Raw genomic sequence first — 57,671 nt, forward strand, 5'->3', positions numbered from 1 at the left:
ATAGATGAACGCTGGCAGGAAGCGGCAACTGATCAGAAAGTACCGGTGCAGGTACATCAGCAATATATCTTATCGCAGATAAAATCTGGTTACATATTGATAGATCAGCGGGCTGCGCATGAACGCATCCTGTATGAACGTTATCAGCGGGCACTTTCTGAGAAACCAATTGCCACGCAGCAAAGCCTTTTCCCCCAAACGCTGGAGTTATTACCGGCGGACGCTGTTGTGATCTCAGAAATGCTGCCGGACTTACAGGCGTTGGGGTATGACCTGGAACCTTTTGGCATGCATACTTTTGTAGTACGTGGTACGCCGGCGGATATTCAAACGGGAAATGAGCAGGCGAGCATCGAAGGTTTGCTGGAACAGTTCAAACATTTCAGCACTGAATTGAAGCTCAACCGCCGTGAAAATCTGGTCCGCTCCATGGCGCGCAATAATGCCATTCCGGTTGGAAAGCCGCTGGGAACAAGGGAAATGCAGAATATCATCGATGAATTATTTGCCTGTGCCACACCCAATGTTTCTCCTGGTGGCAGGTTCACTTTTATCTCCTTTAAGCTAAACGACCTAGAGCGGATGTTTGACAGGGGTGCCTAAGATTTCCATCGCTTCTTTTAACTGCTGATACAGCAGGGAATACGCTTTATAATTTCTCTGGTAAACGGCCAGGTGTTCTGCACCTGGTTCAAAAACCCTTGCTGCAGCTGCGGGATCAAATTGCCATGCATCTATTTTTTCCAACGCATGCCATCCCAGCAAAGCTGCTCCCAATGCAGATGCATCTTCATCCTGGTGCAGGATCATGGGTTTCTGGAAAATGTCTGCCAGCAATTGTATCCATAATGGAGATGCGGTGAATCCTCCGCTTACGGTTATTTCCCGGATAGGGCTTACCACGCTTTCCAGCGCTTCGCCCACACTATATAATCCGAAACAAATACCTTCTATCAATGCCCGTTGAAAATGCGCAGCACCATGTTGCTGCTGTATTCCAACAAAAGCTCCACGGGCACGGCTATCCCATACCGGCGCACGTTCTCCCAGCAGATAGGGTAAACACAATAATCCATCTGAGCCGGGAGGCGCTGTGAATGCTACTTTCAGGAAATCGTTGTAGTCGGACCAGGGCAGGAATGTTTTGGAGAACCACTGTAAAGCCCCACCACCGTTATTGGTTGCGCCACCACATACATAATGCTCCGGCGTGAGTACATAAGAAAATAATCTTCCTTTCTCATCTGCTGCGGGTTTAGCCGTCATCATCCTGATGGCGCTGCTGGTGCCAATGGTAAGTGCAGCATGGCCGGCTTGCACTGCTCCGCTGCCTAATTGTGCAAGGCATCCGTCACTGCTGCCCGCCATGATGAGCGTATCTGGAGAAACGCCCAAAGCCCCTGCCATAGCTTGGTCCATGCCAATCAACAAACGGGTGGTCTCTACCGGAATAGGTAAACGTTCATCCGTGATCCCGGCCACCTGTAATGCTTCAGGATGCCAGTCCAGTGTACGGATATCAAATAATCCTGTTGCCGAGGCAATGGAATGATCTGTAATGAATTCGTGGAAACAGCGATGCAGGAACAATTCCTTGATGCCCATGAAACAGGCCGCCTTTTGAAAAACTTCGGGCAGGTTTTCCCTGATCCATTGGATCTTGCATAAAGGAGACATGGGATGAATGGGAGTACCCGTTGCTGCGTAGATCCTTTTGCCGGCATCCGTATTTTTCAGTGAGGCGGCATATTTTTCACTCCGGTTGTCCGCCCAGGTCATCAGGGGAGTGAGGGGTTGCCCGTTTTCGTCTACGGCCATGAAACTGTGCATGGCACAACTCAGGGAAATGGCTGCCGGGGAGGAACCCATTTGCGCCACAGTATGTTGAATGGTACTGATAATCGCTGCCAGTACGGCCTGCGGGTCCTGCTCACTGAAACCGGGTTGCGGATGCATTGTTGGATAAGCCTGCCTGTGTGAAGCAGAGATCTGGCCGTTGGGATGTACGGCAACTGCTTTGGCGCTTCCTGTGCCAATGTCTACTCCCAGGATATAAGGTATGTTAGTCGTCATAGAATAGAAGCCGAAAGTAAAAAACACTTTTCATTTCCGCATTTAATTTATAGATTTAAAGCCTTACAGGTCAAATCTTTCATAAAACAATCCACGTTCCTAATGGCATTTGAGATAAAAAAACAGGCCAAGGTGTATGACGTTTGCATCGTAGGCTCCGGAGCCGGTGGCGGTATGGCAGCAAAAGTGCTATCTGAAGCTGGCTTAAAGGTAGCGCTTCTGGAAGCGGGACCCAAATATGATCCGGCAGATCCGAAACAACAAACCCAGCTAAAGTGGCCTTATGAATCTCCCCGCCGTGGTGCTAATACCACACGGCCTTTCGGAGATTTTGACGCCGCTTATGGCGGATGGGAAATTAACGGAGAACCTTACACGCAAAAGAACGGTACCAAATTCGACTGGTTCCGGTCCCGTATGCTGGGAGGCCGTACAAATCACTGGGGACGCATCTCTCTTCGTTTCGGACCCAATGATTTTAAACATGCCAGTATTGACGGGCATGGAGACGATTGGCCAATTGGTTATGATGATGTGAAACCTTTTTACGACCGGGTAGATAAACTGATCGGCGTATTTGGTTCCAAAGAAGGTATCCATAATGAGCCGGACGGATTTTTCCTCCCTCCTCCCAAACCCCGTCTGCATGAGCTGATGGTGAAAAAGGCGGGTGATAAACTGAAGATCCCCGTGATCCATTCCCGGATGTCTATGCTAACAAGGCCCGTGAATAAAGAACGCGGCAGTTGTTTCTTTTGCGGTCAATGTGGTCGCGGATGTAGTGTGTATGCAGATTTCTCCTCTTCTACCTGCCTTGTTAAACCGGCATTGAAGATCGGAACAATGGAACTCTTTACAGATGCCATGGTGCGGGAAGTATTAACAGATGCTTCAGGCAAGGCAACGGGCGTTTCTTATATTGACAGGAATACCCTGGAGGAACATCAGCTCACAGCCCGCGTGGTGGTATTAGCTGCCAGCGCCTGTGAATCTGCGCGTTTGCTGCTTAATTCAAAATCTCCCATGCATCCTAACGGGCTGGCTAATTCCAGCGGCGTGGTGGGTAAATATCTACATGATTCTACCGGCGCATCCAGATCCGCTTTCCTTCCTGCATTGATGAACCGTAAACGGTATAATGAAGATGGCGTTGGCGGCATGCATATGTATGTTCCCTGGTGGCTGGATAATAAAAAGCTGGATTTTGCACGGGGGTATCATATTGAAATGGGAGGCGGCATGAGCATGCCCGGTTATGGATTTGGTTTCGGGGTTGAAAGCGTGCATGTAAAAGAGGCCGGCAGGTCATTAAGGAATGCCGGGGGATATGGCGCTGCACTGAAAGATGACTATCGCCGTTACTATGGTGCCAGTATTGGTTTTGCAGGAAGAGGGGAAGCTATTCCGCGGATAGATAATTACTGCGAGATAGACCCGAACGTAGTGGATAAATTCGGTATTCCCGTATTACGCTTTAATTATACCTGGAGTGAACATGAGATCAAACAGGCCAAACACATGCAGGATACTTTCGAGCAGCTCTTCCATGAAATGGGCGCTATTCCGAATGGAACAAAGGCAGGGCCTGAAACCATGTACGGACTGGAAAACCCGGGCCGCATTATTCACGAAGTAGGTACTACACGTATGGGAAATGATCCGAAAACCTCTGTGCTGAACAAGTTCAACCAGGCGCATGATGTGAAGAACCTGTTTGTGGTAGATGGTGGCGCCTTTGTTTCGCAGGCAGATAAAAATCCTACCTGGACGATCCTCGCATTGTCTATGCGTGCATCAGAATACATCGTAGATGAATTGAAAAAACAAAATCTCTAATTATCATGGATAGAAGAGAATCGCTCAAAGCCTTGATGATAGGCACTTTGTCCTCCGGCGTGATCCTGAGCGCCTGTGATCCTAAACCGAAAGAAGAAGCGAAAGCAGGTGCGGGTGTGTTGAAAGATTATGGCCGTCAACCAGAAGAGGTGTTGCGGGATAATGCACTGCTGGCTGAAAAGTTCTTTACGGATGCAGAGATGAAAACGATCGCTGTATTGGTGGATATCATCATCCCGAAAGATGAACATTCCGGCAGTGCTACGGATGCTAAAGTGCCGGATTTCATTGAGTTCATTGTAAAAGATCAGCCAAAATTCCAGACGCCCATACGTGGAGGTTTGCGCTGGCTGGATATGCATTGCCTGAAAAAGCATAATAAATCATTCACGGAACTTGCTGCTGCAGAGCAACTGGGGGTGGTGGATGAGATTGCATTCCCTGAAAGGGCCACGCCTTTTGTAAGTCAGGGTGTAGCCTTTTTTAGTACGATACGGAATCTGACGGCTACCGGCTTCTTTACCAGCAAAATGGGGTTGGAAGATCTTGGCTACAAAGGAAATCAGCCTAATGAGTGGGATGGTGTACCCGAAGATGTGTTGCAGCAATATGGATTGGCGTATGATGAAAAGATGCTGGCCGTTTGTTTGAAGAAAGAAGACAGGGGGAAGATAATGACCTGGGAGGCTTAATATCATTACTATCGCATTATGCAAAGAGGGTGTTTCATTTTCCCGAAACACCCTCTTTGCATTTTATGTATTTGCTCTGAAAACCCTGTTCAACCAGCGCAACATCACAAATATGATCCCCGCTGAAAAGATCAGTAACACAAAGTTCACGAGGAAGTAATTCGCTTTATTCTCATAAAGGTCCCATGTGGCAGCTAATACCCCAGACAGTTTATTCCCCATAGAAGTAGCCAGGAACCAACCTCCCATCATCAGGGAAGTAAGCCTTGGCGGGCTGAGTTTCGATACTAATGAAAGACCCATCGGGCTTAATAATAATTCTCCCGCAGTAATTACACCATAACATCCGAAGAGCCACCAGAAAGAAGCTTTCTCCTGTCCGTTGCCACAAGCCATCACGGCGCCTACCATCATAAAGGTAGATAAGGAGGAAATAACAAGGCCCCACGCAATCTTAGTAGGTGTGGAAGGTTCTTTCTTTCGTTTTCTGAGAAAGGCAAAGAAAGCTACCACCAGTGGCGTGAGAATGATCACGAAGAATGGGTTCACTGATTGGAACTGTTCTGTATTGATGAGGTTGATGCTTTCTCCTTCCGGCGGCATTTTTTCCGGCGCTACATTTTTCAGGTATACGGGTTTACCCAGTTCTTTTACCGGTTGGCCTTTTTCATTTTTGATCACGCGGAATTCATGGTCGTAGGCCACAACAGAATCCTGTTTATTGGTCACAGTTTCAGAGAGCATGAGCGTTTTTGCCGGAGCTACCAATGCAGCCGGCATTTCCCTGTCCGTATAATATTGAGCCCAGGTAGTGAGGGCCGTACCGTTCTGCTTGAACACAGCCCAGAATAAAATAGATACCGCGAAAATAGCCAGCAGGGCTTTTACCGGTTGTTTATCTGTAGCCCCAGCTTTGCGCAGCAGGTTAGCAAAGAAATACACGATGGGCAGGCAGGCGAAAATGAATGCGTCCGTAGAATCCGTACCGAAGATGTTTCCCGGAATGAACCATCCAATGGCACCCACCACCAGTACAGGAATGAATACCTGCGCAAAGATACTGTTCAGGCTCATGTCTCCGGGTTGTTCCGGTTTACGCACATCCGCATGCCGGTAATGTTTAAGGCCGATCACAAAAATGATCACACCAATGAACATACCTATGCCGGCAGCAATGAAGGCAGCACCCCATCCTATAGTATTCCTCAGGTAGGCAGCAATGAACGTACAGGTAAAAGCACCGAGGTTAATACCCATGTAAAAGATATTGTACCCGGTATCTTTCAGCTCTTTGTAACGTTCATCATTATATACATTCCCTAAGAGGGTGGAAATATTGGGTTTGAAGAAACCGTTACCTATACAAATAAGGGCCAGGGAAGCATAAAAAACGGTGAGGTTGTGTACGGCGAGGCCGCAATAACCGATACCCATGAGGATGCCTCCCCAGATAATGGATTGGATATACCCTATTTTCCGGTCTGCCAGCAGGCCTCCCACAAAGGGAGTGAGGTAAACGAAAGCGATAAAAGTACCGAAGATATCTACCGCTGTTTTGCGGTCCATAGCCCATCCGCCGGTTTCAGCATCAGTGAGGTACATTTGTAAAATGGCCAGGAGCAGGTAAAAGCCGAACCTTTCCCACATTTCGGAAAAGAATAAGAACGGCAGCGCTGCCGGATGCTTGCGGGTAGAACTCATTTTAGCAGGTTGTTTTGATGGCGCTAAAAATAACAACAAATACCCATAGCGGCCAAATTTAATGATGGCTTAACGAGGCTATTTATTAACTTGTATGCCTTGCGGGAAGGGCTTCTTCCTCAAACCCTGTATAAAAACGATTTAGCAAAGGAACCGCCCATAGATTTTATTGGAAATTCTAAACTTTTTTCTATTATATTGAACGAAAATTTATCAAATCATGGTTACGGAAAAGAATAACAAAGGAAACCAGATTTCACGTAGATCATTTCTAACGGGCACCGCAACAGCTGCCGCAGGATTTATGATCGTTCCACGTCACGTATTAGGAGGTAAAGGGTACACAGCGCCAAGCGATAAGTTAAGGGTAGCAGGGATTGGAGTTGGCGGTAAAGGAGAAAGCGATATTGCTGAGTTCGCAAAAGGACCGGCAGATATTACCGTTCTGTGTGACGTGCACGACAGTCGTGCTGCAAATTCTGTAAAGCGTTTCCCTAAAGCGAAGTTTTACAAGGACTACCGCGAAATGCTGGACAAAGAACACAAGAACATTGATGCCGTTTCTGTATCCACACCGGACCACAGTCACGCCATCCAGGCAATGGCCGCTATGCAGCTGGGCAAACACGTATACGTGCAAAAGCCCCTGACGCATGATATTTACGAAGCGCGCATGCTCACAGAAGCTGCGAAGAAATATAAGGTAGTGACCCAAATGGGCAACCAGGGTGCTTCCGGCGATGGTGTTCGCCAACTGATGGAATGGTATAATGCCGGCCTTATTGGTGATGTGAAGGAAGTATATTGCTGGACCAACCGTCCTGTTTGGCCACAAGGTATTCCCTGGCCTACAACACCGGCTCCGGTTCCTTCAGACCTGGATTGGGACCTTTGGTTAGGTACCGCTCCCAAAAAGGATTATGTAAATAAACTGGTTCCTTTCAACTGGCGTGGCTGGTGGGATTACGGTACCGGTGCCCTGGGAGACATGGGTTGCCATATCGTGGAACCTCCTTTCCGTGTACTGGACCTGGGTTATCCTGAATCTGCAGAAGCCAGTGTAGGTAGCGTATATGTTGACGAGTTCAAACAAGGTTACTTCCCTGACAGTTGCCCTCCTTCTTCTCATTGCATCCTGAACTTTAAAGGCAAAAAAGGCAAACCGGATGTGAAACTGCATTGGATGGACGGTGGTATTCAACCTGCACGCCCTGAAGAGCTGGGACCAAATGAAAGAATGGGTGATGGTGGTAACGGGGCGATCTTTATTGGTACGAAAGGTAAGATGATGTGCGGTACTTACGGTATCTCTCCTACCCTGTTGCCAACTACCCGTAACAAAGAGGTAAATGTAAAACAAACTATTGCCCGTGTTCCGGAAGGGCACTATGTACAATGGGTGAATGCAGCCATCGCTGGTTATGGTAAAAAAGAAGTGAGCTCTCCGTTTGAGATCGCTGGTCCATTGACCGAAACCTTGCTGATGGGTAACCTGGCTATCCGTAGCTATGATGTTCGTAAGCCTAAAGCAAATGGTAATGGTTTTGATTATCCTGGCCGTTATATCAAACTGCTGTGGGATGGTCCGAACATGAAGATCACTAACTTCGATGATGCTAACCAGTTTGTGAAGAGGACTTACCGTGAAGGTTGGAAGCTGGGTTCATGATAATTGAATGATTAAATTCCGAAAGGGCGTCCTGTATGGGCGCCCTTTTTTTATGGGCTTTCCTTTCGGTCATCTCATATCTTATATTCGCTTGACATAGGCTAAAGATACGCTTTGCTATATGGCAGATATTACCTATCTTAGTACCATGGCTATCTCGGAACATAATGTCATTACCCGCGGGGCAACCGGAACTTTCGGTGGCCAGGTAGTTTTCCGTCAACGGAACGGAAAAACCATCATGTGCAAACCGCCGAAGCCATACCCTCCTAAAACTCCTACCCAGATCGCTAACCAGGAGCGCTTCAAAAGGGCTAACAACTTCGCGAAACAGGTTATCAAAGACCCGGTTAAAAAGGCCTTCTACAAGTCTATTGCCAAACCCGGCCAAACTGCCTTCAACGCAGCTTTCCAGGATGCATACCATAAACCGGAAGTGGAAGTAAGCGTACAGGAGCAGACCATCGCCATCAAAGCCAAAGGCAAACACCGCGTAGAAAGCGTAAAAGTTGCCATCCAGGATGCCTCAGGCACAGAAAAGAAAACAGGCTTTGCCGTATTAAAAAACGATCTCTGGGAATATAAGCTTGGGGATATGCAGGAAGGAGAGAGTATCTGGCTATGGGTACATGATATAGCAGGCAATATCGTCCGGAAAAAGTACAGGTATAGCTAGATCACATATTTACCTCGTTACAACGCCCATCAAAACAGCGAAAATATTTGTGTACAATGTGTATGAAAAGGGATGTCTTTGGCATAAGAGCCAAAGAATAAAAAAGGAGATCTGTTAGTATGCTAGTATAAAGAAGCGGGCTCTTTTCCCTGATAAAACACACTCATAAAAAAGGAGATAGTCTTTCCGTTTTAGTTATTCTGATATAAAGAAGCGGGACTCTTTTCCTTAATAAAACATACTCATAAAAAAAGGAGATAGCCGTTAGACTATCTCCTTTTCTGTTTTTAGTATTCTAATACAAAGAATCCGGATTCTTTCGTACCCTGATAGATGAGTACATAGTAGTACACTCCTTTCGACAGTTTTTCGCCTTTCTTACCCAAACCTTTAAACACATTTCCGGTATTGTTGTATCCTCTTGCTTCGAATACGATCTTGCCTTGCGCGTTTGAGATATAGAGCTGGTTATCCGGATACTGGCGGATACCTTCTATTGTGAGGAAATCGTTGATACCATCTCCGTTTGGTGTAACCGCATCATTCACTTTCAGGTATCCGATCATACCGGTTACCTCCAGGTCCTGTGCTACCGGGGTGGCTGCTTCGTAATTATTATTACCCGGTTGTGTGGCGGTGACCTTTGTGATGCCTGCTTTAAGCGCTGACACCATGTTACCGTTTACAGTTGCAATCGTGGTGTTCTCTATCACATAAGTGATGGGCAGACCGGAACTGGCCGTGGCTCCCGGATCGAAAGGAGGCTCACCTGCAGAACGTTTCATCATCGGGCCGAACTGGATGGTTTGCGTGGCCTTGGCTATTACGAGCGTCTGCACTACCGGTGTAGCGGCATTGTAGTTTCCATCACCGGCTTGTGTTGCCGTGATGGTTACGGTGCCTGCTCCGGTGATATGAATGTTTCCTCCAACGATGGTGGCTATGTTTGGATCTGAACTGGTATACGTTATTGGCAGACCAGATGTTGCTGTAGCACCCGGAGCAAAATCTGCGTTGCCATATGTTTTTGCAGGCAATGCAGGGAATGTGATTGTTTGTGTTGTTTTCTGAATAGTGAGTGTGCCAGTCACATAATTGAACGTATAATTAGCCGCTGCCGCACCAGATGCTGTGATCGGATAATTGCCGGCATTGGTTCCGGTGGCGGTGATGCTTACCGGCGTAGTGAATACGGCTTCTGTTTCGCCGAATACAAAACCTGTGATGGTATAGGTGAATGCTGGATTCGGTTCACCGAATATTTTGGTTTTGTTATCTGCGGTAACGGTGAGTACCTTTTTATTTACAGTGAGGGTTACGCTCACATCTGTAGCAGGATTGTAGTTGGCATTCCCTGCCTGTTTGGCTGTGATGACAGATGTACCGGCTCCTACAATGTGGATGTTGCCCCCTGCAATGGTCGCTACATTGGCGTTAGCGCTTGTATAAGTGATCGGCAATCCGCTGCTGATCGTTGCACCAGGATTGAAGTTTGCATCACCATATGTTTTCGCAGGCAGGTTGGTGAAGTTGATCTGCGCGGTAGCCTTTTGTACAGTGAGCGTGCCCTGTTGATAAATGAAACTATAATTGGCAGCGGCGGCGCCGGACACCGTGATGGTATAAATACCTATCGCCGTTGTTGCATCTGTTGTGATGGTTACAGGGGTGCTGAATACGGCTTGCGTTTCTCCATTCACCAAACCAGCGATGGTGTAGGTGAGGGTTGGCAGCGGCTCCCCGTAGCTGATGGTTTTATTATCTGCCGTTACAGTGAGCTGTTTTTTATTCACCGTGAAAGTTACGCTCAGGTCTGTAGCAGGGTTGTAATTCTGATCGCCGGCTTGTTTTGCCGTGATAGTGGTTGTGCCCGCTCCTGTGATATGAATGTTGTTGCCCACAATACTAGCTACCCCGGTGTTGGAACTGGTGTAGGTGATGGGCAATCCGCTTGGGATCGTTGCGCCTGGATTGAAGTCTGCGTCGCCGTATGTTTTTACAGGCAGTGTTGGGAAGTTGATCTGCGCAGTGCCTTTCAGGATCGTTAAGGTTCCGGGCTGGTAGGTGAAATCGTAGTTAGCTGCGGCGGCACCTGATGCTGTGATCGGATAAGTACCGGCATTGCTTCCTGTGGCAGTGATGCTCACGGGAGTGGTGAATACAGCTGCTGTTTCACCAGGTACGAAACCGCTAATGATATAAGTGAACGTTGGTAACGGGTCGCCAAAACTGATGGTTTTGTTATCCGCAGTTACGGTGAGTTGTTTTTTATTTACGGTGAGTGTTACACTTACATCGGCCGCAGGATTGTAATTGTTGTCTCCTGCTTGTTTTGCCGTGATAGTGGTTGTGCCTGCTCCGGTAATATGAATGTTATTACCCACAATAGTAGCTACACCCGCATTGGAGCTGGTGTAAGTGATCGGTAATCCATTGGGGATAGTGGCACCTGGTGCGAAATCTGCATCGCCGTATGTTTTCACTGGCAGATTGCTGAAGCTGATCTGCGCGGTGGCTTTCTGAATAGTGAGTATGCCGGGCTGATACACGAAATCGTAATTGGCGGCGCCGGCGCCGGATGCTGTGATGGGATAAGTGCCAACATTGGTCCCTGTGGCGGTGATGCTCACAGGTGTTGTTAGTACGGCAGCTGTTTCACCAGGTACGAAACCGGTGATGGTATAAGTGAATGTTGGTAAGGCATCCCCGAAATTGATGGTTTTATTGTCCGCGGTTACGGTGAGTTGCTTTTTGTTCACGGTGAACGTTACGGGCACATCGGTGGCGGGGTTGTAATTAGCATCCCCTGCCTGGTGTGCGGTAATAGTAGTTGTGCCCGCTCCGGTAATATGGATGTTCCCGGCCACAATAGTGGCTACGCTGCTATTGGAACTTGAATAGGTGATCGGCAACCCGCTGGGGATGGTGGCGCCTGGTGCGAAGTCTGCATCGCCGTAAGTTTTTACGGGAAGCGCGCTGAAGCTGATCTGCACAGTACCTTTCAGAATGGTGAGTATTCCGGGTTGGTAGCTGAAGCTGTAGTTAGCTGCGGCGGCTCCTGAAGCTGTGATGGGATAAGTACCAACACTGCTGCCTGTGCCGGAGATGCTGATCGGCGTGGTAAATACAGCTTCTGTTTCACCAGGTACGAAACCAGTTATAGTATAGGTGAATGTTGGCAGAGGGTCTCCCAGGTTAATGGTTTTGTTCTCTGCGGTTACAGTGAGTTGCTTTTTATTCACCGTAAGCGTTACGGGAACATCAGTGGCTGCATTGTAATTACCATCTCCCACCTGGTGTGCGGTGATAGTCGTAGTTCCGGCTCCGGTGATATGGATGTTTCCGGCCACAATAGTGGCTACGCTACTATTGGAGCTTGAATAAGTGATCGGCAATCCGTTAGGGATGGTGGCACCTGGTGCGAAGTCTGCATCACCATATGTTTTTACAGGCAGGCTGTTGAAACTTATTTGCGCGGTGGCCTTTTGAATAGTGAGCGTTCCCGCCTGGTATGTGAAATCGTAATTGGCGGCGGCGGCACCTGACACAGTGATCGGGTATGTGCCAACGTTGGTTCCGCTGCCGGTAATATTTACAGGCGTGGTGAGCACTGTTTCTGTTTCTCCGGTTATGAACCCGGTAATCGTATAAGTGAACGTTGGGAGTGCTTCGCCGAAATTAATGGTTTTGTTGTCCGCCGTTACGGTCAATTGTTTTTTGTTGACGGTGAGTGTTAAGGGTACGTCCGGAGATGGATTGTAATTACCGTCACCTGCCTGGTGGGCAGTGATGGTGGTTGTACCTGCTCCGGTGATCTGGATATTTCCACCAACGATGGTTGCCACGCTGCTGTTGTTGCTGGAATAGGTGATGGGTAGTCCGTTGCTGATGGTTGCGCCGGGAGCAAAGCTTGCATCGCCGTATGTTTTTACGGGCAGTGTTGGGAAGGTGATATTTATAGTTGCCTTTTGAATAGTGAGGTGTGCCTGCACGTAATTGATATCATAATTATCTGCGGTGGCACCCGAAACAGTGATATTATGTACGCCGATATCACCGTTCGCGTCTGTTGTGATGAACACCGGCGTGAGCAATGCGAATTCGGATTCACCAGGGATGAAGCCTGTTACGGTATAAGTGAGCATGGGTAATGGCTGACCGTAGTCGATGGTTTTATTATCTGCCGTAACTGTCAGCATTTTTTTGCCGATGGTGAGGGTTTGATCTACATCTGTTGCAGCTTCGTAATTATTATTTCCGGCCTGGGATGCAGTGATGGTTACAGTACCTGCTCCTACTATGTGAATTAAGCCGTTTTCGATGGTAGCCACCAGGGGGTCAGAGCTTACATAGGTAACCTGCAATCCATTATCCACTGTAGCACCCGGGTTGAAATCAGCATCGCCGTATACTTTTGTGGGTAAAGCGTTGAAGGTGATGTTGGATGTTTTGGGCAAAATGATGAACGAACCCGGCACGTAGTTAAAATCATAATTAACAGCGGAGGCTCCCGAAACAACAATATTGTACTGACCTGCGTCTGTGGCAACATCTCTTACGATGTTTACAGGTGTGGTGAATACACTTTCGTCATCTCCGCCTACAAAACCTCCTGATATAACATATGTGGAGGTTGCCGGCGGAGTGTCTCCGAAAGTGATGGTGATATCATCTGCTGTTACGGTGAGTGTTTTTTTGCTGACGGTAAGCGTGCGGACCACATCAGCTGCCGGATCGTAAGCGGCGTTACCTGCTTGTGATGCTGTAATGTTTGCCGTTCCGGGGCCAACAATATGGATCTGGCCAGCTACAATTGTTGCTACAGCAGGATTGTCACTACTGTAAGAAATTGGAAGACCTGATGTGGTGGTGGCGCCTGGTGCGAAATCTGCATCGCCGTAAATTGCCGTTATATTATTGAATGTGATCGTTTGCGGTTGTAATGCTATAATCGTGAAGGTTTGCTCCGGAGCAAAAGGAGAACCGGCATATGCTCCATCAACGGCCTGTACACTCCAGTAATAAGGAACGTTTGTTTGCAGTCCTTTAATCGTGGCGGAATTCAGGGAACCCGTGTTACCGGTCTTCACTATCCTTCTGAAACCATTACTGATATTGGACATAGCAGGCTTCACGTTTGCCTGCCCGGGTGTTGTGCTGATGTATATGTTATAGTTCAGACCATCCTGCGTGGCTGTTTGTGCATCTGTGGATTTAGCCCAGGAGAGTACCCTGCTTTGGCTTACAGCTCCCGGTGCTGACGTCAATGTTGCAGGGGTAGTGGGAACGGTGTTGGCAACGATGGCATCATTCCTGTAAATGTTGGTGGTTGATGTTGTGGGAGAAGATGCCCCTGTTATAATGATATCCAGTTTACCGTCATTGTTATAATCTCCCCAGGCGGCAGCGGAATTATCCGCACCAATTAAAGCAGCCGCGCTGATATCCTGAAAGGTTCCTCCTCCTGTATTACGATAGATGCTGCTGATACGGGTACCCAATAATGTTTGCCCTGTTATTAATAGGTCCGGGCTGCCATCATTATCATAATCACCCCAGGCTACAGAACCATGGTGTACACCGGGGATTGTGCTGCCGATATCAGTAAATGTACCATTTCCATTATTGTGATAGATCTTGCTGACAACATCAAAGCCGTTATCATACCCTGTCAATATTATATCCAGGAAGCCGTCATTATCATAATCGCCCCAGGCAACCGCAGAATTGGATACGCCATGTAAAGGGATTGCGCTGTCTTCAAAAGTTCCATCTCCCCTGTTGCGATAGATCTTACTGGTGCGCTGGCCAGCATTTGGCTGACCCGAGCCGATTACCCCTGTTATCAGTATATCAAGGTCCCCATCATTATCATAGTCGCCCCAGGCAGCGGCAGAAGCGGAAACATTGATCAGGGTGTTCCCACTATTCGTAAATGTTTGATCTCCGTTATTACGATAAACCCTGCTTATAACATTGGACCCTGATACTCCTGTAAATAAAAGGTCCAGGTCCCCATCATTGTCATAGTCGCCCCAGGCTACAGAACCCTCTTTTAATCCAAGGAAAAACTGAATACCGCTATCTGTAAATGCTCCTCCTGTATTTCTATAAATATAAGTAGCCCCATTAGTTGCTGCAGAGCTGGAGCCTGTTAATATGAGATCGAGGTCTCCATCATTATCATAATCTCCCCAGGCCACGGCAGAAAATGCCACGGCAGGCAAAGAGATGTTACTGTTTTCAAAAGTTCCATCTCCCCTGTTACGATAAATTGCGGATAAAGCAGTGGTGGTATTCACACTGCCCGTGATCAAAAGGTCCAGATCACCGTCATTATCATAATCACCCCAGGCTACGGCACTATTTTGTAATGCAGGCATACCCGGCGCCACATTTGTTACATCTGTGAATTGTGCCTTTAACCCCGTTGTAAAACATAGGCATAGGAGGAAGGATAGTATATATCTGATCATGTTATTTGTCTTTGTACTTACCACCATTTGAAAGGAAGTGCGATGTTATTGATGCGGTAGTTCAGGAATATTTCATGGGAGCCTCCGCTGAAACGACTGATGTTCTGGCTATTGCCTACAGCGAAAATGTAGCTGTAGCCGATCTGTAAGGTGCGTTGAAAACTATACTGCAATGCTGCATTTATTTCTCCTGTGCTCCGGTAAGTGGCGCCTACGCCAAAGATCTCCTGTACATACAACATCGCGCCGGCATCCAATGCACGGCTTTTGTTCAATACATTCCAGGTTAAGTTGGGTGCTACGGAGAACTGTTCGTTCAGTGGTAATAATACGCCCGCTGTTAAGTAGCCATTACTTTCATCGGGTACATCTTTATAATCTTTAAGAGGGATCCGGGGCATAGAAGCACCGAAGTAGAACCGTTCTCCATGCAATAATAAGCCCGCTCCCACAATACCCCTCCATTGGTTGATCTGTTGTTTTTGCGCTAATGCGGGATCGCCGCCACCAAGACCTGTGTAGTTGGCAGAAAAGTTATCTGCACCACCATAGAAGCCTAAGCTGAGGTATTCTGTTTTACTGAGCTTCACGGTTTTAGAGAGCATGAAACCTATGCCGCTGTATTTATTTACTGCTACAGATTTATGTTCTACTGCTATGCCGGCTGAGAGGCCCGGGCCTTTTATAAAAGTGCTGCCGGTGAAGCTGATGGCTTGCGGGGCATCATTGATCCCCGTCCATTGTTTTCTGCCGGCGGCGGTGAAGCTGGTGGAAGAATCCAGGCTAAGCATGGCTGGATTGGCTAAGGCTGCGTTCCTGTTAAAATTGGGAAAGATGAACGTTTCCTGTGCATTTGCCTGGCCCGCAAGCAATAGCAGGAATGTACACTGCCATAGGTATCTTGTCATTACTAGTATTTTTCAATTATGAAAATTGATAATATGCTGTGGCTTAGGTTGATACAGGTAGGAGGATGGTTATCAATACTGTTGTGCTATAGGTCTTACATATCGTTTTGTTGTGTTCATTACACACAAAACCAGCGCAAAGTAATACTATCTGCTGTAATTACAATGCCTCCTGAGGGGTTAATTATAAAACGGCGGATAACCTTATGATTATCCGCCGTTTCGTTTTTTGCTTAATATTCAGGTATAAAGAAGTCACTTTACTTTTTGCCATGGTAGAGGATGAAGTAATAATATACGCCCCTGCTTAACCGGGGGAGCCTGCTCCGTTTGGTTCCCTTTGGATCTTTTTGATATCCTCTGCGGATAATTGTTCTGGCTAACAGCTCTTTACTCCGGCATCTTCCTGCTGCGAGGTTATTATGCGAGGTTATCATCTGATCATTTTACCTGGCCCATTTAAATAAAAAAGGTGTTCATTTTGAACACCTCCCTTTTTATCTGAACAGCTCTTTAAAATCACGCTTAAATTCCTGCCACTCACTATCTGCTTTCTTCAGCGATTTATCCATTCCTTTCTTCGTATCCTCCCAGGCTTCCACCGTACTATTCTTCACATCCTCCATTGTTTTATTCAGATCATCTCTTGCCTCTTCCAGTTTCTTACGCGCACGTTCACTCTTCTTACTTCCATCTTTCTTCAACTCTTCGATCTTAGCATCCAGTTCATCTCTTTTCTCTTTCAACTTCGCCTGTGCTATTTCCTTTTGCTCTTTAAAGTAAGCACCTACGGTATCTGCTTTCATCTCCACACCTTCCTTCACCTGCTCAACACCCTCTTTCATTTTATCTGCTGCAGAATCTGTGGTGGTCTGCGTATTACTTGTATTACCCTGGCAGGCCATGAACGTTGCCGCTGCCGCCATTATTAAAAAATACTTTTGCATATGTTTTATGTTTTATTGTTGGATAGCTGTAAACGTTGCCAAAATAGAATCTCCTCTCTGCAAACGCAGCAGGTCTTTATCAATGGTGTACTTACTGGTTGCGGCCATTGCTTTTCCTAATGCGTTCTCCACATCCAGCGAAGGACAGGCCATTTGTGTAGAGATCACATCGGAGATCTGTAAGTCGCCCTGAGCCGTAGCCAGGTATTTACCCCCGAAACCATTGCATCCCAGGAATCCCTGGATCTGGGAAGAGGTATCCACAAAGGAAATATAAATATCCTTTTCGCTCGGCGGGATCGCAATAGGGTTCGCCGGAAATTCTTTCAGTTTCCAGCGGGTGCCTTCCAGTTTCCAGGAAGGGGAAGCTGTTGTAACCACGGCAGAAGTGTCTCCTCCCGTGTTTTTGCTGGTGCCCTGGCAGGCATAAATGAACATCGATAAAGCGGCTAATCCGCCAAAAAGTACCTGTTTCATAGTTTGGTTTTATGGTGCATGAAATAGTATGATCAATCTTCAAGCCATATTAACGCCCGGCTGCAATAATTGTTCTGCAATTAACAACAAATTAAACTTATCTCTTATGTTGGCCGAAACGGGTAAATCCATCGGCGGCAGCGCTATTATCAAAAATTTCGCTAGGTTTGGGCCTCTTTACAAAATCTGAACTATGAAGAAAAATCTATTCCTGCTGCTCCTGTTACTTTCAGTGAAGCTGGCGAAAGCAGATGAAGGGATGTGGTTACCATATCTCCTGGGCCCGCAAGTATATGCTGACATGGTGAAAAAAGGACTGAAGCTCACAAAAGAACAGTTGTACAGCATCAACAAATCCTCCATGAAAGACGCCATCATTATCTTCAACGGTGGATGTACCGGAGAAATAGTGAGCAGTGAAGGTTTGATCTTCACTAACCACCACTGTGGTTATGGCGCCATCGCCGCTGCCAGCAGTGTTACCAATAACTACCTGAAAGATGGTTTCTATGCCAGAAGCAAACAGGAAGAAATTCCATCCAAAAACATGTTTGTGCAATTCCTGGTGCGCGTGGAAGATGTTACGGCAAAAGTAGACAGTGCTTTACAAGGCGCTGCGGCCAATGAGCGCAACGCCAAATTACAGGCCGCTTATGGCAATATCATCAAAGCTGCTACAGATGGTACCGGTTACGAAGGACGTGTTGTTCCCATGTACGCCGGCAACCAATACATCCTCTTCATTTACGAACGTTTTACCGATATCCGCCTGGTAGGTACACCCCCTGAAAGCATTGGTAAATTCGGCGGCGATACAGACAACTGGGAATGGCCACGCCACACCGGGGACTTCTCCGTATTCCGCGTATATACCGGCAAAGATGGCAAACCTGCCGCCCATAGCCCTGAGAACATTCCCATGAAGGCAAAATCTTTCCTGCCGGTATCTATCAAGGGCGTTAAAGAAAATGATTACGCGATGATCTTCGGTTATCCCGGAGGTACTACGCGTTATGAAACTTCTTTCGGCGTAAAGCTCAAAACCGATATCGAAAATCCTTCTACAGTTAACCTGCGCGACATCCGCCTTAAATATATGTTTGAGGAAATGAAGAAAGACCCTGCTGTGAAACTGCAACTGGCCTCTTCTTACGCGGGTATTGCTAACTACTGGAAATTCTTTGACGGTGAAAGCAAACAGTTGCTGAAGTACCATGTATACGAAGAAAAACAAAAACAGGAAGCTGCTTTCCAGCAATGGGCTAAAGGCAAACCTGAATTTGAAAATGTGTTCGCACAATATGAAAAGGCTTACAAAGCCTGGGAGCCGCACGCTAAACACCGCATCTATCTGCGTGAAGCCACTTTAGGTTCTCCCCTTGCTGCCTTTGCTTCTTCCTTGGCTTCCATTGAAGACGCTATCCTCAAGAAAGGAAATGTAAACGCCGCTGTGGCCGCTGCTGATGCTGCACGCACCAACTTCCTGAAAGATGAAAATAAAGTAAGCGATCAGAAGATCCTCGCAGCCACGGCTCAGATGTTCTATACAGATATCGCCAAAGATCAACAGCCGATCGGTTTTTACGAAAGCCTCAGATCCTTCGGTGATCTGCAGGATGAAAAGACTTACAAAACATGGGCTGCTTCTGTGTTCGCTAATACCATGATCTTTAACGATGCCAAATGGAGCGCGTTCGTTAAAAATCCTGATGCCGTAACGCTGCAGGATGATCCGGCATATGCGTATGCTTCTGCTTTCGTGAAAAACTACGTGGGTAAATATGCTCCGCTGTTTGCACAGTTCTCGGCACAAACCACGGAACTCAACCGCCTTTACCTGAAAGGGGAAATGCAGATGAACCCTAACAAATCCCGCTACCCCGATGCGAATTTCACCATGCGCCTCTCTTACGGCCAGGTGAAACCTTATTCTCCAAAGGATGCAGTGGCGTATGATTATGTAACCACCTCTGCTGGCGTGCTGGAAAAATATATCCCGGGCGATTATGAATTTGATCTGCCTCCGGGTTATGTGGACCTGGTGAAGAAAAAAGATTTCGGCCAGTATAAGGACCTCAAACGCAATGACCTCGTTGTTGGCTTTATCACTACCAATGATATCACAGGCGGTAACTCCGGTTCTCCTGTTATCAATGGTAACGGTGAGCTGATCGGACTTGCTTTTGATGGTAACTACGAAGCGCTGAGCCACAAGATCCAGTTCGACAAGAACTACAACCGTACCATTTGTGTGGATGTGCGCTATGTATTATGGTGCATTGATAAACTGGGTGGTGCCAAAAATATCATTAACGAATTGAAGATCGTTAAGTAATAACTACTTACGTCCTTTAAAGGCCTTCCGGAAACGGGAGGCCTTTTTTTTGTGAATTATTATAATTATTTTGTTTTATATGGACCCTATACACAATGGCTGTACGCAGTGCGGCAGTCCTGACTATGAAGCCGGTTATGTTAACAATTTATGCCGGGAGTGCCGTCAACAAATGAGCCGTTTCCCCATCGCAGGCTGGGTTAAATGGTCCGCCGCGGGCGTAGCTGCTTTGTTCCTTTTCTCTCTTTTCAATATGCCCAAAGCTATCAAGGCTTCCATGACCTATAACAAGGCCAGGCAATTATTCGATGACCATAAGTACGAAAGTGCGGAAAAGGCTTTCCATCAAATCCTGCAACGCTATCCTTCTAATTTTAAAATGAACGCCTATTACGCGATGTCTGCGTATCATAATGAGCATTATGCCATTTCAGATAGCGTGCTGGGCCCCTGGAGAGGGAGGTCCATTGAAGACCAGGAAACAACCAACATGGTGAATTCCCTTCTGAGCATAGACGAGGACCTTAAGCTCTCCGATGAATCCATATATGCCCGGCTGGATAGCACTGCCAGTGTAAAAGAGTCTATTGATATCATAAAAACCTACAGCCTTGCACACAAGGAAGAAGTTGCGGCAAAGTTGCTGCTTGCCTCCTATTACAGCTCAGATAGTAATTACACCGGTGTTATTTCCTTATGCGAAGAAGTGAGGACCCTTAAGCCGGACATTTTATTCGGCCTTCGTTTATTAGCACAAGCCTATTGTGAGCAAAAGCAATATGAAAAAGGATTGACGGTCTGTGATCAGATGCTGGCTGATCATGCGGAATCTATTGATGGCCTTATATTGAAAGGGAAGATCCTGCTTAAACAAAAGCAGGACAAAAAGGCCTTGCAAATTGCCCGGCAGGTTTATGAGATTGCTCCTTCTGATATCAGAACGATCCGCATGCTTGCATTGGCTTCCCATTTTAACGGAGATAAGGCAACCGCTAAAACCATGCAGGATAATTTAATTGCCATTGAAGACACGGCTGGTGTTACCTGGTTGAACAACGTTATTCACAATAATATTTCTTACAGAGATTAACCTTAGGTGTATGTTTATTCCCGGCGTATATATTGCTGTTGTTACTTTTCCCGGTGTGATCGTTCATGAACTGGCTCACCAGCTATTCTGCCGCTGGTGCGGTGTTGCAGTATTTGAGGTGAAGTATTTTCAAGTGGCTAATCCCGTAGGTTATGTACTTCATGAACCGCCTAAAAAAGCCTCTCATTCCATACTGATCAGCACTGGCCCTTTCCTGATCAATTCCTTGTTAGCTTTTATCATTGCATTTCCTGCGGCAATTCCCGTAGCACAATTCAGTGGCGGTACTTTTTTTGACTATCTGCTGCTTTACCTGGCCATTTCCATCGGTGCACATGCATTTCCCAGTACTACGGATGCTTCCACCATGTGGAATGCTGTATGGCATGGAGAAAATACGCCCATCTGGCTAAAGATCATCCTCGTGCCGATCACAGGGTTCATCCTGTTGGGTACATTGGGTTCTTTCTTCTGGCTGGACCTGGTCTATGGGGTATTTTTATCTATCCTTCTTCCTTTATGGCTGGCGGGTTTGCTTTAGTTATTCGCTACTCTGACCAAAAACGTCTCTACTGCTCTGCGTACAGCGGTTGAAGTGCTGTTATGGTTATTCACCAGCACGCTAAAGATCAGCGTCTTTCCGCTCTTGTTTACAAAGAATCCGCTCAATGCCACACAACCACTGAGCGTTCCGGTTTTCGCATATAACCTTCCCGGCAGGGCCTGGTAGTAATTACGTAAGGTACCTTTGCCGCCGGTGGGGAAAAGCGGGTATAACCTTTCTTTCGGATAGGTCTTGTATAATTTGTTGAGTACGGTTACAAAGTCGCGGGGGGTAAAAAGATTGTACCGGGAAAGTCCTGAACCATCTACCCAGCTTGGCGGATGCGGCAGATCTTTCAACGTGCTGTCCAGCATATACCCGATCACTTTGCGGGAATCAATGGTATCCCACTTAACAGAGGAGCACATCATTAAGATCTGTTCTGCAAAGAAGTTGTCGCTTCGGTGCATCATGGGTTGAAAGAGGGTATCTACGGGAATGCTTTTCAAAATAGTTCCTGTGCCCGCAGCCCTTGCTGGCAATAAGCCCACCTGTTTATGCAGCGTGTCCTGTAATCTTTGCAGGAGCTGTTCATTGCCGCCTGTAATAAAAGGAACTTCAAAATCATGTACCGCCCTGTTTTCCGGCCTGAAGTGCAACACAAATTCATTCGCTCTTTCTTCCCGGTCTGCCAATACTTCGTTGGGTAGTGGCTCTCCTGAACGGGTGGGGTATTCCGGCACCATGGAATATTGACTGCCCTGTATCTTTATGCGGGCCACATTTCCATACATGGGCAATTCATTTAATTCCGGTTGATAATAATCCGCATAATCGCTCCAGGCCCATCCGGGACCGAACCTTTTATTTTTGATCACTGCGGGCTGGTACCAGATCCGTTTATCCGTTTGCGTTAAAAGGTCTTTGACGCGCTGCGCTGTAAAATCAGGATGCAGGAAAGAAGGGTCTGCTGTGCCTTGTATATAAATGGCCGTGTCGTTTTCTGAAAAACGCATGCCGGGAAGGGAATCCCCAAGCAATTGAAGGCCGGTGAAAAGCGTGAAGATCTTAGTGTTGGAAGCGGGCATGAAGAACTTATCATCCTGGTACTGGATCCAGTATTTTCCTGTTGCGGGGTCCATGATGCTGATGCCCACATGTGCTCCGGTCAGGGCTTTTGCATCTAAAACATCCTGGGTTGCCCATTGGCGGATATTCTTAGGCTGGGCAGCTGCGGCTCCTGCTACCAGGACAGCCACCAACAATAAGTATGATCTCATCCCTTTAAGTTACTCCGTTTTAACAAAAAAAGAAAACCTCCTGGATGATCAGGAGGTTTTCTGTATGTTTTAGATTATTTCAATCAGCTGAAATATTTAGTGATGCCTGGTTTTGCGTAAGCATAATTACCATCTGCATCAGGCAGTACTGGCGGAGGAGCATCAAATGCATACTTCGCCGGTTGCAGGTTCAGACCGGAAGCCAGTGCTTTTTCGAATGCAATGGTTTGACCGGAATAAGTGGCAAGACGACCGATGATGGCGGTGAGTGTGGTTTCTGCACCTCTCTTTGCATCTTCGAATTTGTATTGGCCGGCGGCAACCGCAGCAAACAGTTCATCGTGTTCTGCCTGGTAAGGACGGTTCTCCTGTTTTTTATCGAACTGATAGATGGTCTTTCCCTTGCTATCCACGATCCTTCCCCTGTCGCAGATCACGCGGCCTTTTGTACCAATGATCTCTTCGTCCACACGGCTCACGGCATCTTTCCAGTGACGGCATTGTGCGTTCATTACCACACCATCTGCATAACGGTATTCCACATAGTGGTGATCATAGATCTCACCAAATTCTTTACCGGTACGGATCGCGCGGCCACCCATTCCCATTGCGGTTACAGGGATCTCACCTTTGAACCAGTTACCTACGTCGATATTGTGAATGTGTTGTTCTACGATATGATCCCCGCAGAGCCAGTTGAAGTAATACCAGTTACGCATCTGGTATTCCATTTCTGTATACTCTGGTTTACGTGGTTTCACCCACAGCGCGCCCTGGTTCCAATATACCTGCATGGAAGTGATATCACCAATGATACCATCTTTTACGCGTTTGTACAGTTCCAGGTAGGATGTTTGATAGCGGCGTTGCAGCCCTACTACCACGTTCAGTTTCTTTGCTTTTGCTTTTTCTGCAGTCTCCAGTACTTTGGCGATACCAGCAGGGTCTGTAGCCACGGGTTTTTCCATGAATACGTGTTTGCCCTGGCGGATAGCTTCTTCAAAATGAATAGGGCGGAAACCTGGAGGGGTGGTGAGGATCACCACATCTGCTTTCGCGATGGCTGCTTTGTATCCATCGAAGCCTACATATTTATCTGCTTCGGCAACTTTCACACGTTCAGGTGTAGCTTTCATGGAATCAACGATGCCATTGTAGCTATCATCCAACCTGTCTTTGAAAGCATCTGCCATCGCAACGAGTTGTACGTTTTGTTTAGTGCTCAGTGCTTGTACTGCAGCTCCGGTACCGCGGCCTCCGCAACCGATGAGCGCAACTTTGATAACGCCGGGAGCGCCGGAAAAATAGTTTGCCTGGCCGGCCTCAGCAATAATAGGCGCTGCCAGTAATCCGCCTGCAAGCAGGGAGGATTGCTTTACAAAGTCTCTGCGGCTTTGTCCGTGGAATGATGTTGATTTTTCGTTTTCCATGATGGGTATTTTACAGGGAGCGTTTAAGTCCTTGGTGATTTATAAATAGACGATTAGCTATCAGAAATTACGTATTCCTATTGTTAAATCCTAGCGGGCGCCCACGAATTTATCGACAACGTCTGCAAAGAATTTTTCTGCCTCTGCCTTGGTCGGTTGCTTTACCGGGCGAATGATCCTGAACCCGATGAACGGCGCATCCGCATTCCACCATTTGCTGCGTGGGATCTGTGGATCACGGTTGTTCCAGGACTCATCTGATTTCAGGCGGGCAGCGCAGCGGGCTGCTGTAGCCGGTTCCAGGTAAGTGCCTCCTTTGATGGTACGTGGCGTTTTTACTGTGGGCTGATTCCAGGGATTTTCTGTCCCCGCTTTCTCATGCCCTTTTTCATCGTATTGGTCTAAGGTCCATTCTCCCACATTACCCATCATATCATATAAACCCCAGGCATTGGGTTTCTTTTCTCCTACTTTATGATATACCTCTTCGCTGTTCTCTTGCGTCCAGGCATATTCTCCGAGTTTGGCAGCATCGTCCCCAAAAGGAAATGCTGTGGTGGACCCTGCACGGCAGGCATATTCCCATTCTGCTTCTGTAGGAAGACGGTAAAAAACACCGGTTTTACCATACAGCCAGCGGCAATACATCAATGCTGCGTACTGGCTCATACTATTGGCCGGAAATCCGCCGCCTTTGCCCATTCCCAGTGTGAGGTCGATATAAGGAGGGCTGGGCCTCGTCATACCATCCGGCAATGGGGTTTTATCTTTTTCTGCGTCTGAATACACATCGTATTGATCAAATGTCACCTCGTAAGCCCCCATCCAGAAAGGGTCTATCTTCACTTTCTTTTGCGGCCCTTCGTCTGCATTCCGTCCTTTTTCCTTAGCCGGGCTACCCAAAAGGAACTCGCCTCCTTTTACCGGTACCATTTTGATGGTTACATCTGATCCCGGTACTTTCTGTTCGTAGGCTGTAAATGGTTCATTGTTCTGAGCGTAAGCCCCGCCGGTCACTATCCCGGCGAGTAAAATGGCCACAGTTTTCTTTCTCATTGCTAGACGTGTGAATTATTAAGCGTGTGAATTTATCGATTTTGATGGTTGAATGCAATAATTATTTTATAAACGTCAAAAATTAATGCTTATGTTTCAATATTGGTTAAAATAGCGGGAGTTTAGGTTAATTTCTGAAATCTCTCGTTTTTACATGGAAAAGCTATTAAATTTCGGACTCAGCATTTAAACTATCACGCTATGGAAAGAAGAACATTCCTTCAAAAAGGCACACTGGCAGGCATTTCAGCCCTGGCCCTTGGTGGTGCGGCCACTTCTGCAAACGCTGCAGATACAAAGCCTGCCGCGGCAGGGAAAACCTTTAACCTGGACTATGCACCCCATGCAGGAATGTTCAAGAACAGTGCCGGGGACGACTTCCTGGACCAGATCCGTTTCATGCATGATCAGGGGTTTCGGTCTATTGAAGACAATGGCATGCTGGGCCGCGATACCGCTCTTCAAAATAAGATCGGCGAACTGCTGGCGAAACTGAATATGCGGATGGGCGTTTTTGTGATAGACGGTGGAGACAACTGGAAAATTTCCCTCACTACCGGCAAAAAGGAATTCCTGGACCTGTTCCTCAAAACCTGTGAACGTTCTGTGGAACTGGCCAAACGGGTAAATGCCAAATGGGCTACTGTTGTTCCCGGTTTCTTTGAACGTAAACTGCCTATCGGTGTTCAAACCGGTAATGTGATCGATGCGTTGCGCCGTGGTGCTGAGATCCTGGAAAAAGGGGGGCTTACCATGGTATTGGAGCCATTAAGCGATACGCCGGACCTGTTCCTCCGCAATTCTGATCAGACCTATATGATCTGCCGCGCAGTGAACAGCCCTTCCTGCAAAATATTGTTCGACATCTATCATATGCAGAAAAATGAAGGTCAGCTTATCACCAACATCAATCTCTGCTGGGATGAAATTGCTTACATACAGATCGGAGATAACCCGGGCCGTAAAGAACCGGGCACAGGTGAGATCAATTACAAGAACATTTTCAAACACCTGCATACCAAAGGTTATAAAGGCGTGATGGGCATGGAGCATGGTAATGCGTTGCCGGGGAAAGAAGGAGAGCTGGCTTTGATAAAGGCTTACAGGGATGCGGATAATTTTCTGGGATAAGAATAACCCCGCCTGTTTAAGGTATGCAATAAGAAATAAAAAGGCGGCCTGTAACAGACCGCCTTTTCTATTTATAACCTCAGATAACCCGCCAGCTGCAACACATGCACTGTGCTGCGGGCAGCACCTCTTCCGGAAATATATTGGTTCAGATAACCCGCCTCAAGGTCGAACTGGCGGCTGAAACGATAGCCCACAGCGAGGTACGCTCGGTTCTGGTCAAACACTTTTCCATTTACCGCATCCGTATTGGCAAAGTTCAGGAACAACTCATTCTGTGCAGCGGCAAAAGCACCTTTCGTAAAGGTCTGCTCTCCGTTGAATGGAACAATGCCCCGCAGGAAATAGCGGAAGCGGTGGGCCAGTTCATGTCCGTCTTTTTCCAGTTTATTATTATTCACCACCGGCGTTCCGATAAAACGTTGTTCCACGCGGAAGCGGTGCTGAATTGGAATAAAGCCCAGTTTATGATTCACGATGAATTGCTCCCAGATACGATGTTCTGAAAGGTAGGCTGTTACATCCTGTACTGCACGGAGATTATGCACCCAGGCATAACCCACTGTTGCGATCATGTTCTTATTTACATGATAGTTCAATCCCGGCCGTACAATGAATGTTTGAAATTCTCTCCATTCATGTGTACTGCGTACCTGTGCATCCATATGAATGCTGAACTTCGTTTTAGGAATAGCTACTGTATTGAAAGATGCCAGCCAACTGGAAAACTGCCTTGTTTGCTGCGCATTTGCAGCAGCTGCACTTATCATGCAAAAACAGAAAACTAAAATACACCTCATCCTCTCTTAACTTTTCGGTTTAAATACTACGCCTCTCAGCCATTGCACAGCCAGGCCGGGCCAGCTGTTCAGTACAGGATCTTTCGGTCCCATGCCATATCCATGGCCACCGTGATCATATATATGCAAAGAAGCGGAAACATTATTTTTCTTCAACGCGGAATAGAATGCCCAGCTGTTCTCTACCGGTACCACTTTGTCATCTGTTGAATGCACCAGGAAAACAGGAGGCGTTTGCGCCGTTACCCTTTTATCGGTAGATAAAGAATCCATCATGGCCTGCGAAGCATCGGGGCCTAATAAATTCACGGTGCTGCCCTTATGCCGGAAACTTTCGCTCATGCTGATCACGGGATAAATCAGTATGGCAAAGGCCGGGCGGGAGCTCCATTTTTCCAGCTCATTCTTTGCGGCAGGGTTGGCAGGAATGATCATGGTAGTGAGGGTGGAAGCAAGATGTCCTCCGGCTGAAAAACCTATTACGCCAATCTTCTCCGGGTCCAGCTTCCAGGCTGCCGCTTTGGATTTCACCAGGCGCATGGCGTTGGTAACGTCGTTATACTGCGAAGGGAAACGGGAGCCTTTATTTTCTGCATCGTTTAAACGGTAATGCAGTACAATGGCTTCAAAACCCTGTGCGGTGAAAAATGCTGCAATATCTTTTCCCTCATGGTCTACAGCCAGGTGCGCGTATCCGCCACCGGGGCAGATCAATATCGCTTCACCGGTTTTTTTATCCGGTGCAGCCGGGTAATGATCGATATGTGGAACATCGTCTATTTTACGGCCTCCTGCTATTTTGAGTTCAGGCTGGCCAGGATAAAGGTCTATCCTTTCCTGTGCTAATGCGGTCATTGTTGAGATCATGAGCAGTGCGGTGGCAAAACCGTTTTTCATGTGGTACAATTGAAGAGTGGATTAATGATGCGTAGCGCGTCTTTTTATCATCCCGCCACGCGTGTCGTTAATATTGTGTTGCACAATAAACGCTTTTTCGTCGATTCTTTCAATCTCATCTATGATATTATGTACCTCCAGGCGGGTAACAACAGTATACACGATGTCGATCTCTTCATTTTTCTGACCCCGTTTCCCGAAGCCACTCTTGCCTTTGAACACGGTAACGCCTTTTTTTAATTTCAGCGTAAGGGTTTTCCGGATCAGCTCACTTTTTTCTGAAATAATAGTGAGCGCTATGTATTCTTCAAAACCCTGGATCACAAAATCCACGGTCTTGGAAGCAGAGAAATAGGTGAGCATGGCATACATGGCGGTTTCCACATTGATCAATACTGCGGCCACACCAAAGAGCAGCACGTTAAAATACATGATCACTTCCCCTACGGACAATACGGTTTTGCGGTTAATGTAAAGGGCCAGCACTTCCGTTCCATCCAGTACGGCACCTCCCCGGATAGACATACCAATACCCGCGCCCAGGAAGAATCCGCCAAAGATGGCGATCAGCAATTTATCCTGTGTGAACGTAGGTACTTTGATGAGTACCAGGCAGGTGGCCAGGCCAATAATAGCCGCAATGGTTTTAATGGTGAACCTTTTGGAAAGCTGTTTATACGCCAGCAAAATAAAAGGGGCATTGATCACGATGAGCAATACGGAAAAGGACCAGCCGGTGAGCCTGTTCACCAACAGCGAAATTCCCGTTACACCTCCATCGAGGAATCCATTTGGCAGCAGGAAACCTCTCAGTCCGATACTGGCAAGCAGCACACCAATTGCTATCAATGCAGCATCCTGCGAATTCTGAATGAGGTTTAACCGTACCGCCCTTGCTCTGCGGGTAGTGACCATAATTGTGTTTTAAAGTCTTTCCTGGCTCCGCATCCAACGTTCCGGAATTTCATTGTTGCTGGCCCGCAGGTAATCACTGTAGGCGCAGGGCGCAAATGTTTTATCCGGCAATTGCATCCACCATCTGCCTGTTTTTTTACTCTTCAGGAAAACGGTATCGATGTCTGCAAAGGCAATGTGAAATTCGAGGAAAGATTCGCGTTCTGTTAAAAGGGCTTCTTTGTTCTTTACAGATCTGCCGTCCATAAAGTACCACAGCATTTGAGAGATCTGTTTGGCCGTAAGGTTATCTTTATCCTTTGCCGAATTATATCCGAAAATACCATAGGTGCTGAGCTGTGAGCTCATGCCTGCATACCGGGAAAGTGCGCAGGCCTCTTCTCCGCTGAATCCGTTCGGAGAAAGAGAATTTGCCGGAGCGTCTGTATGTTTGATCATATTAACATCCACACTAAAAAGATCGGTGTTGCGGAGTACAGGTTCTATATCTTCCATATTCTCGCGCACATTGCCGAGGCGGAAACAATCGAAGCGTAATTTATCCAGTGTTTCCAGCATGCGGGGCTGTACAAAATAACTCTGGAAACCAATGTGATTGTAGTGGCGGATGTAGTTAGGTTGTTCCATGAACATATCCAGCAGGAAGCGCTGGGAGCGTACAGGAGAGTTTTCCTGGAGGTCTATCAGGGCATCTGCCACCGTTACCTCAATAATGTATTTTTTACCGGCGTAAGCCTGGTATTGTGCATAAGTAAGATCATGGGAGCCGCCGAGGATGATCACCGTTTTTCCGGCATCGATCAGTTCTGTAAGCACACTTTTGAGTGCTGCATAAGAATCTGTGAGGCTGCGGCCGGCAATGAGGTTGCCTGCATCTGCGAGGCGTACATCTTTATGCCAGTGATAAAGTCTGTAAAATTCACGGCGGATGGCATCTGGTGTTGCGTTGCCGCCACTGATGGTACCGTTCCCCCTTTCTTCTCCTGCACCTAATAAGATAATGTCTGCCGTATCCAGGTCGGGGATATTTTCTTCTTCATACAGGTCTATCGTACGGCCAATCTGCAGATCGTCGTATTCTTCATCATCATGTAATTGTGTTTTGGAAACAGGCGTCAGAAAATCCTGCAGGTGCGAAAAGTCTATCATCACAACGGATATTGTTTGCTCGCAAATCTACAAGAAGAAATTTAATTCATAGCATAAGAAGTTAACGTTCATAAAATGAACATTGCGAATGTGCTACAGAATGTTTTCCGGTTTAATTAATAGTTGGCGTATAGGTTGGAGTGCAGTAGGCAATCGGGTAGGAAATACTACCGGACAGGGATGAAAATGTTAAGATCAGTTTTTGTGGACGATGAACTCAAATGCTTTTGGCTCTTTACGAAAGAAGGCTCGTTCCAGGATGCGGCGTTTGCTGCTAACACGATGTTTGTTGCAGTCCGCTACTTCTGTTGCACGGGCGAGGTAATCCATAGTTTCAACCAACGATAACATATCGCTGATCTGCTTAACCTCATGCTGGATCTCCTGCTCGTTGTAACGATCTTCATGTAGCAAGATGAGTAAATCCCTCTCTACAGGCTTCATGCTAATTGATTGTTTTATTTGTTGTTGACATATTTTTCGATAACGTGTTTCCCCCACATTTCGGTTCTCAGGTATGGCTTCCGGTATAGAGATGTGCTAGTCTTGTCTTCTAATGTTTCATCCGCCCTTTCTGCATCGGCGGGCAACCACAATCATTCTTTTTCAACACACTGCAACCTTGCCACATTAAGCTAACCATAAATAAGAAGATAAAACCCCATTTAAACTTTTTCATAGTGCATTATAAAAAAACTTATTGAATATTGCATTTGCCAGCTTAAAAGAGTTTACCGTTTCTTAACAATGGTCATTTCTAAATTAAGCTATTTTCGCATAAAATTTCTAATTATTTGTCCACACACACCCTTGTGCAGAAAAAAGTTCTCGTTGTACCATTGGATTGGGGTCTAGGCCACGCCACGCGCGACATCCCGCTGATCCATGAACTATTAAACGCTGGTTGTGAAGTACTTATTGCGGCGGAAGGTAAACACGCCGCCCTGCTTTCCCGGGAGTTCCCGCAGATCACCATTTTACCCCTTCCCGGCTATCATATCCAATACTCCCAGAAAGGCCTCTTTTTTGGCTTAAAGATAGTACAACAGATCCCCAAGATCTGGAAGGCCGTTCGCTATGAGCAGGCCTGGTTACGCAAGACCGTGGCGGACCTTGGCATAGATGCCGTGATCTCAGACAACCGTTTCGGTCTCTACCATCCAGATATTCCCTGTGTGTTCATTTCTCACCAGCTGCTCATAAAAACCCCCTTTGGCGGTATTACCGAGCGCCTGCTGCAAAAGATCAATTATAAATACATCCGCCGTTACTCCGCCTGCTGGATCCCCGATTTTGCCGGGGAACCCAATCTGAGCGGCATCCTGGCGCATCCCGGCACGCTTCCGGAACACACCACTTACCTGGGTTGTCTTTCCCGCTTTGTGCCCATGGAAAATGTGGAAAAGAAATACGACCTGCTGGCATTAATTTCCGGGCCCGAGCCACAACGCACGAACCTCGAAGAGCTGCTACTGGCACAGGTTAAACAAATTCCGGGAATGAAGGCCCTGATCGTCAGCGGCCGGCCGGACCAGGCGGAAAAGAGAGAGATCGCCCCCGGGGTTTTCCAGGTAAGCCACCTGGGTGCTAAAGACCTGAACGAAGCCATGCTGGCATCGGATATGGTATTAAGCCGCTCCGGTTACACCACCCTCATGGACCTCGCCAAACTCAATAAGAAAGCCATCCTTATCCCCACCCCCGGCCAATCGGAACAGGAATACCTGGGGAAATACCTGATGCAGAAAGGGTACTTCTACAGCCTGCCGCAACACCAGTTCAACCTGCAAAAAGCACTGGAAGCCGTAAAAACATTCCCCTTCACCACTTTTCAACATGGGCAGGACATGGAAGCCTATAAAAATGTGGTGCAAACCTTCGCAAAAACACTTTAAGATTTTACCCCATTTGGAATTGATTAACGAAAGATCAGATGGTTTCCTTCAGTGATTCCACCGTCTTTTTTTCGCTTCCCACAAATATTTTCTTCCCGATAATGGTTACGGGCCGTTTCAGGAATGTGTATTCTTCCAGTATAAGGGAACGGTAATCATCCTCTGTTAATTCTTTTTCTGCCAGGCCCATCGGTTTATATTTCTGAGAGCGGCGGCTGAACAATGCTTCATAGCTTCCTGCCAGTTTACGCATATCGTCCAACTGCTCCGGTGTGATCTTATCCTTCTTAATATCCTGTAATGCATAGCCCTTTCCTACAGCATCCGTTTCATCCAGGATCCTTTTGCATGTACTGCAGCTCGACAAATAATAAATCCTTTTCATGGCCGCAAAATTAGGTAATATGATCTTGCGAATCGGTAATTGTTTACTTTTACCGAATGAGCAAGAAACTCTTTTTACTAGACGCCATGGCGCTTATCTATCGCGCCTATTATGCATTGATCAGAAGCCCAAGGCTCACCAGTAAAGGACGTAATACCAACGCCCAGTTTGGATTTACCTCTACCCTGCTGGACCTCCTTAACAAAGAAAAACCCACACACATTGCCGTGGCTTTCGATACGCATGCCCCTACTGAACGCCATACGGATTTTGCTGATTACAAAGCCAACCGGGAAGAAGCCCCGGAAGATATCATTTCTTCCATCCCCGATATCAAACGGATCATCGAAGGGTTCAATATCCCGGTACTGGAACTGGATGGATATGAAGCGGATGATATTATCGGTACCGTGGCCTGGCAGGCTGCCGCACAAGGTTATGAAGTTTACATGGTAACGCCGGATAAAGATTACGGCCAACTGGTAAAGGATAATATTTTCATCTGGAAACCGCCTGCCCTGGGCAATAAGGAAGAGATCCTCGGCCCCAAAGAAGTATGCGAACGCTGGCAGATCAAAGATGTAAGCCAGGTAATAGATATCCTGGGCCTGATGGGCGATGCGGTGGATAATATTCCCGGCATCCCCGGCGTGGGAGAAAAAACAGCCATGAAATTATTAGCGGAATGGGGCTCGCTGGAAAACATCCTCGCCAATGCAGATAAGATCCCCGGTAAAATGGGAGAAAAGATCAAGGCAGGAACGGAAAGCGCCATCCTCTCCAAAAAGCTCGCTACCATCATCACTAACGTACCGGTGGACTTTCATGAAGAAAATTTCTGCTGTACGGAAGTAAATAAAGAAGCGCTTACCGAGATCTTCGCGGAACTGGAATTTAAAACATTAGGCAAACGCATCCTTGGAGACGGCTTTAACGCTATCGGCGGAGAGGCAAAACCTGTGCAGCAGGACCTTTTCGGTAATGCGACCGCTTCCCCTGCAGAAAGCCTCGCGGCTTCTGCTGAAGCCATCGAATCTGTTGCTGTTGGGCTGGTGGCGGATAAGAACATCGACAATACACCGCATACTTATCATCTTGCAGATACCCCGGAAAAACATGCAGAGCTCATCGCCGTGCTGATGAAAGAACCGGAGATCAGCTTTGATACAGAAACCACCGGAACAGATGCTAACGCAGTAGAGATAGTGGGAATGAGCTTTGCCGTGAAACCCGGCGAAGCATGGTATGTGCCATTACCACCAGACCAATTTGTAGTAAAAGAGGTCCTGGAAAAATTCCGCCAGGTGTTTGAAAGAGAAGACGCGCTTTTCATTGGCCAGAACACCAAGTATGATATGATCGTGCTGAAATGGTACGGCATTGAAGTGAAAGGGAAGCTGTTCGACACCATGCTGGCGCATTACCTGATAGAGCCGGAGGGCCGACGCAGTATGGACCTGCTGAGTGCACAATACCTGCAATATGCGCCCGTATCCATTGAAACGCTTATCGGCAAAAAAGGAAAAGGCCAGGGCACAATGCGGGATGTGGAAATAGAAAAGATCAAAGAATATGCTGCGGAAGATGCAGACATCACCCTGCAACTGAAAAGTAAATTCAAACCGCTGGTCACAGAAAAGGAGGTGGAAAAGGTTTTTTACGAAGTAGAGAATCCTTTGGTGAAAGTGCTGACAGATATGGAATATGAAGGTATTGCCATTGACATGAAAGCGCTGGCAGATTATTCCAAAGAACTGGAAACGGATATCCGCAAATCAGAGGAAAGTGTTTACCAGCAGGCAGGTGTAAGGTTTAACCTGGCCTCTCCCAAACAATTGGGAGAAGTGCTGTTCGACAAATTGCAGCTGGACCCTAAAGCCAAGAAAACCCGTACGGGGCAATATGCTACAGGTGAAGATGTACTGACCAAACTGGCCAGCAAACATCCTATCGTAGATAGTATCCTCGCCTTCCGGGAACTGAGCAAACTGAAATCCACTTATGTGGATGCACTGCCATTAATGCTGAACCCACGCACAAACAGGGTACATACTTCTTTCAACCAGGCGGTGGCAGTAACGGGCAGGCTCAGCTCCAATAATCCAAACCTTCAGAATATCCCCATCCGTACAGAAAGGGGCCGCGAAGTAAGGAAAGCTTTTGTACCCAAAAGTGAGGAGTACACACTACTTTCCGCGGACTATTCCCAGATAGAATTACGCATCATCGCCGCCATCAGTGAGGATGCGAATATGATGGAAGCCTTCCGTAGCGGACTGGACATTCACACTGCCACCGCGGCAAAAGTGTACGGGGTAGACATTGCAGACGTTTCTTCCGATATGCGCCGCAATGCCAAGAGCGTGAACTTCGGTATCATTTACGGGGTGAGCGCATTTGGCCTTAGTGAAAACCTGGGCATTGCACGCGGCGAAGCCAAAATGCTTATCGACAACTATTTTGCGCAATATCCCAATATCAAAAAATACATGGAAGACCAGGTGAAGTTTGCCCAAAAGACCGGCTATGTGCAAACATTGCTGGGCCGCAAACGCTGGTTAAAAGATATCAATTCCTCCAATGCCGTCGTTCGCGGTTTCGCAGAGCGAAATGCCATTAACATGCCCATCCAGGGAACGGCAGCAGATATGATCAAACTGGCCATGATCTCGCTGCATAAAACCTTCCGGGACCACAACTTCAAATCCAAAATGATCCTGCAGGTGCATGACGAGTTGGTGTTTGATGCCCACTTGGATGAAGTGGAGATCATTAAACCCCTGATCATTGAAGGCATGCGCAATGCTATGCCTTTGGCAGTTCCGGTAGAAGCAGAGATCGGGACCGGCAAAAACTGGCTGGAAGCGCATTAACATCTTTTTCTTTCCAGGGCCGGGAGAAATTTCTCCCGGCTTTTTGTCATTCAAAATCTGTCAATTCTTCTTGGCATGCCCCTTGCTTTTCCCAAAATCCTTTACTAGTTTTCGCTTATGATCCAAACCTTGAGGTTACAGTTGTTACCCTGCACGTTGAAACACTTTGAAGCGCTTTTGCATGGGAATGAAGCATTAGCCCAAACGTTGGGGATAGACGTACCAGAACAGTGGACAGAATATCCTGAAATGGTGTTGGTTGCTTATGATAAATTACGCAATGACCCATCCCTGCTGGGGTGGTTTTTCTATTTAGCTATTCATAAAACCGACAAACGCCTGGTGGGTACCGGTGGCTTTAAAGGCCGGCCTTCTCCGGACGGGGTGGTAGAAATTGGTTATGAAGTGGCTTTAGAATACAGGGAACAGGGATATGCTACTGAAATGGCTGCTACCCTGATCCGTTTTGCATTTAGTCATTCCTATGTTACAAAGGTCGTCGCCCATACGCTCGAAGAATACAACGCAGCAGTGATCGTTCTGCAGAAGAACGGATTTCATTTCGCCGGCGCCGTTAATGGTACGGATGCAGGAGAACTATGGCGTTGGGAAATAACACGTGAACAATTTGAAGCTGCAGATACCGCTCATCAATCATCCTGAATGCTGTAAGGCCCATATCCTTTACATTTGCTCCATTCTTTTATTTTAATCTAAACCTGAGCATGAAGAAACTGATCATGGGCGCAGCGCTGTTATGCAGCATAACTGCGGCTGCACAAACCATTCCGCTCACCAATAAGGAGGGCAGCAAATATCAATTCACCGTACTGAAAAGCCAGGATGCCTTTGGCGTGCAGAACCAGGGCCAAACCGGTACCTGCTGGTCTTTTTCAGGCCTTTCCTTTTTTGAGTCCGAGCTTTTGCGCACAGGCAAAGGCAAAAACCTGAACCTCAGCGAAATGTTCGTGGTACGTAAAATGTACCCCTTAAAAGCTGCCAATTATGTAAGGATGCATGGCAAAGCTAATTTCGGCGAAGGTGGCGGATTCCCGGACGATCTGCTCTGCCTCAAAAACTTCGGGCTTGTTCCACAGGATGTATATGATGGCAACCGCCAGAAAACCTATAACCATGCTGAAATGGTGAGCCTGCTGGAAAGTATGCTGAAACCCCTGGGCAATGCCAACACGGTAAACCCTGCATGGCAAAAAGCCCTGGATGGTGTGCTGGATGCTTATCTTGGCGCCACTCCGGAGAAATTCCAATACAACGGCAAATCATATACACCACAGTCTTTTGCCAAAGAACTGGGCCTGAATGCTGATGATTATGTGATCATTTCTTCTTTCAATCACCATCCTTTCTACCAGCAATTTGTACTGGAAGTACCGGATAACTGGAATTGGGAGAAAGTATATAATGTGCCTTTGAATGAATTCACCGCTATTGCGGAACAAGCCGTGCTGAATGGCTATACCCTGGCATGGGCGGCTGATGTAAGTGAAAAAGGATTTTCTTATAATAATGGCCTGGCCATTGTTCCTGAAAAGGACTGGACAGATTATTCTGAGCAGGAACGCCTGAACCTTTTCACAACACCTGCCAAAGAAAAAGTGATCACCCAGGAAAACCGTCAGCTGGCTTTCGATAATTACGAAACGCAGGACGATCATGGTATGCACATTACCGGTCTCGCTAAAGACCAGGATGGTAATAAGTTCTTTATTGTGAAGAATTCCTGGGGAACCGGGAATGCCTGTGGCGGATATTTCTACGCCTCTGTGCCTTATTTCGCTTACAAAACCACCTGTTTTATGGTGAATAAAAAAGCGATCCCTGCAGACCTTGCTAAGAAAATGGGTATATAAAACTAAAGGCGGGCTGTTTTAAATAGCCCGCCTTTTTTATGCAAATTCTTCCCAACTGCCGGCACCTTCCCGGATCAATTCTATCTCCGGCCCGGTACAGTCTATTACAGTAGAGGAGATCATTCCTCCGGGTCCCCCGTCAATTACAATATCCACCAGTTTCCCGAATTTTTCATGGATGATCTCCGGGTCTGTATATTCTTCCACATATGCATCAATGGGCAGGGAAGTACTCATGATGGGGTTGCCCAATTCCTTTACAATAGTGCGGCAGATCAGGTTATCCGGTACCCGGATGCCCACTGTATCTCTCTTGGTTTTCAAGAGTTTGGGCACCTGCCTGCTGGCCGGCAGAATGAAAGTATACGGCCCTGGCAACGTTTTCTTCAGTAAACGGAATAGCGGCGTATCCACACTTTTGGTATAATCCGTCAGGTGGCTGAGGTCGGAGCAGATAAAAGAAAAATGCGCTTTTTTAGGATCAATTCCTTTTATGCGGCAAATGCGTTCCACCGCTTCGCTTTTGGAAATATCGCAACCCATCCCATACACGGTATCGGTTGGATAAATAACCACTCCTCCGTCTTTCAGGCATTCTATGACTTTATGCAGGTTTCGCGGATTCGGATTTTGTGGATGTAGTTCTAAAAGCATGATCCTGTTTTTATCTTTATATATAACAATCTTCGATCCAGCAATGTTGTACCTGAAAAATACGCAATAATCTTGCTAACTTTCCGGCCGGTATTGAAAAACTATTGAATGAAATTAAAAGGTATAGTCCCCAGGACCTGGCGAGTACTCAGGAAAATATTCATCATTCTTTTTATCGCGCAACTGTTGTACATCATCCTGCTCCGCTGGGTGAACCCTCCTGTGACTACCACGATGATTGCCAGCTGGTTCAGTCTCTGGGGTACCGATAAATCATTTAAAAGGGATTATGTGAGCATGGATGAGATCTCTCCTTATGCCAAGCTGGCGGTGCTGGCCAGTGAAGATCAGTTATTTCCTGATCATAATGGTTTTGATTTCAAATCCATCGAAAAGGCCATGAAGCACAACCAGAAAAGTAAAAAGATCCGTGGCGCCAGTACCATTAGCCAGCAGGTAGCAAAAAATGTGTTCCTCTGGCAGGGTGGCGGATGGTTCCGGAAAGGACTGGAAGTGTATTTCACCTTTATGATAGAAAAGATCTGGGGTAAAAAAAGGATCCTGGCTGTTTACCTCAACGTGGCTGAAATGGGCGAAGGGATCTTTGGCATTGAAGCGGCCGCACAAACCTATTACCGTAAACCGGCGGCATCCCTCAACAGGGAAGAAGCGGCCATGATCGCTGCTTGTTTACCCAATCCCGTTAAATATACAGTTGTACCTCCCGCACGCATTACTTCCTGGCGGCAGCGCAGGATCTTAACGCAGATGCGTTATATCGGGCCTGACCCTGATATTTCAGCGTTGGTAACTGCGGAGAACCTTTCAAAGAAAAAGTGATCCCACTGCCCCGACCGCTGTTTGCAATCGCTGTTCATATCCTCCCCGGATGTCCGCCCATGGCTGCCCGGAGTTCATCACAATATCCCGGTAGATCTGGTAGAAGTATTCTCTTTCTTCCGGTTTCGGATGTTCCCTTAAAGGATCATCTTCCCAGGCAATGTCAATATAAGTGAGTAAGTAAAGATCATACTTCCGCGTGGCGATCAGTTCCAGGATGCGGGGATCACAGTCTCCATATTTTGCTTCACTCCATACTTTGATCACGTGCAGGTCTGTATCACAGATCAGCAATTTATTCGCTTTTTCGGCAGCTTCATCTTCTGTTATTAATTGTCCTTCTGCCATGCGCAAAAGGTCTTCCTGTTCATAAGGCCGGTTCAGCTGCGTCAGGTATTCCCGCGCAAACTCTGGCACCCACAGTGTTTGGTAATGTGCCGCCAGTTGTGCGCTCAATGTACTTTTGCCGGTGGATTCCGGGCCTATGACCACTATTTTCTTCAAGATCGGGTTTCGTTTAGCTGTGCGCGATAGAGCTTTAACCAATGAAAATACCCGGTTACCGCAACGATGAATAAAAAGATGGTGAGTGTGGCCGTCAGTGCCAGGTGTTTATGGAACAACAACGGTACCGCTACAAAGTTTGAAATATTCAGGAAGATCCAGTTCTCTATTTTCCGTTTGGCCAGCAACCACATGCCGCTACAGGCAGTAGCAGAAACAAATGCGTCAATGGCAGGCACATCTGAATTGGAAAAGTTACGCAGCAGCAGATAGATGATCCCCCAGCCCAGTACAGCAATGGCAATGGCGGTGATCAGTTCTTTTTTATTCACACGGGTGATGGATGTTACATGCTGCGTGGTATCTTTCTTCATCCAGTAATACCAGCCGTATACGCTCATAATGAAATAATAAGCATTCAACGCTGCTTCCGCATACAGTTTAAAATGTTGTTGCGCCAGCATATAAGTATAGATGCCGGTACTGATCAGCCCTGTGGGATATACCCATACACTGTTCTGCCGGGAACATAATACACTGAGTACACCAAAGAAAACAGCGATGGCTTCCAGTAAGGTCATTTGTTGAAAGCCTGTAAGGATCTCCTGTGATATTTCCTGCATGTTCTTTTATTCTTTATCGCCTATCAGTACGCCGGAAACATTCCAGGCACTGAAACTTCCGCCTTCCGGTTTACCTAATGGAATGGCCACCTGGAAAGTGTGTTTGCCCGGCGCCAGGTCTGGTAAGGGAATTTCAACGGGTAAAGTGATGGTACCGGGGCACCAGTTGGAACGGCTCAGGTCTGATGAAGATAACCCGTTCCCAAAGTTGCCGGACGCAGGATTTAATAACCGGTAAGTGGCGCAATCCTCTCTCCAGGGAATGAAGTGATAAACCCTTTTGCCATCCGCAAAGATCTCATTCAGCTTGGGAACAAATTCATCTCCTCCTCCCCAGCCACCATGGCCTGTTGTGAGGTAACGTAATGTAAGGTTCTTTACGCCCTGTGGTACTTCTACTGTTACAGTGAGGGAATCTTTATCGAACATGGTGCCGTATTCCTGCCCGCCCATTTCCATCAGGTTGGTACTATTGAATACCGGCAGGATCCAGGTTTTATTCTCTGCTGTTCCTTCTCCATCATAACCCGGATAATATTTGAATTGCAAACTGGCTTTATGCCCGCCTTTATCATAATTACCAATGAATACCCCTATCCATACTTCTCCCTGCAGGCTGGGCAGCAATACGGAAATGTCCTGTTTATATACCGCTGAATCTGCCCAGTTGTATCCTTTGATCTTTGCCTGCGCATTAAAATGCCTTACACCAAATGGCGTAAAAAAACGCATGAGCTCCAGCGGCGGTAAATAATTTTCTGTGGCTACAACGCCCTGGTATTTTTTCCCGTTCCTGCCGGTATATACCGGTAATGCCTGTACGCCATCCCGTAATCCGTTCAGGAAAGATAAAGGCTGATTTGCGGGGATCATGAAAACAGAACCGGTGCGGTCATACGCATCTCCATTGGAATATTGTACCAGTTCTGCAAACAGCCGCTGGCCTGGTTTTGCCACGGGGAGTTTTACTTTTTTCAGGATCACGGTACCGCCGGAAAAATGATACACTGCATCTAACTGTTCGCCTGCGGGGTTGTTGATCGGGTTGCCAAAACTGATCTGCTCCCTGTCGAAAATGGTAAGGGTAGTATATCTGCTTTCAATTACCTGCCGTTGGTAAGTGGGTTCATCCACGATGGTACCCATGTTGGAAGGCCAGGCTAATTCATCTGCCGTAATAGTTCTGTATGCTATGTTCTTTGCGATCGTTTCTGAATTACCATTGCGGATGGTCTTTAACACCAGCCCCATACCGGGTGCGATGGAAATACTTGGGGTACCCTTTATTTTCAGATCGTTCGTGTACCATACTTCTATGGTATTGGAGCGGATAAAGAGTTTGGCTTTTTTGCAGGGGATGCCAAGGATGGTATCAATGCCGGGTAGCAGTTCTGCTTTTACGTATTCTGAAAATGGTTTCTTCAGGGTGTAAAACGTTCCGTTGCTATTCAGCACCTGGTAACTCGCTTTTTCTGAAAGCTGGAGGAATTGTTGTTCAGTTTGCCGGCCCTGGGGTACCAGGCGTACCCGGTTACCTTTAATAAAGAGCTTTTGTTCTCCGCGGGATTCTTTCCCATTGTTGCGAAACCCATAAGTAACTACTGCCTCTGTTTGTGCCTGTGCAAACAAGGGCGCACTGGTAATGGCCAGTACACATCCAATTATAATCCCTCTCATGATGTAAAGCTAAGGATCATAAATGAAAAAAGCGCAGCCTGAGGCTGCGCTTGATAACACTATCATTCACTCAACTATGGCTTATTCTGCTTCTGCCACTACTTCTTTCACCTCAGGGATCATACGTTTCATCATTCCTTCAATACCGGCCTTGAGCGTGATCATGGAAGATGGGCAGCCTGAACAGGAACCTTGCAGCATAACGGTTACAACACCGTCATCATAATCTTTGAACTGGATAGCTCCGCCATCCATTTCAACCGCAGGTTTCACATAATTCTCGAGTAATTCTTTAATACGTTGAACAACGTCGCTTTCGTCTCCGCTGAAAACGGGAGCCGCTACGATATCGTCCTCATTGATAACAGCACGGTTGTCTTCCAGGTATTCTTTCAGGAATTGTTTGATGGTTGGAATTACATCCGTCCAGTCTGTATCATTGGTTTTTGTAAGCGTTACGAAGTTGCTGCAGATGAACACGCCCCGGATGAAGGGGAAAGTGAACAGCTCAGCTGCCAGTGGAGAAGGTGTTGTACTGGCTGCATCAGGGAAATCGATCGATTTATTCGGATACAGGAGTTTGTTTACCACAAACTTCATCGTTTCCGGGTTCGGCGTCATTTCCGTATAGATACTGATGATTGGATTTCCTGTTTTGATCATTACTTTAACTATTTTCTCCTGCAAAATTAGCGAAATTTAGCGAGAGTTCATTTACGAAATACGGTCTTCTTCACTAAAGCTTGTTATAGCAACTGTAATCTATTTGATTACTTTTGCATATATGATGTCAAACAGCAAAACGCTTCATGCCCGCAAAAGGATCGCACTGATTGCGCATGATCACAAAAAGGCAGAATTATTGGATTGGGCAGTTTACAACAAAACGGTATTGGCCCGTCACGAACTGTATGCCACCGGCACTACCGGCAAATTACTGGAAGAGGCGCTGGACGTATCTGTTCGTAAACTGCTGAGCGGCCCACTGGGTGGGGATCAGCAAATTGGTGCTGCTGTAGCAGAAGGAAGGATTGACGTGATCATTTTCTTCTGGGACCCGATGGAGGCTTTGCCTCATGACCCGGATATCAAAGCTTTGCTGCGTTTGGGTGTGGTTTGGAATATCCCGATGGCCAGTAACAGGGCCTCTGCGGACTTCCTGATGACCTCTCCCCTGATGCACCAGGAATATACCGTTAGTCTGCCAGACTACAGCTTATACCTGGGGCGCAAAGTGTAAGGGCGCCTGATCTTTTTGGTTTTCCACGGAAACGTTCTTGTCTTTTCGGAACACGGGCATCTCATTTCCCTACATGTGCTTTATCATAATGCTGTTTCAGCACGTCTTCCCCAAAATCATTCTTCAGGTCCCGGAAAGTAGTATGCACATGGTTAGCCCCGTTCTGGGTGTTATCATATTCTACAATAAAAGTGGGGCCCTGGATCCTGTAATAATGCCCCATCCCCATGGCCCTGCTGCCAGCCCAGGCAAAATGCAGGTTATCCCAGCCGGCCTGTTCTATCTCTTTTAGGAGGATGTCCGCCATCAGCTTGGTATAGCGGTCAATATACACGGCCAGTAATTTTTTGAGCAATTGCTGTTGCGCTGGTTTCAGTTGGGTAAAAGCTAAACCGGGAGGGTCCAGCAGCCAGGCTGTCCTTTTGTTGCCGGTGATAATATCTGCCGGAGCTTTTTCTGCCACCAGTGCTACTTTTAACTGATCTTCCTCCAATGAGTTCAGCAGCTGGAAGCCCAGCTCTGTTTCTTCTTTCAGGATCTGTGTTCCCTTTTTAGGCCCGTCCGGAACAATAGCAGGATTGGAGCCCATAAATGAAGGTGTTCCCGAAACCAGTGTTCCATCCAAAGCGGAGAAGTTCAGGGAAAGATGATGCCCTTCCATCCGCCATCCCCAGGGATTTCTTGTTCCCGGCTCACCAAAGATGGTAAAGTAATATTTCCCCGGGTTACGGTATTCATCACTGTCCCCGCGCCCTTCCAGCACACGGAGTACCAGTTCCATTTCCACGATCGCGGCTGCTTTTTTATAGCCCTCTGCACTCATGCATGATTTCAGCAGTTCATATGCCTTTGCCCGTTGCGCTTTGCTCATGGCCCGTAAAGGAAGCCCTTTCCTTTCCCGCGGAACAAAATGCCAGTTAAAGCGTTCTGCATCTTCCCAACGCATGCAGGCCTGTTCACGAAGCGGTGCATCCAGCAAAGCGATGAATTCTTTGGCTGCTTTTACGGAAGATTGTGCCTGTGCAGCAAAGGGAATAAGGATGGAGAGAATGAGGAATACCCGCTTTTTCATAACGCTGGAATGTGTGATAAACAAAATACAAATCTTTTATTAAAGTATCTAGCGAATAGGTTTGGCTCCTGTTTTGCTGGAAATGAACCACTTCCGCATTTGGGATTTGGCAAATGGTGGGTTATTTTCGCAGTTTTCAGGATAAAAGGAAAAAGTATCAGGAATGGTGAAGCACTTTTTGGCAGGATTACTACTGTGTGGCAGCATGGTACTCACAAGTAAAGCACAGCTACCGCCTAAACGGGAGCTGCGGGCTGTATGGATAGCCACGATCGAAAATATCGACTTTCCATCCCGGAAAGGGCTGTCTTCCGAAGAACAGCAACAGGAGTTCATCCGCCTGCTGGACCAGCATCAGCGGAACGGCATGAATGCTATTGTTTTCCAGGTGCGGCCGGCGAGTGATGCTTTTTACGCTTCCCCTTACGAGCCCTGGAGCGAATACCTGACCGGTGTGCAGGGAAAACCGCCCTATCCTTACTATGACCCGCTGGAATTCATGGTAACGGAAACGCACAAACGGGGCATGGAATTCCACGCATGGTTCAATCCCTATCGCGCGGTAGCCAATATCCGCAGCAGCAGTATTGCCGCCAATCATATCACCCGCCTCAAACCGCAGTGGTTTGTAACTTATGGCGACAAGAAATATTTCGATCCCGGCATTCCCGAAGCACGCGCTTATGTAACAGAAGTGATCCGGGATGTGGTAAAACGGTACGACATCGACGCGGTGCATTTCGATGATTACTTTTACCCCTACCGCATTGCCAACAGGGACTTTCCGGATAAGAACTCCTACCGCATGTACGGTAAAAACCTCTATATAGATGATTGGCGCCGTTCCAATGTGGACACCATTATACAAATGCTGAACACGGCCATCAAAGCTGAAAAGCCCTGGGTGAAGTTCGGGATCAGCCCTTTTGGTGTTTGGCGCAGCAATGATAAAGACCCTGATGGAACACCTACCCGCGGCAGCCTTACCAACTACGACGACCTTTACGCAGATGTGATCAAATGGCAGCGGCTGGGCTGGATAGACTACCTCGCCCCGCAATTGTATTGGGAATCCGGTCACCGCCTGGTACCATTTGGCGTGTTAGTGAACTGGTGGAGCAAACACGGATATGGCAGACATATATATATAGGACATGCGCCATACCGCATCGGCAGCAATGCCAGCTGGAAAGATCCTGCGGAAATTCCAAGGCAGATCACGGCTACCCGTGCGCTCAATACTGTGCAGGGAAGTATCTACTACAGTTCCAAATGTTTCGCAGACAATGCTTTAGGTATGGTGGACTCCCTCCGGAATCACTTTTACCGTTACCCTGCCCTGCGGCCAACCATGCCCTGGCTGGATAACAAAGCTCCGGAAGCCCCTTACTTCACAGATGCTTTTGAAAAACCGGAAGGCCTTGAGGTCCGTTGGGCAGACGACGATACTTCCCACCAAACCAAACAGTATGTACTGTACCGGTTCGAGGAAAAGGATGTCGTCAACGTGAACGACCCCACGAAGATCCTCAGCATCGTTTTGCAGATGCCGGACCCTGTTTTCATAGACCGTACTTATATTAAAGGGCGAAAGTATATTTATATAGTTACCGCTCTGGATCGTATGCAAAATGAAAGTATGATCAGCGATCCACTCAGGGTAGAAATAGAGAATGGCAAGGCTAAATTTGAATTTGAGCCTTGATCCACATTGTTTTACACAACTTATTACCAGCCGGGAGAATTTCCCGGCTTTTTTGTGCCCGGAATGGGTTCCAGAGGCCGTTCATTTTTTAATATTATCAAATGAAGAGCGGGGGTTTTTTAATGTTTTCAAAATTTTAGCCCTTTAATAGAACTTTCTATAAAAAATACCGCATTCCTTTAGTATCTTTAAACCGTTCCCAAAGCAATTACGGTACCAATGCCCGGGGGTTTGCTCCTTCAGGGAGGAGTGTATCTGGTATCTGGTATAAAAGGAAAAAATCTAAAGCTAATGAGTAATGTGAGCCAAGAGCTGGGTTTGTATCGTTCTGAATTTGAGCATGATGCCTGCGGTACGGGCTTTACCGCCCATATTAAAGGAAGAAAGTCACATTCGATCATTCGTGATGCGTTAGGCATGCTGGAATGCATGGAACATCGCGGAGCAAGTGGTTGCGAACGTACTACTGGTGACGGTGCCGGCATTCTTATCCAGATGCCGCATGAGTTTTTATATGATGAGTGCCTGAAACTGGGCATCCGCCTCCCCGCCAATGGTAAATATGGTGTGGGAATGGTTTTCTTTCCAAAAGAACAACGCTGGCGCGATGAGTGCCGCGAGATCATACAACGCTGCGCTGATAAATTAGGTCTTAATGTACTCGGTTACCGCCTTGTGCCTGTTCGTCCGGACGGGATAGGGGAAACCGCATTGTCTGTTGAGCCACAGATCGAACAACTGTTCATCACTTCCGCTACTGATCTGGCAGACAATGACGAGTTTGAACGCAAACTGTTCGTACTCCGTAATTATATTACCAAAACGGTTCGCAATTCCATTCCGAAAGATAAAGCGGAGATCTATTTCGCTTCTCTCTCTTCCCGCACGGTTGTATATAAAGGCCAGCTGACCACTTACCAGGTAGGCCATTATTATACTGACCTGCGCGATGAAAGGATGGTTTCTGCATTCGGGCTTATCCACAGCCGTTTTGCCACCAATACTTTCCCCAGCTGGAAACTGGCTCACCCATTCCGCTTCATTGCACACAATGGAGAGATCAATACGCTGAAAGGTAACCTCAACTGGTTACGTGCAGGCGAAAACAGCTTCGCTACCAAATACTTCACACCGGAAGAAATGGAAATGCTGTCCCCCATCGTAGATGAAGGTCAGTCAGACTCCGCCTGCCTGGATAACGTGATAGAACTGCTGAACCTTACCGGCCGCTCTTTACCCCATGTGATGATGATGCTGATCCCGGAAGCATGGGACGGTAATAATGATATGGACCCGGTGAAGAAAGCATTCTATGAATATCATGCTTCCCTGATGGAACCATGGGATGGCCCGGCTTCAATTTCTTTCACAGACGGAAAGATCATTGGCGCAACTTTGGACCGTAATGGTCTCCGCCCTTCCCGGTTTGTGGTAACAAAAGATGATCGTGTGATCATGGCTTCTGAAGCAGGTGTTCTCCCTATCGATCCAAAAAATGTAAAAGAAAAAGGCCGCCTGCAACCAGGTAAAATGTTTGTGGTGGATATGGAACAAGGCCGCATCATCGGTGATGAGGAACTGAAACAATCCATCTGCTCCCAGCAACCTTACGCAGAATGGCTGAACAAATACAAGATCCGCATTGACGAACTGCCTGAACCACGTGTAACTTTCACGCACCTGGAACAAGAGCAGATCTTCAAATATCAGCGTGCATTCGGATACTCCACGGAAGACCTGGAAACCATCATCGCACCAATGGCCCTCGATGGTAAAGAACCGGTTGGCTCCATGGGAACCGATGTGCCTTTAGCTGTACTAAGCGATCAGCCGCAACACCTCACCAGTTATTTCAAACAACTGTTTGCACAGGTAACCAACCCTCCTATCGATCCGATCAGGGAAAGGCTGGTAATGTCTCTCGCAACCTTCCTTGGCAACAACGGAAACCTGCTGGACGAAAATCCTTTGCACTGCCACAGTGTTGCACTGCCGCACCCCATCCTGAACAACTACGACCTGGAAAAGATCCGCAGTATCGATACCGGTATCTTCCAGGCCAAAACTTTACATACTTACTTTAAAGCAGATGGCAAACCAGGTTCTCTGGAAAAAGGCCTCGCCCGTTTATGCCGTTATGCAGTAGATGCAGTGGACGATGGTTTTGAAGTGATCATCCTTTCTGACCGCGCCATTGACTCTGAACATGCTGCGATCCCTTCCCTGCTGGCACTTTCAGCTGTACACCACCACCTTATCCGTAAAGGATACCGTGGCCAGGTTGGGCTGGTGGTAGAAGCCGGCGATGTTTGGGAAGTACATCACTTTGCATGTTTGCTCGGGTTCGGCGCCACAGCCATCAATCCATACCTCGCATTGAGCACCATCCGCGATATGCGCCTGGCCGGTAAAATGCAGACGGACCTGGATGTGGATAAACTGAAAAAGAATTACATCAAGGCGGTTTGTGAAGGGCTGTTGAAAGTGTTCTCCAAGATGGGCATCTCTACCCTGCAATCTTACCAGGGTGCGCAGATCTTTGAAATACTCGGTATCAACAAATCCGTTGTAGATAAATATTTCTCCGGTGCTGTTTCCCGTATCCAGGGAATGGGCCTGGATGAGCTGGCAAAAGAAACACTGGCGAAACACTGGATCGGTTATGGCCGTAAAGAAACGCCGGTTCAACGACTCAATTCCGGTGGTGTGTATCAGTGGAAACGGAAAGGTGAGTTCCACCTCTTCAATCCTACTACCATTCACCTGCTGCAGTATTCAACAAGACTGAACGACTATAACGTTTTCAAAAAATACTCCAAGGCAGTAAACGACCAGATGGAAAAGGCGGCAACGCTCAGGGGCCTGTTTACCTTCAAACGTAACCGCAACCCTGTTCCGCTGGAAGAAGTAGAACCTGCTGAGTCTATCCTGAAACGCTTTGCCACAGGGGCAATGAGCTTTGGCTCCATCAGCCACGAAGCGCACTCCACACTGGCTATTGCTATGAACCGTATTGGTGCAAAAAGTAATACCGGAGAGGGCGGTGAAGATGAAATGCGTTATGAGATAGCAGCTAATGGAGATAATATGCGCTCTGCCATTAAGCAGGTAGCTTCTGCACGTTTTGGTGTAACCAGCTACTATCTTACGAATGCAGACGAATTGCAGATCAAGATGGCACAGGGTGCTAAACCCGGAGAAGGTGGTCAGCTGCCAGGTCATAAAGTAGATGAATGGATCGCAAAGGTTCGTCACGCTACTCCTGGTGTAGGTTTGATCTCTCCGCCTCCGCATCACGATATCTATTCTATCGAGGACCTGGCGCAACTGATCTTTGATCTGAAGAATGCTAACCGCGCAGCAAGGATCAGCGTGAAGCTGGTTTCCAAAGCTGGTGTGGGAACTATCGCAGCAGGTGTGGCAAAAGCACATGCGGATGTGATCCTCGTTTCCGGCTACGATGGCGGAACAGGTGCTTCTCCGATCAGTTCTATCAAACATGCCGGTTTACCCTGGGAACTGGGCCTGGCAGAAACACATCAAACACTTGTTCGTAATAAACTCCGCAGCCGTGTAACCGTTCAAACGGATGGCCAGCTGAAAACCGGAAGGGACATCGCTATCGCTACCTTACTGGGAGCGGAAGAATGGGGTGTTGCCACAGCCGCACTGGTTGTAGAAGGCTGTATCATGATGCGGAAATGCCACCTGAATACCTGCCCTGTTGGGGTAGCTACCCAGGATCCTGAACTGCGGAAACGCTTTGAAGGAAATGCACAGCACGTGGTGAACTTCTTCCACTTCCTGGTGGCAGAGTTACGTGAGATCATGGCAGAGCTTGGTTTCCGTAAAGTAGAGGAAATGGTGGGCCAGGTAGAAGTATTAAAAGTTCGCGAAAACGTAACACATTGGAAACACAAGAACCTGGATCTTTCTCCGATCTTGTATCGCGAACCCGCTTCTGCCGATACCGGTCTTTACAAACAGGAAGAACAGGACCATGGCATTTCTGAGGTGCTGGACTGGCAATTGCTGAAAGCATCTAAAGCTGCGCTGGAGAATAAAACCCGCGTATTCGGAAAATACGCCGTAAGGAATACAGATCGTACGATCGGTACCATCCTGTCCAACGAAATATCAAAAATATACAAAAGCGAAGGCTTACCGGAAGATACGATCCATTTCAAATTCACCGGTTCTGCAGGTCAGAGTTTTGGTGCATTCAATACAAAAGGCGTAACGCTGGAACTGGAAGGTGAAGCAAACGATTACTTTGGTAAAGGTTTATCCGGCGCCAAGCTGATCCTCTATCCTTCTAATGAAGCTGGCTTTAAAGCAGAAGAAAACATCATTGCCGGTAACGTGGCGTTGTATGGTTCTACTTCCGGAGAAGCTTACATCCGCGGTAAAGCTGGTGAAAGGTTCTGTGTAAGGAATTCCGGCGCAACAGTGGTGGTGGAAGGAACAGGAGACCATGGTTGTGAATACATGACTGGTGGCCGCGCAGTGATCCTGGGAGAAACAGGCCGCAACTTTGGTGCAGGTATGAGTGGAGGTCTTGCATTTATATATGATGTGAAGAATGTGTTTGCCAGCCGTTGCAACCTGGATATGATCGACCTGGACCCATTGAGCGAAGAGGATGCAGCACAACTGCACGACCTGATCACCAAACACCATGCCTATACGAACAGTACAGTGGCCAAGTTTATCCTGAAAGACTGGGAGAACCAATTGCGCCACTTCGTGAAAGTATTCCCGAAAGAATACAAGGCAGCATTGAAACATGCCGAACAAAAAGGCATAAAGAGCAATGCAAAAAAGTAGGAACCAAATTTTAACAAGAGACTAAGCAGAGATATGGGTAAACCAACAGGATTTCTGGAATTTACACGGGAACTTCCCGGAAAGGCTGATCCGAAAGGAAGGGTAAAACACTACAATGAATTTGTAGAACGTTTCCCCGAGCCAAAGCTGAATGAGCAGGCTGCGCGTTGCATGAACTGTGGTGTTCCCTTTTGCCATAGCGGATGCCCGCTGGGTAATGTGATCCCGGAGTTTAATGATGCGGTATACAGAAAAGACTGGCAGGAAGCGCTGGACATCTTATCATCTACCAATAACTTCCCGGAATTCACCGGCCGTATTTGTCCGGCCCCCTGTGAAAGCGCCTGCGTTTTGGGAATCAACCAACCGCCGGTAGCCATCGAGGAAATTGAAAGGCACATCATTGAAATAGGATTTGATAAAGGACTGATTAAAGCCAAAGTACCACGTGTACGTACCGGCAAAAAAGTTGCCGTGATCGGTTCAGGTCCAGCCGGCCTGGCTGCTGCCGCACAACTGAACTCTGCCGGCCACCATGTGACCGTATTTGAAAGGGATGATAAACCAGGCGGATTGCTCCGTTACGGTATCCCGGACTTCAAGCTGGAAAAATGGGTGATAGATCGCAGGATCACTTTGATGGAAGAAGAAGGAATTGTGTTTCAATGCAATGCAAACGTAGGCGTGAACGTTAGTGTGAATGATCTGCAGCGTGAATACAATGCAATCGTGCTGGCAGGTGGTTCTACCATCCCCCGCGACCTCGCTATCCCGGGCCGTGAATTGAAAGGTGTGCATTTTGCGATGGACTTCCTGAAGCAACAAAACAAACGCGTAAGCAAATTACCTGTAGAAGGTGAAGATATTTTTGCCACTGGTAAAAATGTGGTGGTGATAGGTGGTGGCGATACCGGTTCGGATTGTGTAGGAACTTCCAACCGCCATGGTGCTATCAGCATCACACAATTAGAATTATTACCAAAGCCTCCCGGAGAGCGTACACCTTATATGCCATGGCCTACTTATCCCATGGTGTTGAAAACTTCTTCTTCTCATGATGAAGGAGCAGACCGTCAATGGGCAATTGCCACAAAAGCATTTGTGGGTGATGATAAAGGCAACCTGAAAGGTTTGCTGCTGGTAGATCTGCAATGGTCTCTCGGCACAGACGGCAGACCGGCAAGGTTCACAGAAGTACCAGGTTCAGAAAGAGAAGTTCCCTGCGAACTGGCATTACTGGCAATGGGCTTTATTCAACCGCAGCATACAGGTATGCTGGATGACCTGGGTGTGGAAACAGACGATCGTGGAAATGTGAAGGCATCCGAAAAAGCGTATGAAACCTCTGTTGCTAAAGTATTTGCTGCCGGCGATATGCGCCGTGGCCAGTCTTTGGTAGTGTGGGCGATCAGCGAAGGACGTGAATGTGCCCGCAAAGTGGACGAGTTCCTGATGGGTTCTTCACAACTGGAAAGCAAAGATCATTCTTTGATGTTCATGTCCTTATAAAAAAGAATTTTTTAAGTTTTCTCATAAGCAGGTTTAGATTTTGTTGTAACCTTCAGCCGGGCCGGATTTTCATCCGGCCTTTTGCTTTTTAAAAGCATTAAAAATCAGTACAGGTAGAAACCCGCAACCGAAATAGCTACCAACCCTGCTATGGGACAACATCCATAACAAAGACAAAAAATCCGACAACAAAATCTTTATGTAAACCGGGCTAACTGACGTAACGAATATAGGCAGGATGGAGAAAGTTACCATCGTTCAGTTTATTCATTTTGCCCCCGGGTGTTAACTCCTGAAAGAGGTACGCGAACAGTCCTTTTATTTCTTAAATTTATCTAACTAAATCCATTCTCATATGCGTTGGCAAGGACGTCGCGAAAGCGGAAATGTAGAAGATCGCCGTGGCTCATCCCGTGGCGGGCTTATCGCCGGAGGCGGCATCGGTACTATTGTTATTGCTGTTATCATCTACTTCCTTGGCGGGGATCCCTCCCAGGTAATGGACCTCCAGCAACAACAAGCCCCCAGCCAGGGCCAGCTTTCCCCACAGCAGGAAGCTGCGGAAAAAGAAGCGGCCAGCTTTGTAAAAGTGGTATTGGCAGACACAGAGGATGTGTGGAACAAGCTCTTTTCCGAAATGAACCAGCAGTACCAGGAACCAACCCTGGTAATGTTCACCGGCGTGGTGGAATCTGCCTGTGGTAATGCCAGCAGCGCATCCGGCCCATTCTATTGCCCTGCAGACCGGAAAGTATATATCGACCTTTCTTTTTACGATGAACTGAAAGATAAACTGAACGCCCCGGGAGACTTTGCCATGGCTTACGTGATTGCCCATGAAGTGGGTCATCATGTGCAAAACCTCCTCGGCATCTCTGAAAAAGTGCAACGCGCACGCGCCCAGCTCAGCGAAACGGAGTACAATAAGCTCTCCGTAAAACTGGAACTGCAGGCGGATTTCTTTGCAGGCGTTTGGGCTAATCACGCCCAGAAAATGCAAAACATCCTGGAACCCGGCGATATTGAAGAAGCCCTCAATGCCGCCAACGCTATTGGAGACGATCGCCTTCAGAAACAATCCCGCGGAGTAGTAGTACCGGATGCCTTCACACATGGCACCTCAGCCCAAAGGATGTACTGGTTCAAAAAAGGTTTCGAAACCGGCGATGTACGCCAGGGTGATACTTTTAACAGTAATCAATAGACAGTATGAAAAAGCAAGTAGTCTGGAAAGGACTGTTCCAGCAAATGATGGAGTATTGCAATGTGGAAACAACGGAAACCGATATACGAATAGACGGAACGATTGTTGGTTTTGGAGAAGATACACCGTTCTCCATTTCTTATGATATTATCACAGACCGCCTCTGGCAGGTAAGTGCGCTGGAAATGGCCGTGGAAAAAGCCGGAGAATATTCCTGGATCTCCCTTCAGCGGGATCCCGATGGCAAATGGACCCAAAGCGGCCATGCACGCCCGGAATGGGCACAGTGTATTGACATAGATATTTCATTAACCCCGTTCACCAATACCCTTCCCATCAAAAGGCTCCAGCTGGAACCTAATGACCGCAAGGAAATAGACGTTCTCTACATCAATATTTTCAAAGACGAGATCAAACCATTAAAACAATGGTACACCAAGCTCAGCGAGGAAAAATATCTTTTTGAAGGTGTTGTAAAAGACTTCAAAGCTGAGATAGAAATAGATGAAGACGGGTTAGTTACAGATTACCCGGAACTCTTTTCCCGCATTCAGTCCTAGCTAAAGAGCGTACTGTCTTTTCAGTATAAAAAGGTACTGTTCCGGCAGATGGTTGATGAATACATTTTTACCATCGAAAGGATACTTCTTATGATATGCCTCATCCGGCATCAGCACAACCGGCGAACCTGCCGTCATGTAATTATTGCTATACACATAGGCCGGTTGTTGAAGTTGCGGCAATTGTTTCCTGGATATTTTATACACAAAGTTACCCAGGTATTTCCGGTAGCGGCGAACAGAACGGTTAGTTGCGCGGGTGAGTTTATTATACACCATCTTTCCATAAAGCCGCACAAAGAATTTCTGTTTTTTCAAAGTACCCGGTATATCTATAAACGGATTCACAGGATTAAAGTCTGTTACCCGTTGTAAGGACAAAGGCGTTTCCGGAACCCAGTCCGCACCGTTCACAACCCTGAATCCCCAGCCATCCCTCGTAATGAAATCAAAATCATACGCATAATAAAGGTTCCCAGGTTTTGGTGCGGCACTGCAATACGTTTTGTATTTGATATCCTTTGGCATGCCCGGTAAATATTCAAGATAAGAGCGGGTTAAAAAAGCAATGGCCCCTCCCTGGCTATGACCCATGATCATAAATTCCCTTGCCCCGGCATTATACTGCTCTTTGATATGGGCAACAATATCCGGCGCTAAAAATCCCAGGGACACCGTCCAGCCTACATGCACATACGGAGCAGCACTATCTTTCGCCAGCTTATAATCAAATCGTGTGCTGTCCGTTAATTGCAGGGAACCCGTTGCCGGGATCATTGCGGCGTAGAAGTTGGCCAGCCAGCTTTCTGTTTTTCCAATGGTGCCACGGATATTGATCACAATCACACCATCGTTCCGTTTCCATAAGAACCAGCGGTTATAAAAACCTACTTCGGGAGAAGTATAGAGGAGTTGATAATTATCCGGATGTTTATCCATACTGCTATCTCCTCTTTCCGGAAGGCTAAGCAGGTCGTGGTATTCTTTGGGGTCAAAGCCGGGTTTCAGTTGTTGTGCCTGTAGCGGTAAATAGATGCAGGCCAGTAATCCGAAAATTAAACCGCGCATGTTTTATTTTTTTTATAAACATAACAAAAAGAAAGAAGCAATGTTGATATCCTTTAATTTGCAGTACTAACTATAGGCAACATGTTAACTATCACCAAAGCAACACCGGACCAGATCCATATTATCCAGGAGATCGCATATATCACCTGGCCGGAAACATTTGGAAAGATCCTCTCCAAAGAACAGATCACCTACATGCTTGGCATGATGTATGACGATGCATCGCTAAGAAGCCAGATCACGGAACGTGGTCACGTTTTCCTGCTTGCAAATGTGGATGGTGTATTCGGTGGTTTCGCTTCCTACGAATTGAATTACAAAAGCGGATCAACAGCAAAATTGCACAAGATCTATATCAGGCCGGACATGCAGGGTAAAAACATAGGTAAAGTGCTCATGACGGAGGTGGCAGACATTGCACGGAAGGCGGGAATGCAATATCTTACCCTCAACGTGAACCGCGGAAATAATGCAGTCGGTTTCTATCAACGTTATGGTTTTGAAAAGATCGGCGAAGAAGATATCGATATCGGGAACGGCTATTTTATGAACGACGCTATTATGCAGATGACCTTATGATACAACGCTATTACATTTGGCTGATCGCCATCCTGTGTTTTACCACATCCTGTGCCCGCAAAATAACGGAAAGCGGAAAAGCCTCTTACTACGCAGATAAGTTCCAGGGCCGTAAAACTGCCAACGGTGAAACATTCAAACAACAACGGATGACCGCTGCGCATCCAACACTCCCCTTCGGCACCAAAGTAAAGGTTACCAATCTGAACAATGGCCGCAGTGTAAAAGTGCGGGTGAACGACAGAGGCCCTTTTGTTGCCGGCCGCATCATCGACCTTTCCAAAAAAGCAGCCCGCAAACTAGGCATGCTCCAAACCGGGGTCGCCAATGTAAAGCTGAAATACAAGAAGAAACGATAGCACATCTTTCTGGTATCGTTTTTTCGTCATATATTCGGGTAATTGATGTGTTGACATATGGATACCTGGTTTACCCTACCTACCGTTTCCGATGAACGCCCGCAGATGAATAACCTTCCCGCTTACCCGGATTTCACCGTAACACTTTCCCGTGACGATTGGAGGCAGGCAGAATTCATTAACATCAGCAAGTTATGCGCTGTTGGTGAAGAGGTGGACGAGATCAAAGACATCTGGATCAATCACAGCAAAGAATCCGCAGAAGGTATACGCTTGTTTCATCAATTGCATATCCGTAAGCAGATCGGCGCTGCTGAGCTATTCATCCCTCTCTTTGAACTCAAAGCATTACTTCGTAGTGATTCCCTTGGCAGTATAGCTTTTGATCAGCAACCCGGCTTCGTGAAAAACGGATTTGCATTAACTACCGCAGCCAGCTGCTACTATGGCCTGGAAGAAAATGGAGTAGTAAAATACCTGTGCATGCACCACAGCCTGCCACCTGCAGAACGGGAAATTTCCCGCATCATCAGATCCTTCTCCCTCATTTTCGTGAATTGGTACAGCTGTAATATCCAAACGCCCTGAGATAAGCAACCACCTCATACTCATTGGTATCCCTGACAATACCCATATTGCGCTTTCCCGCTCTTTCAGCCAATTGTCAATTTTCCGAAGCACATTTGCATCTGCGCCTCCCGTCTGTTTTATTTGTATATATGAATAAGCAACGCTACTCTCTCTTAACGCTGGCATGCCTGGCCATCGCAAACCTGTCCTTTGCACAAAAGGCACAGAACGCACCGGTTACTTTACCCGGTTTTACCGCCTACGCCGTTCCCGAAGAAAATGGTGTGGATATCTCCGGAAGAAATGGTGTGGTAAAATGGACGGACAGTACCAACGCTGTGAACTTTTATTTCCACACATCACATCCCGGTTCTCTGAAACTCGCGCTGCAAGCCAAAAGCGATGCCCCCGCAAAGATCAGGGTAACCCTTAATGGTGTAGAAAAAATAATTTCCATTCCTAACGGTACAGACTACACGAGCATACCGGTACTGCAAACAAAACTGAAGGACACGGGCTTTTATACCATCAGCCTGAAAGGCCTGGAAAAACAAGGCGCTGTATATGCGGATGTAAAAAGTGTTACCCTGGAAGGCTCTGCCACAAAGGATATCCAGTTCAATCCAAAATCCTGGCGCCGTTCCGCATCTGTCCATTTAGGATATACGGTGCCAGACGATAAAAAAGTAGAATGGTTCTACGGTGAGATCACTGTTCCTGAAGGACAAGATAAACTCGGCACCTATTTTATGTCCTGCGGATTTCACCGCGGTTATTTTGGAATGCAGGTGAACGGCCCGCAGGAAAGAAGGATCATCTTTTCCGTTTGGGATTCCGGCAAAGAGCCGGATAGCCGCGATAAGGTAAAGTATGAAGACCAGGTAACGCTGACGGCAAAAGGAGATAGTGTGGTGGCATCCGGTTTTGGCGGAGAAGGTACCGGTGGCCACAGCCATTGGGTTTACAATTGGAAAGCCGGTGAAACTTACCGTTTCCTCATGCACGCCGTACCATTCGGAACCAACACACAATACACCGCATATTTTTATGTGCCGGAGCATAAGGAGTGGAAACTGATCGCCAGTTTCCGTGCGCCGAAAGATGGAAAATACATGGGCCACCTCTATTCTTTCCTGGAAAATTTCAGTTTTGAGAACGGCTACCTCCACCGCAAAGGATATTTCGGCAACCATTGGGTGAAAACCAATACCGGAGAATGGATAGAGTTAACCAAAGCCCGCTTCACCAATGATGCCACCGCAAAGGCAAAAGACAGGTTGGATTTTGGCGGTGGGTCTGAAAATGGTATGTTCTACCTCTGGACCGCGGGTTTCATTCCCGCGAATGCCAAGCTGGGAGATATTTTCGAGCGGCCCGCATTAGGAAAACATCCTGAAATAGACCTGCCTAAATTCTGATACAACCACCATTAAAATATAAGCGCCCGGTTCATCCGGGCGTTTTTTTTTTGCGCCTGATTACCCGTAAGTTAGCCGTAGATTTTGTCAAGTTAGCCATTCTTTGTGTAAAATATATTTTACATTTTGTAAAACATCCCTATCTTTGGTAAAAAT

At 47.1% G+C, this 57,671-nt stretch carries 47 protein-coding genes (1 of these 47 cut by a window edge); 24 read left to right on the top strand and 23 right to left on the bottom strand.

The features are described 5' to 3' along the window. A protein-coding gene (gene mutL / locus BUR42_RS20725) for a DNA mismatch repair endonuclease MutL (protein WP_234979773.1) crosses the window boundary here: on the top strand, nucleotides 1-603 show its 3' portion. The gene continues 1,257 nt to the left of window position 1, outside the view; the window shows 603 of its 1,860 coding nt (coding positions 1,258-1,860); the start codon falls outside the window, past its left edge; it ends in the stop codon at nucleotides 601-603. Here the strand turns inward: mutL and BUR42_RS20730 are convergent. Further along, complete coding sequence (locus BUR42_RS20730; RefSeq protein WP_074241522.1) at nucleotides 574-2,073, bottom strand: gluconokinase; 1,500 nt, start codon at nucleotides 2,071-2,073, stop codon at nucleotides 574-576. The genes mutL and BUR42_RS20730 overlap by 30 nt on opposite strands. A gap of 102 nt (nucleotides 2,074-2,175) precedes the next feature. Here BUR42_RS20730 and BUR42_RS20735 point away from each other — a divergent pair, with 102 nt between their 5' ends. Together BUR42_RS20735 and BUR42_RS20740 are read left to right on the top strand one after the other, a co-directional pair. After that, the gene (locus tag BUR42_RS20735; protein WP_074241523.1) at nucleotides 2,176-3,909 is read left to right on the top strand and encodes a GMC family oxidoreductase; all 1,734 of its coding nucleotides are present in this window, start codon (nucleotides 2,176-2,178) and stop codon (nucleotides 3,907-3,909) included. Nucleotides 3,910-3,914: 5 nt separating this feature from the next. Continuing rightward, on the top strand, nucleotides 3,915-4,601 hold the full coding sequence (locus tag BUR42_RS20740; RefSeq protein ID WP_074241524.1) for a gluconate 2-dehydrogenase subunit 3 family protein: 687 nt from the start codon (nucleotides 3,915-3,917) through the stop codon (nucleotides 4,599-4,601). A 63-nt stretch (nucleotides 4,602-4,664) separates the two neighbouring features. Here BUR42_RS20740 and BUR42_RS20745 read toward each other — a convergent pair whose 3' ends face one another. After that, nucleotides 4,665-6,302, bottom strand: a complete 1,638-nt coding sequence (locus BUR42_RS20745) for a peptide MFS transporter (protein ID WP_074241525.1) — start codon at nucleotides 6,300-6,302, stop codon at nucleotides 4,665-4,667. A 220-nt stretch (nucleotides 6,303-6,522) separates the two neighbouring features. On the opposite strand from BUR42_RS20745, the gene BUR42_RS20750 reads away from it, so the two are divergent. Then, the gene (locus BUR42_RS20750) at nucleotides 6,523-7,971 is read left to right on the top strand and encodes a Gfo/Idh/MocA family protein (protein WP_074241526.1); all 1,449 of its coding nucleotides are present in this window, start codon (nucleotides 6,523-6,525) and stop codon (nucleotides 7,969-7,971) included. 121 nt (nucleotides 7,972-8,092) lie between these two features. Continuing rightward, the gene (locus BUR42_RS20755; protein ID WP_074241527.1) at nucleotides 8,093-8,647 is read left to right on the top strand and encodes a hypothetical protein; all 555 of its coding nucleotides are present in this window, start codon (nucleotides 8,093-8,095) and stop codon (nucleotides 8,645-8,647) included. A gap of 287 nt (nucleotides 8,648-8,934) precedes the next feature. On the opposite strand, the gene BUR42_RS20760 is transcribed toward BUR42_RS20755, so the two are convergent. The 5 genes from BUR42_RS20760 to BUR42_RS20775 form a co-directional block, all read right to left on the bottom strand. Next, on the bottom strand, nucleotides 8,935-15,123 hold the full coding sequence (locus BUR42_RS20760) for an MBG domain-containing protein (protein ID WP_159442318.1): 6,189 nt from the start codon (nucleotides 15,121-15,123) through the stop codon (nucleotides 8,935-8,937). A gap of 17 nt (nucleotides 15,124-15,140) precedes the next feature. Then, a complete protein-coding gene (locus tag BUR42_RS20765; protein ID WP_074241529.1) occupies nucleotides 15,141-16,031 on the bottom strand; it encodes a PorP/SprF family type IX secretion system membrane protein in 891 nt (296 codons plus the stop codon). Nucleotides 16,032-16,291: 260 nt separating this feature from the next. Next, a complete protein-coding gene (locus BUR42_RS29810) occupies nucleotides 16,292-16,468 on the bottom strand; it encodes a hypothetical protein (RefSeq protein ID WP_159442319.1) in 177 nt (58 codons plus the stop codon). Nucleotides 16,469-16,528: 60 nt separating this feature from the next. After that, complete coding sequence (locus tag BUR42_RS20770) at nucleotides 16,529-16,978, bottom strand: hypothetical protein (protein ID WP_143197538.1); 450 nt, start codon at nucleotides 16,976-16,978, stop codon at nucleotides 16,529-16,531. A gap of 12 nt (nucleotides 16,979-16,990) precedes the next feature. Next, complete coding sequence (locus BUR42_RS20775; RefSeq protein ID WP_074241531.1) at nucleotides 16,991-17,455, bottom strand: META domain-containing protein; 465 nt, start codon at nucleotides 17,453-17,455, stop codon at nucleotides 16,991-16,993. 193 nt (nucleotides 17,456-17,648) lie between these two features. On the opposite strand from BUR42_RS20775, the gene BUR42_RS20780 reads away from it, so the two are divergent. The 3 genes from BUR42_RS20780 (at nucleotide 17,649) to BUR42_RS20790 (ending at nucleotide 21,421) form a co-directional block, all read left to right on the top strand. Further along, nucleotides 17,649-19,790: a S46 family peptidase gene (locus BUR42_RS20780; protein WP_074241532.1), complete on the top strand. Its 2,142-nt coding sequence runs from the start codon at nucleotides 17,649-17,651 to the stop codon at nucleotides 19,788-19,790. Between the two features lie 79 nt (nucleotides 19,791-19,869). After that, entirely contained in the window at nucleotides 19,870-20,880 is a 1,011-nt protein-coding gene (locus BUR42_RS20785) for a tetratricopeptide repeat protein (RefSeq protein ID WP_143197539.1), read from the top strand. A gap of 10 nt (nucleotides 20,881-20,890) precedes the next feature. Further along, nucleotides 20,891-21,421 (top strand): metalloprotease family protein, encoded by a 531-nt coding sequence (locus BUR42_RS20790; RefSeq protein ID WP_074241534.1) that lies wholly within the window; start codon nucleotides 20,891-20,893, stop codon nucleotides 21,419-21,421. Here BUR42_RS20790 and BUR42_RS20795 read toward each other — a convergent pair. The 3 genes from BUR42_RS20795 to BUR42_RS20805 all read right to left on the bottom strand — a co-directional run bounded on the left by BUR42_RS20795 (nucleotide 21,418) and on the right by BUR42_RS20805 (nucleotide 25,190). Then, the gene (locus BUR42_RS20795) at nucleotides 21,418-22,704 is read right to left on the bottom strand and encodes a D-alanyl-D-alanine carboxypeptidase/D-alanyl-D-alanine-endopeptidase (protein ID WP_074241535.1); all 1,287 of its coding nucleotides are present in this window, start codon (nucleotides 22,702-22,704) and stop codon (nucleotides 21,418-21,420) included. The genes BUR42_RS20790 and BUR42_RS20795 overlap by 4 nt on opposite strands. Nucleotides 22,705-22,787: 83 nt before the next feature. Continuing rightward, on the bottom strand, nucleotides 22,788-24,134 hold the full coding sequence (locus tag BUR42_RS20800) for a Gfo/Idh/MocA family protein (RefSeq protein WP_074241536.1): 1,347 nt from the start codon (nucleotides 24,132-24,134) through the stop codon (nucleotides 22,788-22,790). 90 nt (nucleotides 24,135-24,224) lie between these two features. After that, complete coding sequence (locus BUR42_RS20805) at nucleotides 24,225-25,190, bottom strand: formylglycine-generating enzyme family protein (protein ID WP_074241537.1); 966 nt, start codon at nucleotides 25,188-25,190, stop codon at nucleotides 24,225-24,227. A gap of 201 nt (nucleotides 25,191-25,391) precedes the next feature. Between BUR42_RS20805 and BUR42_RS20810 the strand changes: the two genes are divergently transcribed. Further along, on the top strand, nucleotides 25,392-26,321 hold the full coding sequence (locus BUR42_RS20810; RefSeq protein ID WP_074241538.1) for a hydroxypyruvate isomerase family protein: 930 nt from the start codon (nucleotides 25,392-25,394) through the stop codon (nucleotides 26,319-26,321). Nucleotides 26,322-26,392: 71 nt separating this feature from the next. On the opposite strand, the gene BUR42_RS20815 is transcribed toward BUR42_RS20810, so the two are convergent. From BUR42_RS20815 to BUR42_RS20835, 5 genes are all read right to left on the bottom strand, one after another. Further along, complete coding sequence (locus BUR42_RS20815; RefSeq protein WP_159442320.1) at nucleotides 26,393-27,091, bottom strand: DUF2490 domain-containing protein; 699 nt, start codon at nucleotides 27,089-27,091, stop codon at nucleotides 26,393-26,395. 36 nt (nucleotides 27,092-27,127) lie between these two features. Beyond that, on the bottom strand, nucleotides 27,128-28,018 hold the full coding sequence (locus BUR42_RS20820) for an alpha/beta hydrolase (RefSeq protein ID WP_074241540.1): 891 nt from the start codon (nucleotides 28,016-28,018) through the stop codon (nucleotides 27,128-27,130). Between the two features lie 21 nt (nucleotides 28,019-28,039). Continuing rightward, complete coding sequence (locus BUR42_RS20825) at nucleotides 28,040-28,933, bottom strand: YitT family protein (protein ID WP_074241541.1); 894 nt, start codon at nucleotides 28,931-28,933, stop codon at nucleotides 28,040-28,042. A gap of 9 nt (nucleotides 28,934-28,942) precedes the next feature. Next, complete coding sequence (locus BUR42_RS20830) at nucleotides 28,943-30,082, bottom strand: formimidoylglutamase (protein ID WP_074241542.1); 1,140 nt, start codon at nucleotides 30,080-30,082, stop codon at nucleotides 28,943-28,945. Nucleotides 30,083-30,277: 195 nt separating this feature from the next. Next, entirely contained in the window at nucleotides 30,278-30,526 is a 249-nt protein-coding gene (locus tag BUR42_RS20835; protein WP_074241543.1) for a hypothetical protein, read from the bottom strand. A gap of 350 nt (nucleotides 30,527-30,876) precedes the next feature. On the opposite strand from BUR42_RS20835, the gene BUR42_RS20840 reads away from it, so the two are divergent. Further along, a complete protein-coding gene (locus BUR42_RS20840) occupies nucleotides 30,877-31,977 on the top strand; it encodes a glycosyltransferase (protein WP_084185737.1) in 1,101 nt (366 codons plus the stop codon). A gap of 34 nt (nucleotides 31,978-32,011) precedes the next feature. Here BUR42_RS20840 and BUR42_RS20845 read toward each other — a convergent pair whose 3' ends face one another. Continuing rightward, nucleotides 32,012-32,362: an arsenate reductase family protein gene (locus tag BUR42_RS20845; protein ID WP_074241544.1), complete on the bottom strand. Its 351-nt coding sequence runs from the start codon at nucleotides 32,360-32,362 to the stop codon at nucleotides 32,012-32,014. 56 nt (nucleotides 32,363-32,418) lie between these two features. Between BUR42_RS20845 and polA the strand changes: the two genes are divergently transcribed. From polA to BUR42_RS20860, 3 genes are all read left to right on the top strand, one after another. Continuing rightward, nucleotides 32,419-35,235 carry a DNA polymerase I gene (gene polA, locus BUR42_RS20850; RefSeq protein WP_074241545.1) on the top strand — a complete coding sequence of 939 codons (2,817 nt, stop codon included), beginning with the start codon at nucleotides 32,419-32,421 and terminating at the stop codon, nucleotides 35,233-35,235. A 117-nt stretch (nucleotides 35,236-35,352) separates the two neighbouring features. Then, nucleotides 35,353-35,898: a GNAT family N-acetyltransferase gene (locus BUR42_RS20855; RefSeq protein ID WP_084185738.1), complete on the top strand. Its 546-nt coding sequence runs from the start codon at nucleotides 35,353-35,355 to the stop codon at nucleotides 35,896-35,898. Between the two features lie 62 nt (nucleotides 35,899-35,960). Then, entirely contained in the window at nucleotides 35,961-37,106 is a 1,146-nt protein-coding gene (locus BUR42_RS20860; protein ID WP_074241546.1) for a C1 family peptidase, read from the top strand. Between the two features lie 36 nt (nucleotides 37,107-37,142). On the opposite strand, the gene BUR42_RS20865 is transcribed toward BUR42_RS20860, so the two are convergent. After that, nucleotides 37,143-37,760, bottom strand: coding sequence for an L-threonylcarbamoyladenylate synthase (locus BUR42_RS20865; protein WP_074241547.1), 618 nt, complete (start codon nucleotides 37,758-37,760; stop codon nucleotides 37,143-37,145). 108 nt (nucleotides 37,761-37,868) lie between these two features. Here BUR42_RS20865 and mtgA point away from each other — a divergent pair, with 108 nt between their 5' ends. Beyond that, nucleotides 37,869-38,600, top strand: coding sequence for a monofunctional biosynthetic peptidoglycan transglycosylase (gene mtgA, locus BUR42_RS20870; RefSeq protein WP_074241548.1), 732 nt, complete (start codon nucleotides 37,869-37,871; stop codon nucleotides 38,598-38,600). Here mtgA and BUR42_RS20875 read toward each other — a convergent pair. From BUR42_RS20875 to BUR42_RS20890, 4 genes are all read right to left on the bottom strand, one after another. After that, nucleotides 38,586-39,104 (bottom strand): AAA family ATPase, encoded by a 519-nt coding sequence (locus BUR42_RS20875; RefSeq protein ID WP_084185739.1) that lies wholly within the window; start codon nucleotides 39,102-39,104, stop codon nucleotides 38,586-38,588. The genes mtgA and BUR42_RS20875 overlap by 15 nt on opposite strands. Further along, nucleotides 39,101-39,727 carry a nicotinamide riboside transporter PnuC gene (pnuC, locus tag BUR42_RS20880; RefSeq protein ID WP_074241549.1) on the bottom strand — a complete coding sequence of 209 codons (627 nt, stop codon included), beginning with the start codon at nucleotides 39,725-39,727 and terminating at the stop codon, nucleotides 39,101-39,103. The genes BUR42_RS20875 and pnuC overlap by 4 nt, the downstream gene beginning before the upstream one ends. 6 nt (nucleotides 39,728-39,733) lie before the next feature. Then, nucleotides 39,734-41,404, bottom strand: coding sequence for a PNGase F N-terminal domain-containing protein (locus BUR42_RS20885; RefSeq protein WP_074241550.1), 1,671 nt, complete (start codon nucleotides 41,402-41,404; stop codon nucleotides 39,734-39,736). A gap of 81 nt (nucleotides 41,405-41,485) precedes the next feature. After that, on the bottom strand, nucleotides 41,486-42,067 hold the full coding sequence (locus BUR42_RS20890; RefSeq protein WP_074241551.1) for a NifU family protein: 582 nt from the start codon (nucleotides 42,065-42,067) through the stop codon (nucleotides 41,486-41,488). Nucleotides 42,068-42,188: 121 nt separating this feature from the next. On the opposite strand from BUR42_RS20890, the gene BUR42_RS20895 reads away from it, so the two are divergent. Beyond that, on the top strand, nucleotides 42,189-42,644 hold the full coding sequence (locus BUR42_RS20895) for a methylglyoxal synthase (RefSeq protein ID WP_074241552.1): 456 nt from the start codon (nucleotides 42,189-42,191) through the stop codon (nucleotides 42,642-42,644). A gap of 61 nt (nucleotides 42,645-42,705) precedes the next feature. Here the strand turns inward: BUR42_RS20895 and BUR42_RS20900 are convergent, their stop codons facing one another. Then, entirely contained in the window at nucleotides 42,706-43,716 is a 1,011-nt protein-coding gene (locus BUR42_RS20900) for a DUF3500 domain-containing protein (RefSeq protein WP_074241553.1), read from the bottom strand. 163 nt (nucleotides 43,717-43,879) lie between these two features. Here BUR42_RS20900 and BUR42_RS20905 point away from each other — a divergent pair, with 163 nt between their 5' ends. The 5 genes from BUR42_RS20905 to BUR42_RS20925 all read left to right on the top strand — a co-directional run bounded on the left by BUR42_RS20905 (nucleotide 43,880) and on the right by BUR42_RS20925 (nucleotide 53,521). Next, nucleotides 43,880-45,421, top strand: a complete 1,542-nt coding sequence (locus BUR42_RS20905) for a glycoside hydrolase family 10-like protein (protein ID WP_074241554.1) — start codon at nucleotides 43,880-43,882, stop codon at nucleotides 45,419-45,421. A 291-nt stretch (nucleotides 45,422-45,712) separates the two neighbouring features. Continuing rightward, complete coding sequence (gene gltB / locus BUR42_RS20910) at nucleotides 45,713-50,248, top strand: glutamate synthase large subunit (RefSeq protein ID WP_074243123.1); 4,536 nt, start codon at nucleotides 45,713-45,715, stop codon at nucleotides 50,246-50,248. Between the two features lie 33 nt (nucleotides 50,249-50,281). After that, on the top strand, nucleotides 50,282-51,757 hold the full coding sequence (locus BUR42_RS20915; protein WP_074241555.1) for a glutamate synthase subunit beta: 1,476 nt from the start codon (nucleotides 50,282-50,284) through the stop codon (nucleotides 51,755-51,757). 355 nt (nucleotides 51,758-52,112) lie between these two features. Further along, a complete protein-coding gene (ypfJ, locus tag BUR42_RS20920; RefSeq protein ID WP_074241556.1) occupies nucleotides 52,113-52,961 on the top strand; it encodes a KPN_02809 family neutral zinc metallopeptidase in 849 nt (282 codons plus the stop codon). Nucleotides 52,962-52,966: 5 nt separating this feature from the next. Further along, entirely contained in the window at nucleotides 52,967-53,521 is a 555-nt protein-coding gene (locus BUR42_RS20925) for a putative glycolipid-binding domain-containing protein (RefSeq protein ID WP_074241557.1), read from the top strand. On the opposite strand, the gene BUR42_RS20930 is transcribed toward BUR42_RS20925, so the two are convergent. Beyond that, a complete protein-coding gene (locus tag BUR42_RS20930; protein WP_074241558.1) occupies nucleotides 53,522-54,589 on the bottom strand; it encodes a lipase family protein in 1,068 nt (355 codons plus the stop codon). Between the two features lie 81 nt (nucleotides 54,590-54,670). Here BUR42_RS20930 and BUR42_RS20935 point away from each other — a divergent pair, with 81 nt between their 5' ends. From BUR42_RS20935 to BUR42_RS20950, 4 genes are all read left to right on the top strand, one after another. Then, nucleotides 54,671-55,168 carry a GNAT family N-acetyltransferase gene (locus BUR42_RS20935; protein ID WP_074241559.1) on the top strand — a complete coding sequence of 166 codons (498 nt, stop codon included), beginning with the start codon at nucleotides 54,671-54,673 and terminating at the stop codon, nucleotides 55,166-55,168. Next, entirely contained in the window at nucleotides 55,165-55,527 is a 363-nt protein-coding gene (locus BUR42_RS20940; RefSeq protein WP_074241560.1) for a septal ring lytic transglycosylase RlpA family protein, read from the top strand. The genes BUR42_RS20935 and BUR42_RS20940 overlap by 4 nt, the downstream gene beginning before the upstream one ends. Before the next feature lie 57 nt (nucleotides 55,528-55,584). Continuing rightward, a complete protein-coding gene (locus BUR42_RS20945) occupies nucleotides 55,585-56,115 on the top strand; it encodes a hypothetical protein (protein ID WP_074241561.1) in 531 nt (176 codons plus the stop codon). A gap of 131 nt (nucleotides 56,116-56,246) precedes the next feature. Continuing rightward, on the top strand, nucleotides 56,247-57,515 hold the full coding sequence (locus tag BUR42_RS20950) for a DUF3472 domain-containing protein (protein ID WP_074241562.1): 1,269 nt from the start codon (nucleotides 56,247-56,249) through the stop codon (nucleotides 57,513-57,515). Nucleotides 57,516-57,671: the final 156 nt, after the last annotated feature.

This window comes from Chitinophaga niabensis (assembly GCF_900129465.1).
GTDB lineage: Bacteria > Bacteroidota > Bacteroidia > Chitinophagales > Chitinophagaceae > Chitinophaga > Chitinophaga niabensis.

What these genes read in the sequence shown, in the direction of transcription:
- gltB (WP_074243123.1), top strand. Translation starts at nt 45,713, where the DNA reads ATGAGTAATGTGAGCCAAGAGCTGGGTTTGTATCGTTCTGAATTTGAG.
- BUR42_RS20810 (WP_074241538.1), top strand. Translation starts at nt 25,392, where the DNA reads ATGGAAAGAAGAACATTCCTTCAAAAAGGCACACTGGCAGGCATTTCA.
- BUR42_RS20750 (WP_074241526.1), top strand. Translation starts at nt 6,523, where the DNA reads ATGGTTACGGAAAAGAATAACAAAGGAAACCAGATTTCACGTAGATCA.
- BUR42_RS20745 (WP_074241525.1), bottom strand. Translation starts at nt 6,302, where the DNA reads ATGAGTTCTACCCGCAAGCATCCGGCAGCGCTGCCGTTCTTATTCTTT.
- BUR42_RS20940 (WP_074241560.1), top strand. Translation starts at nt 55,165, where the DNA reads ATGATACAACGCTATTACATTTGGCTGATCGCCATCCTGTGTTTTACC.
- BUR42_RS20800 (WP_074241536.1), bottom strand. Translation starts at nt 24,134, where the DNA reads ATGGAAAACGAAAAATCAACATCATTCCACGGACAAAGCCGCAGAGAC.
- ypfJ (WP_074241556.1), top strand. Translation starts at nt 52,113, where the DNA reads ATGCGTTGGCAAGGACGTCGCGAAAGCGGAAATGTAGAAGATCGCCGT.
- BUR42_RS20935 (WP_074241559.1), top strand. Translation starts at nt 54,671, where the DNA reads ATGTTAACTATCACCAAAGCAACACCGGACCAGATCCATATTATCCAG.
- BUR42_RS20900 (WP_074241553.1), bottom strand. Translation starts at nt 43,716, where the DNA reads ATGAAAAAGCGGGTATTCCTCATTCTCTCCATCCTTATTCCCTTTGCT.
- BUR42_RS20855 (WP_084185738.1), top strand. Translation starts at nt 35,353, where the DNA reads ATGATCCAAACCTTGAGGTTACAGTTGTTACCCTGCACGTTGAAACAC.
- BUR42_RS20805 (WP_074241537.1), bottom strand. Translation starts at nt 25,190, where the DNA reads ATGAGAAAGAAAACTGTGGCCATTTTACTCGCCGGGATAGTGACCGGC.
- BUR42_RS29810 (WP_159442319.1), bottom strand. Translation starts at nt 16,468, where the DNA reads ATGATAACCTCGCATAATAACCTCGCAGCAGGAAGATGCCGGAGTAAA.
- BUR42_RS20835 (WP_074241543.1), bottom strand. Translation starts at nt 30,526, where the DNA reads ATGAAGCCTGTAGAGAGGGATTTACTCATCTTGCTACATGAAGATCGT.
- polA (WP_074241545.1), top strand. Translation starts at nt 32,419, where the DNA reads ATGAGCAAGAAACTCTTTTTACTAGACGCCATGGCGCTTATCTATCGC.
- BUR42_RS20925 (WP_074241557.1), top strand. Translation starts at nt 52,967, where the DNA reads ATGAAAAAGCAAGTAGTCTGGAAAGGACTGTTCCAGCAAATGATGGAG.
- BUR42_RS20770 (WP_143197538.1), bottom strand. Translation starts at nt 16,978, where the DNA reads ATGCAAAAGTATTTTTTAATAATGGCGGCAGCGGCAACGTTCATGGCC.
- BUR42_RS20905 (WP_074241554.1), top strand. Translation starts at nt 43,880, where the DNA reads ATGGTGAAGCACTTTTTGGCAGGATTACTACTGTGTGGCAGCATGGTA.
- BUR42_RS20740 (WP_074241524.1), top strand. Translation starts at nt 3,915, where the DNA reads ATGGATAGAAGAGAATCGCTCAAAGCCTTGATGATAGGCACTTTGTCC.
- BUR42_RS20795 (WP_074241535.1), bottom strand. Translation starts at nt 22,704, where the DNA reads ATGAGATCATACTTATTGTTGGTGGCTGTCCTGGTAGCAGGAGCCGCA.
- BUR42_RS20775 (WP_074241531.1), bottom strand. Translation starts at nt 17,455, where the DNA reads ATGAAACAGGTACTTTTTGGCGGATTAGCCGCTTTATCGATGTTCATT.
- BUR42_RS20765 (WP_074241529.1), bottom strand. Translation starts at nt 16,031, where the DNA reads ATGACAAGATACCTATGGCAGTGTACATTCCTGCTATTGCTTGCGGGC.
- BUR42_RS20950 (WP_074241562.1), top strand. Translation starts at nt 56,247, where the DNA reads ATGAATAAGCAACGCTACTCTCTCTTAACGCTGGCATGCCTGGCCATC.
- BUR42_RS20730 (WP_074241522.1), bottom strand. Translation starts at nt 2,073, where the DNA reads ATGACGACTAACATACCTTATATCCTGGGAGTAGACATTGGCACAGGA.
- BUR42_RS20825 (WP_074241541.1), bottom strand. Translation starts at nt 28,933, where the DNA reads ATGGTCACTACCCGCAGAGCAAGGGCGGTACGGTTAAACCTCATTCAG.
- BUR42_RS20930 (WP_074241558.1), bottom strand. Translation starts at nt 54,589, where the DNA reads ATGCGCGGTTTAATTTTCGGATTACTGGCCTGCATCTATTTACCGCTA.
- BUR42_RS20915 (WP_074241555.1), top strand. Translation starts at nt 50,282, where the DNA reads ATGGGTAAACCAACAGGATTTCTGGAATTTACACGGGAACTTCCCGGA.
- pnuC (WP_074241549.1), bottom strand. Translation starts at nt 39,727, where the DNA reads ATGCAGGAAATATCACAGGAGATCCTTACAGGCTTTCAACAAATGACC.
- BUR42_RS20865 (WP_074241547.1), bottom strand. Translation starts at nt 37,760, where the DNA reads ATGCTTTTAGAACTACATCCACAAAATCCGAATCCGCGAAACCTGCAT.
- BUR42_RS20890 (WP_074241551.1), bottom strand. Translation starts at nt 42,067, where the DNA reads ATGATCAAAACAGGAAATCCAATCATCAGTATCTATACGGAAATGACG.
- BUR42_RS20885 (WP_074241550.1), bottom strand. Translation starts at nt 41,404, where the DNA reads ATGAGAGGGATTATAATTGGATGTGTACTGGCCATTACCAGTGCGCCC.
- BUR42_RS20820 (WP_074241540.1), bottom strand. Translation starts at nt 28,018, where the DNA reads ATGAAAAACGGTTTTGCCACCGCACTGCTCATGATCTCAACAATGACC.
- BUR42_RS20760 (WP_159442318.1), bottom strand. Translation starts at nt 15,123, where the DNA reads ATGATCAGATATATACTATCCTTCCTCCTATGCCTATGTTTTACAACG.
- BUR42_RS20860 (WP_074241546.1), top strand. Translation starts at nt 35,961, where the DNA reads ATGAAGAAACTGATCATGGGCGCAGCGCTGTTATGCAGCATAACTGCG.
- BUR42_RS20790 (WP_074241534.1), top strand. Translation starts at nt 20,891, where the DNA reads ATGTTTATTCCCGGCGTATATATTGCTGTTGTTACTTTTCCCGGTGTG.
- mtgA (WP_074241548.1), top strand. Translation starts at nt 37,869, where the DNA reads ATGAAATTAAAAGGTATAGTCCCCAGGACCTGGCGAGTACTCAGGAAA.
- BUR42_RS20845 (WP_074241544.1), bottom strand. Translation starts at nt 32,362, where the DNA reads ATGAAAAGGATTTATTATTTGTCGAGCTGCAGTACATGCAAAAGGATC.
- BUR42_RS20815 (WP_159442320.1), bottom strand. Translation starts at nt 27,091, where the DNA reads ATGATAAGTGCAGCTGCTGCAAATGCGCAGCAAACAAGGCAGTTTTCC.
- BUR42_RS20830 (WP_074241542.1), bottom strand. Translation starts at nt 30,082, where the DNA reads ATGATAGACTTTTCGCACCTGCAGGATTTTCTGACGCCTGTTTCCAAA.
- BUR42_RS20895 (WP_074241552.1), top strand. Translation starts at nt 42,189, where the DNA reads ATGATGTCAAACAGCAAAACGCTTCATGCCCGCAAAAGGATCGCACTG.
- BUR42_RS20735 (WP_074241523.1), top strand. Translation starts at nt 2,176, where the DNA reads ATGGCATTTGAGATAAAAAAACAGGCCAAGGTGTATGACGTTTGCATC.
- BUR42_RS20785 (WP_143197539.1), top strand. Translation starts at nt 19,870, where the DNA reads ATGGACCCTATACACAATGGCTGTACGCAGTGCGGCAGTCCTGACTAT.
- BUR42_RS20780 (WP_074241532.1), top strand. Translation starts at nt 17,649, where the DNA reads ATGAAGAAAAATCTATTCCTGCTGCTCCTGTTACTTTCAGTGAAGCTG.
- BUR42_RS20945 (WP_074241561.1), top strand. Translation starts at nt 55,585, where the DNA reads ATGGATACCTGGTTTACCCTACCTACCGTTTCCGATGAACGCCCGCAG.
- BUR42_RS20755 (WP_074241527.1), top strand. Translation starts at nt 8,093, where the DNA reads ATGGCAGATATTACCTATCTTAGTACCATGGCTATCTCGGAACATAAT.